The organism is Mycobacterium sp. 1164966.3 (assembly GCF_001665395.1).
Taxonomy (GTDB): domain Bacteria; phylum Actinomycetota; class Actinomycetes; order Mycobacteriales; family Mycobacteriaceae; genus Mycobacterium.
Genome location: NZ_LZSG01000062.1, coordinates 346030 through 387271 on the forward strand (window position 1 = coordinate 346030; position 41242 = coordinate 387271).

General features: G+C 65.1%; 37 protein-coding genes (1 of these 37 cut by a window edge). 24 read left to right on the forward strand and 13 right to left on the reverse strand.

The genetic code is table 11. The annotated features are described in order from the left end of the window. Together A9W99_RS22770 and A9W99_RS22775 are read left to right on the forward strand one after the other, a co-directional pair. On the forward strand, window positions 1-271 hold the 3' portion of the coding sequence (locus A9W99_RS22770; protein WP_067383780.1) for a VOC family protein. The gene continues 77 nt to the left of window position 1, outside the view; only the last 271 of its 348 coding nucleotides appear in the window; its start codon lies off the left edge, out of view; it ends in the stop codon at window positions 269-271. A 65-nt stretch (window positions 272-336) separates the two neighbouring features. Beyond that, a complete protein-coding gene (locus tag A9W99_RS22775; RefSeq protein WP_067383783.1) occupies window positions 337-2046 on the forward strand; it encodes an NAD-binding protein in 1710 nt (569 codons plus the stop codon). Window positions 2047-2127: 81 nt separating this feature from the next. Here A9W99_RS22775 and A9W99_RS22780 read toward each other — a convergent pair whose 3' ends face one another. Together A9W99_RS22780 and A9W99_RS22785 are read right to left on the reverse strand one after the other, a co-directional pair. Then, a complete protein-coding gene (locus A9W99_RS22780; protein ID WP_067383586.1) occupies window positions 2128-2799 on the reverse strand; it encodes a phosphoribosylanthranilate isomerase in 672 nt (223 codons plus the stop codon). Between the two features lie 71 nt (window positions 2800-2870). Then, window positions 2871-3752 (reverse strand): LLM class flavin-dependent oxidoreductase, encoded by an 882-nt coding sequence (locus A9W99_RS22785; protein WP_067383588.1) that lies wholly within the window; start codon window positions 3750-3752, stop codon window positions 2871-2873. Between the two features lie 38 nt (window positions 3753-3790). Between A9W99_RS22785 and A9W99_RS22790 the strand changes: the two genes are divergently transcribed. Both A9W99_RS22790 and A9W99_RS22795 read left to right on the forward strand, forming a co-directional pair. Continuing rightward, window positions 3791-4204: a VOC family protein gene (locus tag A9W99_RS22790; RefSeq protein ID WP_067383786.1), complete on the forward strand. Its 414-nt coding sequence runs from the start codon at window positions 3791-3793 to the stop codon at window positions 4202-4204. A gap of 89 nt (window positions 4205-4293) precedes the next feature. Next, on the forward strand, window positions 4294-4683 hold the full coding sequence (locus A9W99_RS22795; protein ID WP_067383591.1) for a VOC family protein: 390 nt from the start codon (window positions 4294-4296) through the stop codon (window positions 4681-4683). 14 nt (window positions 4684-4697) lie between these two features. Here the strand turns inward: A9W99_RS22795 and A9W99_RS22800 are convergent, their stop codons facing one another. The 4 genes from A9W99_RS22800 to cysD are packed head-to-tail and all read right to left on the reverse strand — an operon-like array spanning window position 4698 to window position 8699. Continuing rightward, a complete protein-coding gene (locus tag A9W99_RS22800; protein WP_067383594.1) occupies window positions 4698-5174 on the reverse strand; it encodes an RrF2 family transcriptional regulator in 477 nt (158 codons plus the stop codon). Window positions 5175-5191: 17 nt separating this feature from the next. Further along, window positions 5192-5920, reverse strand: coding sequence for a 3'(2'),5'-bisphosphate nucleotidase CysQ (locus A9W99_RS22805; RefSeq protein WP_067383597.1), 729 nt, complete (start codon window positions 5918-5920; stop codon window positions 5192-5194). Further along, the gene (gene cysC, locus A9W99_RS22810; RefSeq protein WP_067383600.1) at window positions 5917-7770 is read right to left on the reverse strand and encodes an adenylyl-sulfate kinase; all 1854 of its coding nucleotides are present in this window, start codon (window positions 7768-7770) and stop codon (window positions 5917-5919) included. Before cysC ends, A9W99_RS22805 begins: the two co-directional genes overlap by 4 nt. Further along, complete coding sequence (cysD, locus tag A9W99_RS22815) at window positions 7770-8699, reverse strand: sulfate adenylyltransferase subunit CysD (protein WP_067383605.1); 930 nt, start codon at window positions 8697-8699, stop codon at window positions 7770-7772. Before cysD ends, cysC begins: the two co-directional genes overlap by 1 nt. A gap of 165 nt (window positions 8700-8864) precedes the next feature. Here cysD and A9W99_RS22820 point away from each other — a divergent pair, with 165 nt between their 5' ends. Both A9W99_RS22820 and A9W99_RS22825 read left to right on the forward strand, forming a co-directional pair. Further along, window positions 8865-9098 (forward strand): hypothetical protein, encoded by a 234-nt coding sequence (locus A9W99_RS22820; protein WP_067383608.1) that lies wholly within the window; start codon window positions 8865-8867, stop codon window positions 9096-9098. Further along, window positions 9095-9487: a type II toxin-antitoxin system VapC family toxin gene (locus tag A9W99_RS22825; protein ID WP_067383611.1), complete on the forward strand. Its 393-nt coding sequence runs from the start codon at window positions 9095-9097 to the stop codon at window positions 9485-9487. The genes A9W99_RS22820 and A9W99_RS22825 overlap by 4 nt, the downstream gene beginning before the upstream one ends. Window positions 9488-9505: 18 nt before the next feature. On the opposite strand, the gene A9W99_RS22830 is transcribed toward A9W99_RS22825, so the two are convergent. Next, the gene (locus tag A9W99_RS22830) at window positions 9506-9997 is read right to left on the reverse strand and encodes a carbonic anhydrase (protein ID WP_067383612.1); all 492 of its coding nucleotides are present in this window, start codon (window positions 9995-9997) and stop codon (window positions 9506-9508) included. A gap of 259 nt (window positions 9998-10256) precedes the next feature. On the opposite strand from A9W99_RS22830, the gene A9W99_RS22835 reads away from it, so the two are divergent. Genes A9W99_RS22835 through A9W99_RS22850 form a run of 4 tightly spaced genes read left to right on the forward strand, consistent with a single transcriptional unit; the run spans window position 10257 to window position 15739 of the window. Continuing rightward, a complete protein-coding gene (locus A9W99_RS22835; protein ID WP_067383614.1) occupies window positions 10257-11234 on the forward strand; it encodes an ABC transporter permease in 978 nt (325 codons plus the stop codon). A gap of 49 nt (window positions 11235-11283) precedes the next feature. Then, on the forward strand, window positions 11284-12204 hold the full coding sequence (locus A9W99_RS22840) for an ABC transporter permease (protein WP_067383616.1): 921 nt from the start codon (window positions 11284-11286) through the stop codon (window positions 12202-12204). Continuing rightward, entirely contained in the window at window positions 12201-14045 is a 1845-nt protein-coding gene (locus A9W99_RS22845) for an ABC transporter ATP-binding protein (protein WP_067383619.1), read from the forward strand. Before A9W99_RS22840 ends, A9W99_RS22845 begins: the two co-directional genes overlap by 4 nt. Before the next feature lie 26 nt (window positions 14046-14071). Then, a complete protein-coding gene (locus tag A9W99_RS22850; RefSeq protein WP_371514980.1) occupies window positions 14072-15739 on the forward strand; it encodes an ABC transporter family substrate-binding protein in 1668 nt (555 codons plus the stop codon). Between the two features lie 37 nt (window positions 15740-15776). On the opposite strand, the gene A9W99_RS22855 is transcribed toward A9W99_RS22850, so the two are convergent. The 4 genes from A9W99_RS22855 to A9W99_RS22870 all read right to left on the reverse strand — a co-directional run bounded on the left by A9W99_RS22855 (window position 15777) and on the right by A9W99_RS22870 (window position 22513). Continuing rightward, complete coding sequence (locus A9W99_RS22855) at window positions 15777-17036, reverse strand: alpha/beta fold hydrolase (protein WP_067383625.1); 1260 nt, start codon at window positions 17034-17036, stop codon at window positions 15777-15779. A gap of 67 nt (window positions 17037-17103) precedes the next feature. After that, the gene (locus A9W99_RS22860) at window positions 17104-18693 is read right to left on the reverse strand and encodes a GMC family oxidoreductase (protein WP_067383627.1); all 1590 of its coding nucleotides are present in this window, start codon (window positions 18691-18693) and stop codon (window positions 17104-17106) included. 53 nt (window positions 18694-18746) lie between these two features. After that, window positions 18747-21371: an ATP-binding protein gene (locus A9W99_RS22865; RefSeq protein ID WP_067383630.1), complete on the reverse strand. Its 2625-nt coding sequence runs from the start codon at window positions 21369-21371 to the stop codon at window positions 18747-18749. Beyond that, on the reverse strand, window positions 21368-22513 hold the full coding sequence (locus A9W99_RS22870) for an exonuclease SbcCD subunit D (RefSeq protein WP_067383632.1): 1146 nt from the start codon (window positions 22511-22513) through the stop codon (window positions 21368-21370). Before A9W99_RS22870 ends, A9W99_RS22865 begins: the two co-directional genes overlap by 4 nt. 244 nt (window positions 22514-22757) lie before the next feature. Here A9W99_RS22870 and A9W99_RS22875 point away from each other — a divergent pair, with 244 nt between their 5' ends. Both A9W99_RS22875 and A9W99_RS22880 read left to right on the forward strand, forming a co-directional pair. After that, a complete protein-coding gene (locus tag A9W99_RS22875) occupies window positions 22758-24131 on the forward strand; it encodes an HNH endonuclease signature motif containing protein (protein WP_067383635.1) in 1374 nt (457 codons plus the stop codon). A gap of 34 nt (window positions 24132-24165) precedes the next feature. Beyond that, window positions 24166-24672 (forward strand): histidine phosphatase family protein, encoded by a 507-nt coding sequence (locus A9W99_RS22880; protein WP_067383638.1) that lies wholly within the window; start codon window positions 24166-24168, stop codon window positions 24670-24672. A gap of 8 nt (window positions 24673-24680) precedes the next feature. Here the strand turns inward: A9W99_RS22880 and A9W99_RS22885 are convergent, their stop codons facing one another. Beyond that, on the reverse strand, window positions 24681-25244 hold the full coding sequence (locus A9W99_RS22885) for a DUF3558 domain-containing protein (RefSeq protein WP_067383641.1): 564 nt from the start codon (window positions 25242-25244) through the stop codon (window positions 24681-24683). Between the two features lie 8 nt (window positions 25245-25252). After that, window positions 25253-25810 (reverse strand): DUF3558 domain-containing protein, encoded by a 558-nt coding sequence (locus tag A9W99_RS22890; RefSeq protein ID WP_067383643.1) that lies wholly within the window; start codon window positions 25808-25810, stop codon window positions 25253-25255. A 208-nt stretch (window positions 25811-26018) separates the two neighbouring features. On the opposite strand from A9W99_RS22890, the gene A9W99_RS22895 reads away from it, so the two are divergent. From A9W99_RS22895 to A9W99_RS22945, 12 genes are all read left to right on the forward strand, one after another. Further along, the gene (locus A9W99_RS22895) at window positions 26019-27773 is read left to right on the forward strand and encodes an ABC transporter ATP-binding protein (RefSeq protein WP_067383645.1); all 1755 of its coding nucleotides are present in this window, start codon (window positions 26019-26021) and stop codon (window positions 27771-27773) included. After that, window positions 27770-29689: an ABC transporter ATP-binding protein gene (locus A9W99_RS22900; RefSeq protein WP_067383649.1), complete on the forward strand. Its 1920-nt coding sequence runs from the start codon at window positions 27770-27772 to the stop codon at window positions 29687-29689. The genes A9W99_RS22895 and A9W99_RS22900 overlap by 4 nt, the downstream gene beginning before the upstream one ends. 131 nt (window positions 29690-29820) lie before the next feature. Continuing rightward, a complete protein-coding gene (locus tag A9W99_RS22905; protein WP_067383789.1) occupies window positions 29821-30555 on the forward strand; it encodes an LppX_LprAFG lipoprotein in 735 nt (244 codons plus the stop codon). 78 nt (window positions 30556-30633) lie between these two features. Beyond that, entirely contained in the window at window positions 30634-31011 is a 378-nt protein-coding gene (locus tag A9W99_RS22910) for a DUF4189 domain-containing protein (RefSeq protein WP_067383652.1), read from the forward strand. A 304-nt stretch (window positions 31012-31315) separates the two neighbouring features. Beyond that, entirely contained in the window at window positions 31316-32014 is a 699-nt protein-coding gene (locus A9W99_RS22915; protein ID WP_253870238.1) for a C39 family peptidase, read from the forward strand. A gap of 112 nt (window positions 32015-32126) precedes the next feature. Continuing rightward, entirely contained in the window at window positions 32127-32291 is a 165-nt protein-coding gene (locus A9W99_RS26715; protein ID WP_156623241.1) for a hypothetical protein, read from the forward strand. Window positions 32292-32376: 85 nt separating this feature from the next. Then, entirely contained in the window at window positions 32377-33546 is a 1170-nt protein-coding gene (embR, locus tag A9W99_RS22920) for an ATPase/transcriptional regulator EmbR (protein WP_067383655.1), read from the forward strand. 178 nt (window positions 33547-33724) lie between these two features. Further along, window positions 33725-35476, forward strand: a complete 1752-nt coding sequence (locus tag A9W99_RS22925; protein ID WP_067383658.1) for a serine/threonine-protein kinase — start codon at window positions 33725-33727, stop codon at window positions 35474-35476. A 153-nt stretch (window positions 35477-35629) separates the two neighbouring features. After that, window positions 35630-37387 (forward strand): serine/threonine-protein kinase, encoded by a 1758-nt coding sequence (locus A9W99_RS22930; protein WP_067383660.1) that lies wholly within the window; start codon window positions 35630-35632, stop codon window positions 37385-37387. A 44-nt stretch (window positions 37388-37431) separates the two neighbouring features. Then, the gene (locus A9W99_RS22935; protein WP_082930151.1) at window positions 37432-40092 is read left to right on the forward strand and encodes an FHA domain-containing protein; all 2661 of its coding nucleotides are present in this window, start codon (window positions 37432-37434) and stop codon (window positions 40090-40092) included. 13 nt (window positions 40093-40105) lie between these two features. After that, window positions 40106-40534 (forward strand): DUF6636 domain-containing protein, encoded by a 429-nt coding sequence (locus A9W99_RS22940; RefSeq protein ID WP_067383662.1) that lies wholly within the window; start codon window positions 40106-40108, stop codon window positions 40532-40534. Window positions 40535-40646: 112 nt separating this feature from the next. Next, window positions 40647-41242, forward strand: a 596-nt coding sequence (locus A9W99_RS22945) for a serine/threonine-protein kinase (RefSeq protein ID WP_156623242.1), incomplete at its 3' end; no start/stop codon positions are given.

A 41242-nucleotide genomic window follows, 5' to 3' on the forward strand; every position in this document is an offset into this window, starting at 1 on the left:
GTGGCCGCACCACATCGACGACGAAGGGGACGTGCGGTTAACGGCACCGCCTGGTATGGGCCCGAGCTGGATGTTCCTTCGAGTCGGTGACAAACGAATCGTCAAGAACCGCATCCACTTCGACTTTCGGCCCGACAACCAAGAAGCCGAGGTCAGCCGGTTGCTGGAGCTCGGCGCACGCCATGTCGACATCGGCCAGGGCGAGCAGAGCTGGGTCGTGCTCGCCGATCCGGAAGGTAACGAATTCTGCGTGCTGGCGCACGTTGTCTGATAGTCATAGAGACAGATAGTCGCCGATGTCACCAGAAGTGGGTGCTTATGCGGGAAGTGAAACGCATGAACACGCACGGTCACATCATCGTGAGCGGTGACGACGCGCTGGCGACGACGATCGTCGACGAACTGAACAACGCCGGCACACGCATCGTGAAAATCGCCGACGCCACCGAGCTGGCCGACGCCGGGATCGCAAGCGCACTTGCCATCATCTGCGCCGGGGATGACGATGCGACGAATCTCGAAATCGCGCTGCTGGCAAGGAAAGCCAGCCCCGCCGTGCGGATCGTGGCGCGCCTGGCCAACGACGTGCTGCGAGCGGCGGTGGCCGCCGACAACGGACCGGGAGCGATCCTGGACGTCGCCGATCTGGCCGCGCCCTCCGTCGTCGAGGCCTGTCTGGCGCACAATATGCACCCATTCGAGGCGGCCGGCATCAAATTCGTGGTCTCGGGCACCGAGGCACGCCGTAACGCGACACTGCGCGATATCTTCGGCGATCTGGCACCGGTCGCGGTGATCGAAGGCGAGAAGTCCGCCGACCCTGGCAAGGTTGTCGCCTGCCCCGGCCGCGACTTGCCGGTGCACGCCGGCGACTGGACCGCGATGATCGGCACCGCCGACGAATTGGCAGCCCGCGGCATCAAGTTTCCCCGCCCGACTGAGCGGCGCATGCAGCGCCCGCGATCACGTCGCATGCTCGACGCCGCGCGTACCCTGCGCAGCGACGTCAACCCGATGTTCGGGGGCGCCGTGGCCGCAGCGCTTATCGTGCTGATCGGCTCAACCATCTTGTTGCGCTTCGCCTATCAGCGCCCGGGCATGGCATGGATCGACGCGTTGTACTTCAGCACCGAGACCATCGCGACGGTGGGCTACGGCGACTTCAGCTTCTCCCATCAGCCCACCTGGCTACGCCTGTTCAGCGTCATGTTGATGTTCGCCGGCGTGCTCACCACAGCGGTGCTGGTCGCGTTCATCGCCGACCTGCTGCTGTCGCGCCGCTTCACCCAATCGGCCGGACGACACCGGGCGCGCCACCTGCGCAACCATGTCATCGTCGTCGGTTTGGGCTCTTTCGGCATTCGCGTCGTCCGCGACCTGATCACTGCCGGATACGACGTCGCGGTGATCGAGCTTGATGAGAACAACCGCTACCTGTCGACGGCGGCCGAACTGGACGTGCCGGTAATCTTCGGGGACGCAACGCTGCGTCAGACGCTGGAATCGGCTCGCGTCGACACCGCCCGCGCCGTTGCCGTGCTGACCCAGGACGACATGGTGAACATCGAGACCGGAATCGTACTGCGCGAGATGCTCGGCGCCCGATTCATGCCCGATGTCAACCGGCCCGACGTACCGGTTGTACTGCGCGTATACGACCGCGCGCTGGGGGCCGCACTGGCGCAGCGGTTCGAGTTTGTGAACGTGCGGTCGACGGTCGAACTGGCCGCGCCCTGGTTCATCGGCGCCGCAATGGGCCTGCAGGTGCTGGGGACGTTCTCGGTGGGGCAGCGGTCCTTCATGGTCGGTGGAATGCACGTGGCCGGCGGCAGCGAACTCGACGGCCTGCGAATGTTCGACTTGTCAACGCAGACCCGCGTCATCGCGATCACCCGGCAGGACGCGCCGGTCGCGCTGCACCCGCGCCGCGACGCCCTGCTCTGTGCCGGCGATACCGCATACCTGGTGGGTCCCTACCGCGAGCTATTGGCCACCCTGCGCAAGGGGCAACCTCCGCAACAGTCCTCCCTCGAGAAATCGGGCTGACACAACCCGCCGGATCGAAAACGAGACCCGACGGGCGCTCAACGCCACTTGATGCGACCGCGTGCTCCCCACGCTGGGTCGTCAGCTCCCCACGTCGGAATTCGCTGCACGGACGAACGCCTCACACTTGGCATGATCTTTCCGTCCGTCCGGACCCTTGAGCCGGCTGTTGGCGTCGACACCGTACGGGCGGACTTGTCGAACCGCCGACGATACGTTCGACGCATCGAGCCCTCCCGCAAGGATCACGGGCCGCCCTTCATGGTGGAGTGCTTCGACGATGCGTCGGCTGATGGTCCAGTCGTGGGTAAGTCCCGTGCCGCCGAGCCTTGCGTCCGTCCGGGTATCGAGGAGGACCGCGTCACACACTTCCGAAACTTGTTGCGCGGCTGCAAAGGCTTGCCCGCCCGTTACGTGGACCGTGCCGATGACTCGCAGCGGGCGGCGACGGTGATGCCAGACGGCGCGCATGGTGTCGATCGAGACTTCACCATGCACCTGCACGGCATCCACGCCCACTTGGTCCGCCAGGTCAAGAATTGCTTCCGCGCTGATCACGTGGGTTACCAGCACGGTAGAGACGAAAGGTGCTGCGGCCGAGGCGATCTGCTGGGCGCGCTGGACCGAGAGTTCGTCTTCACTGATATGGGTGGTTCCGACGATCAGGCCGATCGCGTCGGCGCCGGCAGCAACGGCGGCATTGAGGTCGCCCACGGTGCCGATGCCGCAGATCTTCGTCCGTACCCATACCACGCCGCCAGCGTGCCAGCACGCCAAGTCGGTGTCCAGGACGCTGACACGCTCGTCCGTTAAGCCATTGGATGCTAGGCGAATTCGGCGGCTACATCGGCGGCGCGGCGCAGCTGCTCGATGTCTGTGCTGGTCGGGATGAGTTGAACTTCGTCGGCGCCGATCGCGGCGAATTTTCGCAGCACCGCGGCCAGCTCGTCTTCGCTGCCGGCCCATCCGGTCATCGGCGCCATCGCGTCGACGTACTCGGCCGGTATCCAGTTCATGTAGCGACTCAGATGACGATGCACCTGGGCGCGAGCCTGCTCGGGTGACCCGAATGCGAACCAGAACGATGTCGCCAGGTGAGGTTTGGGCCTGTCGGCCGCAGCCCACGCCTCCCGCGCCACGTCGAATAGCTCGTTCTGCTTGGCGACATCGAGGTCCAAGGTGGTGCCGGCCAATCCGTCGGCCCAGCCAGCCGCGCTGCGGATGGTCTTGGGCCCGATGCTGCCGAGAAACAGCGGCGGACCCCCGGCCTGGATCGGGCGCGGCCCGACCGGCACCACCGACTCGGTGATCTTCTCGCCGGCCCACACCCGCTTCATCACCGCTACCCGTTCGGCCATGCCGCGCATGGTCTGCGTTGCGGTATCGGCACCGACGGCGTGGTAGTCCTCGTGCCTGCCGCCGACGCCGACGCCCACCGTCAAGCGGCCGCCGCAGAGCATGTCGCCCGTCGCGAGCGCTTTGGCCAGCATCACCGGGTGGTGCAACTGCGGCACGATGACCGTTGTCAGCAGCCGTACTCGATCGGTCCAGGCGGCCAGCGCACCGAGCAACGTCAGGTTGTCGGGGTTGTCGAACGCGATGCGCTCGCCCCAGCACAGCGACGAGAACGGGCCTTCGTCGATAGCGCGCGCCCAACTCTTCAACAGCGCCGCATCCAGGTCCGGCTCCATCACCGGCATGGTCATTGCTATCCGCACGTATGCGATTCTGGCAGCATGGGTCGATGGGCTTAGGCACCACTTCCATCGCGCACGTCCGCCTGACGGTCACCGATATCGAGCGGTCCAGGCAGTTCTACGAAAGCGTCTTCGGTTGGCCGGTGCTGATCGAGGTCCCGGAGAACGCCGACGAGGCAACGCGGCGCCAGCTGGACTTCTTGTTCGGCGGTGTCATCTACGACCTGGGCGGCACACTGCTCGGCCTGCGGCCGGTGGCGACCGACCGCTTCGACGAGGATCGCGCCGGTCTGGACCACCTCGCGTTCCGTATGGGAAGTAAAGCCGAATTAGATTCGGCCGCTGCGCATCTCGACGAACTCAACATTCGGCATGAGCCGGTGAAAGACATCGGCCCGTCCTACATTCTGGAGTTTCGCGATCCCGACAACATTGCCTTGGAGCTCACCGCACCGAAGTGAAACCGCCGCGAGCGTGCGCAGAATGACCGCCCGAACGGCGTGTCGTCGTACAAACGCGCACACTCGCGGGCAAGAGGAAGGAGGAAGTTATGCCTATCAGCTTCAACCACACCATCGTCAGGTCGCACGACAAGCGCGAATCCGCGGAGTTTCTTGCCGAACTGTTCGGCCTGCCCAATCCGGAGCCATTCGGCCCCTTCATGGTCGTCGCGCTCGAGCACGGCGCCAGCCTGGACTACGCGGACGCTCCCGAGGGTGGACAGATCCCCCGTCAGCACTACGCGTTCCTCGTTTCCGAGGAGGACTTCGACGCCATCTACGGCAAGATCCAATCCCGCGGGCTGGAGCATTGGGCGGACCCGGGCGCCAACCGGCCCGGCGAGATCAACCACCGAGACGGTGGGCGCGGGGTGTACTTCATGGACCCGTCGGGGCACGCGATGGAGATTCTCACCCGCCCGTACGGCTCCGGCGGCTGACGGGGCGGCGATCGCTAGCGCGGAGCTCCGTGCCGCTCGCTTTCCTGATCGCGGTAGTCGTCTGCAAGCTTCGCCACGTGCTTGGGCAGGACGCCGGACGCGACGTCGGCCAGCGTCGTTTCTTCCAGCACCGCCCGCATGCTGGCGCGCAACGCTCGCCACACGTCGGTGAGTGCGGTCGTCGGACCCGAGTACGGCAGGTCGCCCAGCCCGATGTCGCGGACGCTTGCCAATGGCCCGTCGATGCACCGCAGCACGTCGGCAATGCTGATCTCGTTTCCCGGACGAGCGAGTTCGTAACCGCCGTCCCGACCGCGGTGGCTCCTTACCAAGCGGTCGGTGCGCAGGTTGGTCAGAATGTCGACGAGAAACTGCGGCGGTATGCCCTGGGCCTGAGCTAAGTCCTCGGTTTTGACCAGTGTGCCGTCGGTGGTCGCGGCTAGCTGGACCATCGCCCGGACCGCGTATTCCGCCTTGGCCGACATCCGCATTTGGAGAATTCTGCCAGTCAATCGGTGACGCTGAGCACCGCCTCGGCGAACTCCGGGCGGCACACCACCAGATCGGGCAGTAGTGGATCGGGCCGGTTGTACTGCAGGGCAGAACCGTCGAGGCGCGAGGTATGCAAGCCGGCCGCGCGCGCAACTGCGACCGGCGCCGCGGAATCCCATTCGTATTGGCCGCCGGCGTGGACGTACACATCGGCCAGCCCCTGGATGACCGCAGCGACCTTGGCCCCCGCCGACCCCATCTCCACCAAGCTGCCGCCGAGACGCTCGCGTACCTGCAGCGCGATGGCCGGCGGACGGGTGCGCGATACCACGATGCGGGGCGAGCCCGGACATGCGGGCGGCGGGTCGACGTCGGGTGTGGCCAGCGTGATCCCCTGCGCCGGCAAGCCTATTGCGCCGGCGACGAGTTCACCGGATTCCCATAGCGCGACGTGTACGGCCCAATCCTGGCGGCCGAGCTCGGAGAATTCGCGAGTCCCGTCCAGCGGGTCGACGATCCAGACACGATCGGAGCGTAGTCGCACCGGATCGTCGGCGCCCTCTTCGGACAGCACCGCATCACCGGGCCTCGACTGGGCCAGGGCCTGCATCAAGAAGTCATGTGATCGCTTGTCCCCCGCGGCTTTTCGCTCGGGTTGTGTCGCATCGGCCAGCTCGTCGCGCACACCGAGGAGCAGCGCACCGGCCTGGCTCGCCAACTGGTGGGCCAGCTCGTGGTCACTCACGACCGCGATTCAATCAGATCGATGACTTGCTGCGCCAACTCGTCGAGGGTGCGGTCCGGGGTAAGCCTCAGATCAGGCTTCTTCGGCCGCTGATACGGGCTGTCTATCCCGGTAAAGTGCGTGATCTCACCCGCGCGAGCTTTTGCGTACAGCCCCTTGGGATCCCGTCGCTCGCAATCTTCCAGCGGGGTGTCACAGAACACCTCGAGGAATTCGAATCCGGCGTCGGCGTGTACCTTTCGGGCCATTGCGCGGTGCTCGGCGAGTGGGCTGATCGCCGGAACCAGCACGACTTGGCCGGAGTCGGCGAGCAGCGTCGCCACATGCGCCAGCCGCCGTAGGTTCTCCGCTCGGTCGGCCATGCTGAAGCCCAGGTCGGCATTCAGGCCGTGGCGCAGGTTGTCACCGTCGAGAACATAAGCTGGAACGCCCTTTTCGAGCAGCTTCTGTTCGACCAGCATGGCCACCGACGACTTGCCGGAGCCCGACAGGCCGGTGAACCACACTGTCCGGCCGTGACCCGCCCGATCTTCGGCGGTAGCCAGCGACTGGTGCCGCACTGTGTTCGGGCTTGCCGTTTGCGCCGACACGTCGCGCAACACCATGCCCGCCGCCACCGTCCCATTGGTGTCGGGATCGATCAGGATGAATGATCCGGTGCTCGCGTTGCGGGTGTATTCGTCGAGCAGCAGCGGCACTTGTGTGCGCAACGAGATCCGGCCGAGTTCGTTGAGCTGCAACGCCTTTGCGGACTTGTCGCGGTGCAGCGTGTTGACATCGAGCCGATAGTCCAGCTCGGTGACCCGAGCGCGGGTGGTCCGGGTGGTGTGTTTGATGATGTAGTCGCGGCCGGGCTCGAGCACCGCGGAATCGGACATCCAGCACACAGTCGCGTCGAACTGCTGCGCAATCCTCGGTTGATTGTTGGTGCGCGCGATCATGTCACCGCGCGAGATGTCGATGTCGTCTGCGAGGGTCAACGAAACGGCCATCGGCGGAAACGCTTCGCCGACAGGCCCAGTCGGGCCGTCGATAGCGGTGATCCGGGTGGTCTTGCCGATCGGCAGCACGATCACCTCGTCGCCCGGCCGCATCACCCCACTGGCCACGGTGCCCGCGTAGCTGCGGTGGTCTTGATGCTCCAGGGTGTGCGGCCGGATTACGTACTGAACCGGAAACCGCACGTCGACCAGGTTTCGGTCACCGGCGATGTAAACCTCTTCGAGATGTGAAAGCAGCGAGGGGCCCTCGTACCACGGCGTCTGGTCGGACTTGGTCACCACGTTGTCGCCGTGCAGCGCCGAGATCGGGACGGTGGCGACGTCCTGCACATCCAGACGTGCGGCAAAGGCGTGGAACTCGTCGCGGATGGCCTCGAATTTCTCTTTGTCCCAACCGATCAGGTCCATCTTGTTGACCGCAAGCACCACATGCTGGATGCCCAGCAGCGAGGCCAGGAAAGCGTGCCGGCGGGACTGCTCCAGCAGGCCATGCCGGGCGTCGACCAGCACGATCACCAGTTGAGCGGTGGATGCACCGGTCACCATGTTGCGGGTGTACTGGATGTGACCCGGAGTGTCGGCGATGATGAATTTCCGCTTGGGAGTGGCGAAATAGCGGTAGGCGACGTCGATGGTGATGCCTTGTTCACGTTCGGCCCGCAGCCCGTCGGTTACCAGGGCCAGGTCGGTGTATCCGTGACCGCGCTCTTTCGACGTCCGCTCCACCGATGCCCACTGGTCTTCCATCACGGCCTTGGAGTCGTAGAGCAACCGCCCGATCAGCGTGGATTTGCCGTCGTCGACGGAGCCGGCGGTGGCCAGCCTCAGCAGGGTGGCGGGTGCGGCCATCAGAAGTACCCCTGCCGTTTGCGGTCTTCCATCCCGGCTTCTGAGATCCGGTCGTCAGCCCTGGTCGCCCCGCGCTCGGTCAGCCGGGCCACCGCGGTCTCGGCGATGACCTCCGACACCGTGGCGGCCATCGATTCCACGCAGCCCGTACAGGTGACATCGCCGACGGTGCGGAATCGCACGGTGGCCTCGAACACCCGCTCGTCCGCGCGCGGCTGCATGTGCCGGTGGACCGCCAGCAACATGCCGTCGCGTTGAAAGACCTTGCGGCGGTGCGCGAAATAGATCGAGGGCAGTTTGACCTTCTCAGCGCCTATGTATGACCAGATGTCGAACTCGGTCCAGTTGGACAGTGGGAACACCCGGATGTGTTCGCCCTTGTGGTGCCTTCCGTTGTAGAGATTCCATAGCTCCGGCCGTTGCGATTTCGGATCCCACTGGCCGAACTCGTCGCGGAAACTGAACACCCGCTCCTTGGCGCGTGCCTTCTCCTCGTCGCGTCGCGCGCCGCCGAATGCCGCGTCGAACTTGTTTTCCCGGATGGCGCGCAACAGCGTCACCGTCTGGATCGGATTGCGCGACGGGATGGTTTCGACGACCCGGCCGGCGTCGATGTCGTCCTGCACGGACGCGACCACCAAGCGCACCCCATGTTCTGCCACCAGCTCGTCACGGGTGGCGATGACCTCGTCGAAGTTGTGGCCCGTATCGACATGCATCACCGGAAACGGCAGCCGGCCGGGACGAAAAGCCTTGAGCGCCAAGTGCAGCATGACAATGGAGTCCTTGCCGCCGGAGAACAGCAGCACCGGCCGCTCGAATTCGGCCGCGACCTCCCGGATGATGTGGATGGCCTCTGCCTCAAGCGAGCGGAGGTGCGTCAGTTCATATTGTCCGGCCGACGGGCCGGCTTTCGCGTCGACAGTCATCGGGTTGTCCGCATTCTGGGTAATCCTGGCCGAACTGGCCATATTAATGATTATTGCCGTATATGCAAGCAGCCACTGCCTCCGCTGTCAAGGCGAGGCAATACGCGTGATCCCCGGCAATTGTGGTTTTTGCGGATATGCTGCTGTTAGCAGCATAATGCTGCTATGGCGGCGATAACCATCCGCGACGTGCCCGAAGAAACCCGCGATGAGCTTGCCTCGCGGGCCGCGCTCAGTGGTCGCTCACTGCAGGAATACCTACGTGCTCAGCTGATCGAGCTGGCCAGACGGCCGGATGCCGAGGTGCTGCTGGCGAAGGTTCGCGACCGCAAGCACCGCATCGGCAGCCAGCTGTCGGCCGAGTCGATCCTCGGCCACCGCGATGCAGACCGCCGATGACCCTTGTTGTCGACTCGAGCCTCGTGGTAGCTGCCCTTGTCGACACCGGTCCGGTCGGAAGATGGGCCGACCGGCTGCTCGCCTCGGATGACCTCGCCGCACCCCACCTGATGCCGGTAGAAGCGGCCAACATATTGCGGCGAGCGGCGATGGCCGGCGAGATCTCTGCCGACAGCGCGGCGTTAGCTCACGCGGACCTGCTGGCTCTACGGGTCGGGTTGTTCGCTTACGAGCCGTTTGCCGAACGTGTGTGGGAGCTACGGAAGAATCTAGCCGCATACGACGCCTGGTACGTCGCGCTGGCTGAGTTGTTGAGCGCGCCGCTAGCGACGTTAGACCCCCGACTGGCGAACTCTTCCGGTCCACGTTGCGCGTTCGCCATCCCGTAGCCGGCGCATGTTCGGCCGCTACAGCGTGACCTCGTTGAGCTTGCCGGTGGCGACGTCGAAGACAAAGCCACGCAGCGACACGTGCTTGTTGACAAACGGACTGTTCTCGATGCGCCGCAACGACTGCCGGACATCTTCCTCAGCATCAGGAAACGCCTCGGCGGCCCAGGGCGGCTTCACCCCGGTCTCTTCCTGAATGTTGCGCTTGAAGTCGTCGTCGGTGAAGGTGAGCATGCCGCAGTCGGTGTGGTGAATCAGGATGATCTCCTGGGTTCCCAGCAGCCGCTGGCTGATGGCCAGCGAGCGGATGGCGTCGTCGGTGACAACCCCGCCGGCGTTCCGGATCACGTGAGCTTCACCCTCGTTGAGTCCGAGCAGGCGGTACACGTCCAGTCGGGCGTCCATGCACGCGAGGACCGCGACGTGTTTGCTGGGCGGCATCGGTAGCGGACCTTTGAAATTGCTCGCGTATTTGGCGTTGTTGGCCAAATATTCCTCGGTAACCGTCACGCCAGTCTCCTCGGGATCACGGGATGGAATTTGCTACGCAGATCGATGCCGCGGTGGATTTTAACAACCGACTGCCGGGATTTCACGGGTCTGGATCAACCGGAATGGAATGACGTGGCGCCAGTCGTGGCGATCGTGAGCGCGCGCTGGGGGGCGGGTCGCCACCATCAGGATTTGGACTGGACGGCGACGTTGTCCGCGCCAAGCGGCCGGACATCTCTTAACCTGTCCCAATGCGACGCGTGCGGGGCGATCAAGCATGATTCGCTTCCTCCTGCGCCGGCTGCTCAATTACATCGTGCTGCTGATCCTCGCGTCCTTCTTGGCCTTCTGCCTGGCGTCGGTGATGTTTCACCCGCTCGAGACTTATATCCAGCGGCACCCGACGCCTTCGCTGGAGGCGATCCATGCGAAGAAGGTTGAACTGGGTTTGGATAAACCGATACCCATCCGGTACGGGAAATGGGCGTCCGGTGCGGTCCGTGGAGACTTCGGCAAAACGGTGACCAGTCACCCCGTCTCCGACGAGCTGTGGCATCGGATCGGGGTCAGTCTGCGGCTCGTGGTGACCGGTTCGGCGCTTGGCACGATAATCGGCGTCATCGTAGGGGCTTGGGGAGCCATCCGTCAGTACCGGTTCAGCGACCGCGTCATCACCGTGCTGTCGTTGATCATCTTGAGCGTTCCCTCGTTTGTGCTGGCGGGACTGCTCATCCTGGCCGGGCTGCGCGTCAACATGCTCACCGGGCTGCGAATCTTCCAATACACGGGCGAGACTTCACCGATTCCGCCCGCCGGGATGTGGAACCACTTCGTCGACCGCGTGCAACACCTCGTTTTACCGACGCTGACCTTGGCCTTGCTCGCAATCGCAAGCTTCAGCCGCTACCAGCGCAACGCCATGCTGGACGTACTGAGCGAGGATTTCATCCGGACCGCGCGTGCCAAGGGCCTGACCCGCCGGCGTGCGCTGTTGAAACACGGACTGCGCACCGCGCTGATTCCACTGGCCACCTTGTTCGCCTACGGGGTCAGCGGCTTGGTTGTCGGCGCAGTGTTCGTGGAGAAGATCTTCGGCTGGCACGGCATGGGCGAGTGGGTGGTACAAGGCATTTCCACGCAGGACACCAATGTCGTTGCCGCCATTACGTTGTTCTCCGGCGCGGCAGTTCTGCTCGCCGGACTGTTGTCCGACGTCTTCTATGCGTTGTTGGACCCGAGAGTGCGGGTCTCGTGATGCACACCGGCGACGCCGCAGAACGACATGATGCCGAGGAGCAGCGCTCATGACTCGCGGGGCTACCGCGGAAGTCAAGTCTGGTGTACACCCGGCGGGCACCTTCACCTCACGGCGAAACCTGATAGCGCGCAGATTCTTTCGCAACAGGCCCGCGGTCGTCGCGGTTATTCTGCTGCTGGTGGGATTTGCCGGTTGCTACGCGCTGCCGCCCCTACTTCCCTACGACTACAACCATCTCGACCTCGACGCGCTGCTGCAGCCACCGTCACTCAAGCACTGGTTCGGCACGAATGCCCTCGGTCAGGATCTGCTGGCCCGGATTCTGCGCGGCATGCAGAAGTCGATGCTGATCGGTTTCTGCGTGGCTCTGATCTCGACGACCATCGCCGCCACCGTCGGCTCAGTTGCAGGTTATTTCGGCGGCTGGCGCGATGGGGCCTTGATGTGGCTGGTTGACCTGCTGCTGGTGGTGCCAAGCTTTCTGCTGATCGCCATCGTCGCTCAGCGCACGAAAGGGTCGAGCAACATCTTCTGGCTGATAGTGCTCCTCGCGATCTTCGGCTGGATGGTCAGCTCGCGCATGGTGCGCGGTCTGACGATGAGCCTCAGGGAACGCGAATTCGTCCGTGCGGCAAGGTATATGGGCGTCTCCAGCCGACGGGTCATTGTGCATCACATCGTGCCCAACGTGGCGTCCATCCTCATCATCGACGCGACGCTGAATGTCGGACTCGCGATCCTCGCCGAAACCGGTTTGAGCTTCCTGGGATTCGGTGTTCAGCCCCCCGATGTGTCGTTGGGGACGTTGATCGCCGACGGCGAGCCTTCAGTCACCACGTTCCCCTGGGTCTTCCTGTTTCCCGCTGGGGCGCTGGTTCTGATTGTCCTGTGCGCCAACCTCGCCGGCGACGGCCTGCGGGACGCGCTGGACCCGCGCAGTCCTCAGCGCCGCAAGAGGCGGCAATGACGGCGCTGTTGGAGGTGACGGATCTGAACGTCACCTTCGACGCCGGGCACGCTGCGGTGGCCGCGGTGCGGGGCATGACGTACCACATCGATCCCGGCGAAGTCGTCGCCATCGTCGGAGAATCCGGTTCGGGCAAAAGCACTGCGGCGATGGCGGTAATCGGACTGTTACCCGAGTACGCGAAGGTGTCCGGATCGATCCGCTTGCGCGACGAGGAATTGCTCGGACTGTCCGACCAGGCGATGTCACGGATCCGCGGCAACGCGGTCGGCACCATATTCCAGGACCCGATGTCGGCGCTGACCCCGGTCTACACCATTGGCGACCAGATCGCCGAAGCGATCGAAGTTCACCACCGCGACATCAGCCGAGCGAACGCCCGCAAGCGTGCCGTCGAGCTACTCGAGCTGGTTGGCATCTCGCAGCCGACAAGCCGGGCCAGGGCTTTCCCGCACGAGCTATCCGGCGGCGAGCGCCAGCGGGTGGTGATCGCGATCGCGATCGCGAATGATCCCGACCTGTTGATCTGCGACGAACCGACCACCGCGCTGGACGTCACCGTTCAGGCCCAAATCCTCGATGTGCTCAGAACTGCGCGAGACGTGACCGGCGCCGGGGTGCTGATCATCACCCATGACCTGGGTGTGGTGTCCGAGTTCGCCGACCGGGCAATCGTCATGTACGCCGGGCGTGGCGTCGAGATCGCCGCGGTCGAAGATCTCTACCGCGATCGCCGGATGCCGTACACCGTCGGGTTGCTCGGTTCGGTGCCCAGACTTGACGCGCCACAGGGCACCCGGCTGATTCCCATTCCGGGTGCACCGCCGACGATGTCGTCACTGCCCCTCGATGAGTGCCCGTTCGCCCCCCGCTGTCCACTCGTGATCGATCGATGTCGTTCGGCGGAACCCGATCTCGTCGTGGTGGGGAACGGCCATCGAGCGGCGTGCATCCGCACCAACGACGTCGCAGGACGTAGCGCGGCCGAAATCTTCGGCGTTTCAACGCAACCGCCCGACATGGAAAGCACGGCCGAGGAGCCCCGGACGGTGCTGCAGATTACGGATCTCGCCAAGACTTACCCGCTCACCAAGGGAGTGGTGTTGCGCAGGCGGGTGGGTGAGGTACGCGCGGTCGACGGCGTGAGTTTCACCCTGGAAGAAGGCCGCACCCTGGGCATCGTCGGCGAGTCCGGTTCGGGCAAATCGACAACGCTCACTCAGGTTCTGGAACTCAACGCACCGCAGGCGGGTTCCATCGAGATTCTCGGCACCGACGTCTCGTCGCTCGACAAGGCCGCCCGTCGCAAACTCCGGACCGAGTTGCAGGTGGTGTTCCAGGACCCTGTGGCCTCGCTGGACCCACGCCTGCCGGTGTTCGATGTTGTCGCTGAACCGTTGGTGGCCAACGGGTTCGACAGGCCGCGGTGCGAGGAGCGGGTCGCCGAGCTGCTTTCGGTCGTCGGACTCGACCGTGGCGCCGCCAGCCGGTACCCCGCCGAGTTCTCCGGTGGGCAGAAGCAACGGATCGGCATTGCGCGGGCACTGGCTTTGCAGCCGAAGATCCTTGCCCTCGACGAGCCGGTTTCGGCGCTCGACGTGTCGATTCAAGCGGGCATCATCAACTTGCTCCTTGATCTGCAGGCACGCTTCGGATTGTCGTATTTATTTGTGTCGCACGATCTTTCAGTGGTGAAACACTTGGCGCACCGGGTGGCGGTGATGTATCGGGGAACGATCGTGGAGCAGGGCGACGGCGATCAGGTGTTCAGCAACCCGCAACACGAGTACACGCAGCGACTGCTGGCTGCGGTTCCGCGGGCGCGACCCCAGGGAGATTGATGTCGCCGGCGGTTAGCATCGTGCGGGTGAGGCGCGCGCAGACTGTTCGCAAGGTTGCGGTTTTGGCGCTGGGCGCTGTGCTGGTCGCCACCGGCTGCTCGGATGGCTACCGCGACATCACGGAGGCACACGCCGCACGGATCGGCACCACCAGCGACATCAACCCCCGGGACCCGGCGACCCTGCGCGACGGCGGCAATCTGCGGCTTTCGCTGACGATGTTCCCGGATAACTTCAACGTGTCCAACATCGACGGCAACACGGCAGCCACCGGATCGGTTATCGGCCCGACGCTGCCGGGAGTCTTCATCACCAGCGCCGACGGCTCACAGCGGCTCAACACCGACTACTTCACGAACGTCGAGTTGACCGGTACCAACCCGCAGGTCGTCACCTACACAATCAACCCTAAAGCGGTATGGACCGACGGCACCCCGATCGTCTGGGAGGACCTCGCGGCCCTGGCGCACGCCTGCAGCGGCCGCGACGAGCGGTACCTGATCGCCAGCAGCTCCGGTTATGAACAGGTGAAGTCGGTGACCAGAGGCGTTGACGACCGCCAAGCGGTGGTCACCTTCGACAAGCCGTATTCGGAATGGCGTGCATTGTTCGGCGGCCTGCAACCGCACAGCATGACGGCGGACCCGGATGTGTTCAACAAGGGCCAACTCAACGCACCCGGCCCGTCAGCGGGACCATTCGTCGTCTCCACGATCAACCGAACCGCACAGCGGGTTGTGCTGACTCGAAATCCCCGTTGGTGGGGAGCCAAGCCGCGGCTCGACTCCATCACGTTCCTGGTCCTCGATCCCCTCGGCGTCATCCCCGCCCTGCAGAACAATGCGATTGATTCCGCCGACGTGGGTTCCATTGCCGACATGGTCACCGCGCGGCGCACACCGGGGATTGCGATCCGAAGCGCGCCAGCGCTGGAGTGGTACCACATCACCTTCAACGGCGCGCGCGGATCAATCATGGAGGACCCCAGGCTGCGGCTGGCGATCAGCAAAGGCATCGACCGCCAGGCCATCGCCGACGTAGTCCAGCATGGCCTGACGCCGCATCCGACGCCGCTGAACAACCACATCTTCATGGCGGGGCAGTTGGGTTACCAAGACAACAGCGCACCGGCCGCCTACAACCCCGACCGGGCCCGCGAAGAGCTCGACGCCTTGGGCTGGAAGCTCAACGGAGCGGTACGCGAGAAGAACGGCAAGCAACTCGTCATTCGTGATCCGTTCTACGATCAGGAGTTTCGGCGGCAGATCGGGCTTGTCGCCCAGCAGAACCTGGCGCAGATCGGTGTCAAGCTGGTGCTCGACCCCAAACCGGGCACCGGATTCTTCAGTCAGTATGTGAGCACTGGCGACTTCGACGTCGTCGAATTCGGTTGGGTGGGTGGTGGTTATCCACTTTCAGCACTGCGTCAGATATACGCTTCGAAGGGCGAAAGCAATTTCGGCAAAATAGGCAGCCCGGAGATCGACGCCAAGATCGACCAGGCATTGTCCGAGCTGGACCCGGACCGAGCCCGTGCGCTCGCCAACGAGATCGACAGGATGCTCTGGTGGGAAGGATTCAGCCTGCCGCTGTTCCAGTCGCCCGGCGATGTGGCGGTGCGCAGCGATCTGGCGAACTTCGGCGCGTTTGGGCTGGCCGACGTGGATTGGACTGCAGTGGGATTCGTTCGCTAGCAGACGCCGAATCGCCGCCGAGCAGACGCAAAATCGCCTAATCCGCACTGATTTTGGGGGATTTTGCGTCTGCTCGCCATATGAACGGCAACGCGCGCTCGGCGGTGGCGGCCACCCGAATTGCCTTCCAAAGCACACGCATTGCCGGGTGCTCCGGAAGCGCATCCAAGGCCGCCGCCCGCTCGGCAAGTCCGTCGAACTCACCGCCGCATACCGCCTCCGCGACGGCAAGCGCGGCAGCCTCACGAAAGTCCAGCGCGCCGTGGGCCATCGTCGGCAGGCTCAGCAGCACCGCATCCGGCACCAGTGATGCGATGCGCTCAGCCACCGCCGGCGGCGTGACGAGGTCGCGGCCGCCGGAAATGACCACAGTGGGCCAGCCGAATTTCGGCATCTCGGCGACCAGGTCATATGGCTCTGCCTCGAAAGGTGCTGTCTGCGGGATCATTTCACGCATCGCAATGGCAGGGTCCAGAGGTAGGCCGTCGGGTTTCGGAGCGTAGTCGAGTTCGCGGAGCGCGATGCGGTTGACCAGATCGGTCTCGAAGCGGTACGGCGCCTTGCGGGCCAGAATGGTGCCGAACCGAAGCATGCTCTGCCACAACATAGTTCGCCCGGTGAGTAACAGGTCGAGTTGGCGCTCGAGCAGGTCGGTCCCGCCGTAGCCGTAGAACCTCGCGGCGATCTGACCACCCGAGTGGGTCATCACACCTTCGTCGACCAGCCGGCGAACCTTGGGTGCCAGCGCGGCGGTTTCCGGATGGTCGCCACGCAGCAGCAGGCCGCGAATGGCGTCCCGCACATCGGCGATGTCATCGCGGGACAGCAGGGGCGAATCGAGGATCATCGCGCGCACCCGACCGGGATGGCGGACGCCCAGTCCGGCCGCGATGTAGGTGCCGTAAGACGTCCCGTAGACGACAGCCGACTCCACATGTGCGTCGTCCAGCACCGCGGCGACGTCGTCGACCACTTGATCGACGGTGAGCGCTTGGGGCGGCAGGTCGGCGCCGGAGTCGTCGTGTCGCGACATGCCGACCCCACGATGCTCGATCATGATGACGTCCAGACCCGCGGCCGCGAAACGGCGGCGCAATCCCTTGTACAGCCGCATGGACGCCACGCCCGGCCCGCCGGGCAGGATCACCAGCGGGTGTGCGGACTTACGGCCGGTGCGCACGTAGTACAGATCGAACTCGTCACCGCTGTCCGGAGAGACGGGCCGGCGCACGGGCCGCACGCCCGGCATGCCCGCCAGCTTGTCGTGCACTCGGCGCCGTTTGGCGTTCATCGTCATCGGTTGCCGCCAGTCACTGCCCCATTGTGCCGAGGGCGCGTGAAGCGCGCAGTTCGCACGGCATGTTTCAGCCGCGGATCAGATCGGCCGCTTTCTCTCCGATCAGGACCGACGGCGCGTGGGTGTGGCCGCGAACCGTGCTGGGCATCACCGAGGCATCGGCAACCCGCAGGCGATCCACGCCGCGGACCCGCAGTTGAGGATCCACCACACTCGCCTCGTCGCTCCCCATCCGGCAGGTGCCCAGGGGGTGATACAAAGTGTGCGAACAGGTGGTCAGCGCTTTTTCCAGGGTGTCCTCATTCAACTCTGTGCAGTTCCGGGGTCGTGCGATGGCGCCGAGCAAGCTTTTCAGCGGCGGGGCCGCGGCGATCCGGGCGCACATCCGCAGGCCTTCCATCATCGCGGCACGGTCGGCCCCGTTCGCGTCGGACAGGTACCGCGGATCGATGACCGGTTTATCATGCGGATCCGCCGACCGCAGCTTGATCTGGCCGCGGCTTTCGGGTGCGACCAGGATCGGCCCGAAGACCACGCCATGCCCTGGTGACTCGGTGAGCAGGCCCTCGTCGTAGAACGGTGCCGGAGCGAAGATCAGCTCGACGTCCGGAAGCGGTAGCTCGGGCCGGGTGCGGACGAATCCATAGGCCTCACCGACGTTGGAGGTCAGCATGCCACGGCGGCGCGTTAAGTAGTTGATCAGTTGGGTGGGCTTTTCGGCGTCGGCCAGGCTGTCGCCGCCGACCTCGAAGCCCAGCACGGTCACCAGGTGATCGATCAGATTCTGCCCCACCTCGGGTGCGTGGTGAACCGTTTCGATGCCGTGTTCGGCGAGGTGGTCGCGGTCGCCGATGCCCGAGAGCATCAGCAGCTGCGGGCTGTTGACGGCACCGCCGCAGAGCACCACCTCGCGTCGGGCGTTGGCGACGCATGTTCGACCATCCTGCTCGTATTCCACACCGACCGCGCGGTTGCCGTCGAAGACGACTCGTGTCGCGGTGGCGCCGGTGAGCAGGCTGAGGTTCTTTCGCCGTCGGGCCGGCTTCAGGTAGGCGTCGGCAGTGCTGTACCGAGCACCGCGGCGCTGCGTGACCACCGTCTCGCAGAACCCTTCCGGCACAGTCGTATTCGGTTGCACCATGGGAAAGCCGCAGTCCCGCACGGCGGCCAGCCATGCCCCGGTAGCGGGTCGCGGGCTGCGCTGACGCGAAATCTGCAACGGCCCGGTGACTCCGCTGTCCTCACCGCTGACAAAGTGCCATGCGTCCTCGACGTTTTCGATGCGGCGGTAGTAGCCGAGCGCTTCGGTGTAGGACCACTCCGGCCCCGCGCGCAGGGCCCATTCGTCGTAGTCGCCGGCGAACCCGCGCACCCACATCATCGCGTTCATCGACGAGGATCCGCCGAGCACCTTGCCTCGGGGCCAATAGATCTGGCGATCGGCGAGGCTCGGTTGGGGCTCGGTCAGGTAGTCCCAGTCGATCTCGCTGCGGAACAGCTTGGAGAAGGCTGCCGGGATCCCGATGAATCTGTTCTTGTCGGGTGGGCCCGCTTCCAATGCCACCACCGCGGTGCCTGGGTCGGCGCTGAGCCGATTGGTCACGACCGCACCGGCCGAGCCGGTGCCGACGACGACGTAGTCGCACTGAATGTCCATCGCACATCCCCGTTTTCGAGTGAGTGTACGACGTGCTGGCCAGCCGCCGATGACTAAACGTCGAGATCGATACGATGCGCCCCCTTGACCCCCAGGTAGCGGTCGGGGCTACAGGTCAACACGATCACCTGTCCGTGGGTGCCGACGGTGTCGAACACCTTCCCCATCTTGGCCAGCCGGTCTGGATCGCTGAACCCCAGCGCGTCGTCGATCACCACCGGCACGCTGTCCTCCTTGGCGACCAGCGCCGAGCCGGCCAGCCGCGCCAGGATGCCCAACTGCTCTTTGGCGCCACCCGACAGAGATTCGAAGGGCACGGTGCGGCCGTCCAGGGTACGGCTGCGGATGCACAGGTCGCTGTCGATGTCGACTTCGAAGGTGGACCCGAACACCGGACGGCCGAGCCGTTGCAGCTCGTCGCGGTATGGCTCCACGTAGCGCAGTCGGGTGGCGTCGCGGTGGCGGGCCATCACCGACCGCAACAGCTGCGCTGCGCGGGCCCTGCTACCGACCCGGGCATGCTGGCTTATCGCGTGCTCACGCTCGGTCTGTGCGGCGTCGAGTTTGCCTTGGCGGCCCTCACCCCCGAACACCGAGAGTTCGATGCTGACTTCGCGCAACGCGCGCGACGCCGCTTCATAGTCTTTATGCAGCGACTCAGCCGCGGCGGCGGCATCGGCCAATTCGGCGGCGACCGCGTCTGGTTCGGCGGCGGCCAGCTCCTCGGTCAGCTCGGCAACCCGCCGCTCCGCGCCTTGCGCCGCCGCCAGTGCGGCGTCTGCCGCCGACGCCAGTTCCACGTCACTGACCGACGCCCGCTCTTTTGCCAGCAGGTCGGTGGCGGCATCCAGCTCGGCGCGCTGTGTTGCCGCATATTCTTGCAAGACCATTGCCCGCGTGGATGTCTCGGCGAGTCGGCAGCCGGCGGCGGCTGCGGTGCGGCGCTTGGCTTCGCAATCGGCGTCCGCAGCCGCGCGAGCGGTTTCGGCCGCTTTTAGCTCGGCGCGTGCGGTTGCGGCATCGAGCGTGCCGGCTTCGGCGGATTGTTCGGCCCGTAACTGGGCCAGCCGGCAACGGAGTTGGTCTATCTCGTCATCGCCGCACAGGCCGGCCAGGGTGGCGGTCAATCGATCGCGGCTGCTGCGCAGTTCGCGGCGGCGTTCGTCGGCAGCACGTGCGGCGTGCACGTCGGAGACATCAGCGGCAGTCAGCGCGGCCGTCAACTCCTGTTGTGCGGCAGCGTGTTCAGCTTGTATGTCGAGCGCCGTGGCGCCGGGCGTGACACGCGCGGTGAGGACACCGGGCACCTTGATCTCGGTGGGCTCGGCGGCAGCGATCGACCAACTCTGACCCGCCGACAACGACACCCGTTGTTCGCCGGCCATCAGTTCGAGGTCCGCGGCGGCGGTGATTTGCACCTCAGCTGAGATCAACGCCAGCTGGGCGCCGGTCCGATCGACTGCGGCCGCGGCGTTCTCGATTCGTCGCAACAGCTCGTCGGTGATGACGACCTCCGACAGTTCCTGGCCGAGCCGATCAGAATCACGTTGGATTCCGTCGATCTTGTCCAGCCGGGCGCTCAGCCGGTCCGCCTCCTCCAACGCGGCGAGTTGGTCTACGGCACGCCGCGCCGATTGCACGCGAGTCTGAATGTCCGCAAGGGCGGCCGTCGCTACCTCGACGCCGGCGTCCGCGGCTTCGGCCTCGGCTCGCGCCACCTCCAGCGCTTCGACGGCCGCTTGTGCTTCCACCTGAGCTTCCGCGAGCGTTGTTGTGCGACTGTCGATTTCGGTCAGCAGACGAAGCCGGCCGGTATGGGCGGCCTTCGACGCAGCGCAGTTGGCGGCCGCAGCGTCTGCTACGAGTTTGGCCTCGTGCGCCTGACCGCTGAGCTCAGCGATCTTTTCCGCGGCAGCCTCGGCTGCGGCGAGCCGAGGACCGGTAGCCAGCCGCTGCTGGGAAAGCTCAGCGACCTGCTCGGTGAGAAGCGCGTGGCGGCTTACCCGTTCGTCCACCTCGGCGACCGCCGCTGTGCACTCCGCGACCGCGGCGTCGGCTTCGGCCAGCCGCGAGATTGCGGCGGCCCACTCCCCGGTGGCCCGCCCGGTCGGGGTGAAGTAGCGCGCATACTCCGCGTCGATCCGCTCGATGAGCAACGGCTCGCTGCCCGACAGGGCCGCGTCGGTGTCGGATTGCGCCGCGGCGACGTCGAGCGCACGCGAAAGCGCGTCGCAGCCGGACAGATTCACCGCTGCCGTCGACCCGGTTTGAAGGACCCGCTGGGCATGCCACAGTTCGTTGTCCACCGTCTCGGCCAGCATTGCGCGGACTCGATCGTGAGCTTCGTCGCCCGTCAGCTGTTCGCGGCGCGGCGCCAGCATGGTCAGCTCGGTCTCGGATTTTTTGTGAAACCGCTTGCGATAGATGAAACGATAAGGGCCGCTGCTGATTTCGGCGGCGACCTCGGAGCCGACGTCGGCATTGGTCGGTTTGACCTGTTTGACTTCCTTTTTCGTCGAACGATCCTTGGATTCCAGTAGGAGGTCCAAAGCCTCGATCATCGACGACTTGCCGACCTCGTTGGCGCCGCATACCACGACCACACCCTGGTCGGGGAACTCGATCTCTCGGTGAGTGACGCCGCGATAGTTCGTCAGTACCAGCCGGTGCAGTTTCATGCGGCGCCCCGATCGGCGAGCCGAAGCAACAGCGCCAGCGCAGCCTGCGCGTCGACGGCAGACTCCGCGTCGTCCGCGCATGCTGTCGAAACGAGTTCGTCAACTGCCGCGGCGGCAAAACCGCCGATACCGAGATTGGTGAACTCCCCGTCCGCAGGTATCACCGCCAGGTCGGTGTGGCGCTCCCAAAGACCAAGCCAGGCAAACAATCGCGCGTACTTGTCCAGGCAGGCATCCAGCGCGGCACGGTCCGTGACCGTCAGCGAGCCGGTCAATGCCAACCGGACGACGGTGCGGTCCTTGTCGGTCAATTGGTCCAGATTCATGTCCAGATCGGCGATATCACGATTGGTGTCGACCTGTCGGCGCAACGTGATGAAGCGCCACCGGCCGATATGCCGGGCCGTTACCGTCGCGGCGCGCCGCGGGTCGTCCTCGTCGATATCGACGACGAGTACATGGCCTGGATCGGATTCGATGTCGTCGAAATTGGTGACTTCCGGTGAGCCGGCGTACCAGACCCTGTCGGCGACCCTGGTGACCGAATGCTTATCACCCAGGGCCACATAGTGAATCGCGCCCCGGGCCAGCGCGGCTTCGATCGAGGCAAGCCGGATCACGGAGGGCTTGTCGCGATCGGGGTCGAGTGCGTCGACGCCACCGTGCGCCACCAAGACTCGGGTGACGGGCTCCGGCGGCAGCCCGTCGAGGACTTCGGCGACCAGGTCGGTGGTCGGGGCCTTGGATCGCCATGGTGCGGCGACGATCTCTAGTCCGGGCCGCACCTGATGGATGCCGGCTCGATCGAGCACTATCACATTGTCCGGCCGTTCGGCGGTGAAGAGTGCGCCGGTGTAGACGGACGTGGCGTCTAGCGGATCGTGGTTGCCAGGAAGCAGGTATACGGGAATTCCGATGGCGCGCATGGCCTCTAGCGACTGGCCGATGACCTGAGGGGTGAGCTGGTTGTGTTCGAACACGTCACCGGCCACCACGACGAACTCGGCGCCCACATCGTTTGCGACCGCGCCCAAACCGGCCACCGCGTCGCGTCGAGCAGCGGAATATCGTGGCTGGGCATCCCCGGCAAGGAAGTGCCGGGTCATGCCCAGCTGCCAGTCGGCAGTGTGCAGAAATCGCATCCGGTCCCTCCTTGAGACGTGGTTATCGAGGCACCGCGAGTGTAGGTCTGCGCACCGACAAGAAGCGGGAGGCCGCTCGGCAGGTCAGCCGCGAGCGTTCAAAAGCCCTTGTTTCTACGCAATTTCAGTGTGGTGACGGCGGGCCGCGCTTAGCCCGAGCGGCGTTTGTCCACACTTGACGGTTTATCCACAGACGCGCTTCTTGCGCTGGCGGTGAGTTCCCAGGGCCTCATAGGATTCGAACATGTTTTCGATTGAGGTGCCGGTGGAGGTGACCGCCGCGCTCGATGCGTTCGATACGGCGCTGGCCGGGATGGGTGCGTTGAACCTCGATCAACTGGCGCCCCCGGTGCGCCTGCACGTGCTCGAACAGTTAGAGACTGCCCGCCGAAAGCAGATCGCGTTCAGCCACGATGTCATCGCCGGGCTGACCCGCGAGGATCCCGCCGCACTGGGCGGGCCGGCGCATCAGGTGATCGCCGATTGGCTGCGCATCAGCCCCGCCGAAGCCCGCCGCCGCATCCACGACGTCACCCAGCTGTCCCCGCGCCTCACGCTGACCGGCCAACAACTACCGCCGGAGCTGCCGGCCACCGCCGTCGCGTGGCGGGAGGGCCTGCTCGACGCTCAACACTTGAAAGTGATTCAGACCTTCGTGCGCGAGCTGCCCGGCGACACCGCGGTGGCCGTCGTGGAGCATGCCGAGCAGTTGCTTGCCGAGCAAGCCGGCGAGCTGCGCCCCGACCAACTGCACAAAGTCGCCAACCGCGCCGCGGTGCTGATCAACCCCGACGGCACCTTCTCCGACGACGACCGCGCCCGCCAACGCGGCTTCAGTTGGAGCCCCCAACGCCGCGACGGCATGAGCCTGGGCAAGCTGATCGCCACCCCCGAACTGCGCGCCCACCTCGAGGCCTGGTTTGCCCACTTCGCCGCCCCCGGCATGTGCAACCCCGACGACCAGAGCCCCTGCGTGGAGGGCGAGCCCAGCGACGAGGCCGCCCGCAGCGATACCCGCAGCCACGCTCAACGCCAACACGACGCGCTCAACGCCCTGGTCCGCGGCCAACTCGGCGACCCCACACTGGGTCACCACAACGGGCTTCCCGTCGCCGTCGTCGCCTCCACCACCCTCAAAGAACTCCTCGCCGCCGCGGGCCAAGCCGTGACCGGCGGGGGCACCGTATTGCCCATCGCCGACCTGATCCGCATGGCCGCCCACGCCAATCACTACCTCGCCGTGTTCGACGACCACACCAACCGGCCCCTCTACCTGGGGCGCACCCGCCGCATCGCCTCACCCGATCAGCGCGTGGTCCTGTATGCGAAGGATCGCGGTTGCACCTACCCCGGCTGCGACGTTCCCGGCTACTACTGCGAAGTCCACCACACCGACGAGTGGGCCAGCGGCGGCAATACCGATATCGACAAACTCACCTTCGCCTGCAAACGCCACCACAAACTGCTCGACATGGGCTGGCGGACAAGGAAACTATCCGACGGGACCACCGAATGGATCCCACCCCCGCATCTCGACCACGGCCAACCCCGCACCAACAACTACCACCACCCCGAACGAATACTGCCCGACGGGAACGACGATGACGACGCGCCGTAGCGATTTCGCATCCGCAGTCACTAACGTGAGTCCGATGAATGAGCAGCACCGCAATCTTGTGCTGATGCGCCACGCGAAGTCGGCGTACCCCGAAGATGTCGACGACCACGACCGGCCACTGGCCCCCCGGGGTCTCCGGGAAGCCGGGCTGGCGGGTGACTGGTTGCGCGCCAACCTGCCGGCGTTCGACGGCGTGCTGTGTTCGACGGCGATCCGTGCGCGGAAGACATTGGAGGCCACCGGTATTGACGCGCCGGTGCGGTACGTCGCACGGCTCTACGGCGCCGCGCCCGGCACGGTGATCGAGGAGATCAACAAAGTTCCGGCTGACGTCAGCAACCTGCTGGTCGTCGGGCACGAGCCGACGACATCGAACGTGGCGATCATCCTGGCCGGCGAGCGCGGCACCAACTCGGATGCTGTGCAACGCATTTCGGAGAAATTTCCGACCTCGGCGATCGCCGTGCTGCGGCTAGCCGTGGGCTGGGACCACGTCGGTCCGGGCGGCGGCGCTCTCGTCGAGTTCCACGTGCCGCGCTAGGGCTACGCCTACGAGTTGGTTTGCAGCGTCAGTTCCATGAGCTTGAGAGCCTGCCCACACGCATCGATACCGGGCGCCTGGGGGTTGACCCACCAGCCGACCACGCCGCCCGCATCGCTGGCGACCCCACACGCGCCGTTCGGGTCGTCGGGCCGCATCACAATCGAATTCACGCCCTGGATCGTCCGCGTCTCGATCTTGTACTTCAGCCCCTCGGCGGTCTTGCGCTCGTTGCTCAGACTGCCCTGCTCGAACCAGAACCGGGTGATGTCGATCAAACCCGCCGGGTTGGCCGCCTGCCATCGGCAGATCGCTCCGACGAACGTGCTCTGAATATCGAGTGGATCGGCGCCCACGGTCTTGGCCAGTATGTCGTTGGTCAAGACTTCGCACTCTTTGAGCAGGTTGGGGTATTGCTGTTCGGATTTGTTGTTGCGCGGAGTCCCGGCGCCACCCGCCTTGACCGGCGTGCCCGATATCGACCGCGAACACCCCGTCAACACCATCAGAGCGCTCATCAACACCGCGAGACAGACAATCAAGCCTCTTCTGCCGCGCCCCCCGCGACCCATCCAGCCCGTCATTTCGAGTTCGCAATCGATTGACGGGCCAGTTCTTTGGCGATATCGCACGGCGGCGGGAAGGGCTTCTGACTGAAGCTAATCGACCATTCGATGAAGTCGTCCTGGAACTGGATTCCGACTTCGCACAGTGAGTCGCCCAAGTTCGGCTCGTTTCCGACAGCGATGAAACCACCGTGACCGTTGATATTGATGTCTTCGACGCTCGCGCGCGACAGTTCCTCGGTCTTGCGTTCCCGCCCGATCGGGCTACCCCGATACCAGGAGAAAGAGAAGTGCGGGCCACTGATACCGCCGCCCGCCAGCCATTGGCAACCCACCGAATTGCGGGCGGTGTTGACCAGACCCGACACCCTTGTCAGCTCGACCACCGTCTGATCGCTGATGCCACCGCACTGCGGGAAGAAGGGCCCGTGATGGCCTTCGCCGCTTCCCGGGCCCGACGGCGTCGAAGCGCCCGGTTTATTGTCGCCGGAGCCCGAGCACCCAGCCACCGTCGGGATCAAGATCGTCAAGGCCGATGCCACCACCGCCAGTGCCGTCAAGTTACGCCGCACCGCTACCTCTTCTGCTGCTGGGTCTGCTGGTGGGTCTGCTGCCAGGGCTGCTGCTGGTCACACGATGCACTGTAGCGTCAGCCCAGGGGGTCAACCACCGACACGCTACCTGAGCAGGCTTTTCGCACACGCCGGCCGGTGCGGCGCAAACCGCGAACCGTCACGCGGTCCCCGCATCGAAAGCATGCGGATGTGCGACAGTTACCAAATGCTCCTGGCACTGCTGCGCCAGTACATACGGCCGTACCGCGGGCTCGTGGCGGCGCTCATGGCGCTGCAGCTCATCAGCACCCTGGCATCGTTGTACTTGCCGACCGTCAACGCCGCGATCATCGACGACGGCGTTGCCAAGGGTGACACCTCCACCATCGTGCGGCTCGGTCTGCTGATGCTGGCCGTCACCGGCTTGCAAGTGCTCTGTGCAGTTGGGGCGACCTACTTGGGGTCGCGGACGGGCATGGGTTTCGGCCGCGACCTGCGCTCGGCGATGTTCAACCACGTCACCACCTTCTCCGAACACGAGATGGGCAGGTTCGGCGCACCTACGTTGTTGACCCGCACCACCAACGACGTCAGGCAGATCCAATTTCTGGTCCAGATCACCTGTCTCGTGCTGATTACCGCACCGATCATGTCGGTCGGTGGAATCGTGATGGCCATCCACCAGGACGCCGGGTTGTCGTGGCTGCTACTGATCAGCGTGCCGATACTGGCCGGGGCCAACTATTTCATAATTTCGCGGATGCTGCCGATGTTTCGTGCCATGCAGAGCATGATCGACGGCATCAATCGGGTTATGCGCGACCAGCTTTCGGGTGTCCGAGTGGTCCGCGCGTTCGCCCGTGAAAGCTTCGAGCGGGACAGGTTCGCCCGGGCCAACGTGGCGCTGTCGAACACCGCGGTGACCGCGGGCAACTGGCAGGCGCTGACGTTGCCGGTCACCACGCTGACCATCAACGTGTCCAGCGTCGCCCTGGTCTGGTTCGGCGGATTGCGAATCAACAGCGGCCACATGCAGGTCGGTTCGCTGCTCGCCTTCCTCGCCTATTTCACCCAGATCTTGGTGGCGGTCATGATGGCGACGATGACACTGGCGGTGCTGCCGCGAGCGGCCGTGTGTGCCCAGCGCATCACCGAGGTGCTCGCCACCCGCACCGCCGTCAAAAACTCGAAGTTCCCGCGTGTGGGCGCGCCCGGCGCGAAAGGCACCGTGCGGTTGGACGGCGCGACCTTCCGCTATCCGGGAGCCGACCGACCCGTACTGCAGGATGTCTACCTGACCGCACTGCCGGGCACCACCACCGCAATCGTGGGCAGCACCGGCTCGGGCAAGTCGACACTGATATCGCTGATCTGCCGGTTCTACGACGTCACCGACGGCGCTGTCCTGGTGGATGGTGTCGACGTGCGCGACTACGACATCAAGACGCTGTGGTCGGGCATCGGGCTGGTGCCACAGCGCGGCTATCTGTTCTCCGGCACCATCGCCGACAACCTGCGCTACGGCAAAGCCGACACCACCGACGACGAGATGTGGGAAGCGCTGCGGGTGGCCGCCGCCGACGACTTCGTCGGAGCGCACGCAGATGGGCTGCAGATGCGCGTCGCACAAGGTGGTGTCAACTTCTCCGGCGGGCAGCGACAACGCCTGGCGATCGCCCGGGCCGTGATCCGCCGCCCAGCCATTTATCTGTTCGACGACGCGTTCTCCGCACTGGACGTGCACACCGAGGCGAGGGTGCGCGCGTCGTTGCGGGAGATCGCCCGCGATGCCACGACTATCGTTGTCACACAGCGGATCTCGACGGCATCGGCGGCTGACCAAGTGATCGTCGTCGACGACGGCAGGCTGGTCGGCGCGGGCACACATGACTCGCTGCTGATGGACTGCCCCATCTATGCCGAGTTCGCGGACTCACAATCGATGCTTTCCGGTGCTCGAGATCAGCGGAGCCGACCATGAGCGCGCCGGTTGCCGCACCGCCGCGCGCCCCGCCGGCGGCCGGCGCGCGCTCGCGCGACTTCACCGGGTCCTTGACCCGATTGGTCAAGCGCCTCGCGCCGCAGCGCCGGCTGGTCGCAGTGGTGATCACGCTCGCGATCACCGGCACCGCGATTGGCGTAGCGGTGCCAAGGATCCTGGGCCACGCGACCGATCTCCTGTTTAACGGCGTCGTCGGCAAAGGACTGCCCGCCGGTATCACCAAGGCGCAGGCCGTCGCCGCCGCCCGGCAACGAGGAGACACCGCGTTCGCCGACCTCCTGTCCGGGATGAACGTCGTACCAGGCCGCGGTGTGGACTTCGGTGCGGTGGGCCGGACGCTGGCCCTGGCGTTGACCCTGTATGTGCTTGCCGCACTGCTGCTTTGGGTTCAGGCCCGGCTGCTGAACGTGACGCTGCAGCGCACCATGGTCGGGTTGCGGTCCGACATCGAGGAAAAGGTGCACCGGCTGCCGCTGGCCTTCTTCGACGGACGTCAGCGCGGCGAGCTGCTGAGCCGGGTCACCAACGACGTCGACAACCTGCAGACGTCGCTGTCGATCACGATCAGCCAGTTGCTGACGTTGCTGCTCACCGTGGTGGCGGTCCTGGCAATGATGGTGTCGATCTCGCCGCTGCTGGCGTTGATCACGCTGCTGACGGTGCCGCTGTCGCTGCTGGCCACCCGGGCCATCGCGCGACGCTCCAAGCGGCTGTTCGTGGCCCAGTGGACCAGGACCGGACGGCTTAACGCCCATATCGAGGAGACCTACAGCGGTTTCACCGTGGTCAAGACGTTCGGCCACCAGGACGCGGCACGGGAACGATTTCGCGAGTTGAACGACGACGTCTACCAGGCCAGCTTCGGCGCCCAGTTCGTCTCGGGTCTGGTGTCACCCGCGACGACGTTCATCGGCAACCTCGGCTATGCAGCAGTCGCCGTGGTGGGTGGACTGCAGATAGCTGCCGGGCAGATCACGCTGGGCAGCATCCAGGCGTTCGTTCAATACCTCCGGCAGTTCACCACGCCGGTCAACCAGGTGGCCGGTATGTACAACACCCTGCAATCCGGGGTGGCCAGCGCCGAGCGCGTTTTCGATCTACTCGACGAACCCGAAGAAACCGCGGAAACCGCGGCGGCCGCCTCGCCGGTGACATCGCCCAACGGCCAGGCGCCGACCGGACGCGTCGAGTTCGATCACGTGAGCTTCGCCTACCGGGCGGGCATCCCGGTGATCCAAGACGTGTCGCTGGTGGCCGAGCCGGGCAGCACCGTCGCGATCGTCGGCCCGACAGGAGCCGGCAAGACCACACTGGTGAACCTGCTCATGCGTTTCTACGACGTGGATTCCGGCCGCATACTGCTCGACGGGATGGACATCACCACCATGAGCCGGCAGGCGCTGCGATCCCGAATCGGCATGGTGCTGCAAGACACCTGGCTTTTCGACGGGACGATCGCCGAGAACATCGCCTACGGACGGCCCGAAGCCAGTGCGGACGAAGTGGCGCAGGCAGCCGAGGCGGCCTACGTCGACCACTTTGTGCGTCGGCTGCCTGCCGGTTATCAGACTCGGGTCAGCGACGACGGCGGCAACATCAGCGCCGGCGAGAAACAGCTCATCACCATCGCACGAGCATTCCTCTCCCGGCCGCAGGTGCTGATCCTGGACGAGGCGACCAGCTCGGTCGACACCCGCACCGAGGCCCTGATCCAGCGCGCAACCTGCGAACTCCGCCGGGACCGAACGAGTTTCATTATCGCGCACCGGCTTTCGACGATCCGCGATGCCGATCGCATCCTGGTGATGGAGGCCGGCAAGATCGTCGAACAAGGCAGCCATGCCGAACTCATCGCCGTCCGCGGTGAGTACTACCGGATGACCGGGGCCGGGTAAGAACCCAAACTCAGGCTTCCAAAACCGCATTCCGGCCCATTATCTGCGGTATAGGCTCTCTTCGGCTGTTAACTTCGCTGCACAGGAACTCTCTGCGGCAAACACAAGTGAGCCAACCGAAGGAGATGTCGATGAAGTTTCCCCATCGGACCGTAGTCGCCGTCATGGCCGCAATTCTGGCCGTGGTGTTCGCGATCAGTGGCTGCTCCGGCTCAGATAAAAACAAGGGTGGCGGCGGATCCTCGCCGGCGCCGAATGTCGATGCCGCGAACGTCGTCAAGCAGGCCGCCGACGCGATGCGGCAGGTCACCGGAATGCACCTGAACGTCGAGGTGCAGGGCAACGTGCCCAACCTCTCGCTCACCAAGCTCGACGGAGACGTATCCAAGAACCCGCAAGCCGCCACCGGCACAGCGACCCTGACCGTCGGTTCGAAAGCGGAGGACTCGAAGTTCGTGTTCATCGACGGCCACCTGTACGCCGAGCTGGGCGGTACTGATGGAAAGTACGTCGATTACGGTGACGGCGTATCGATCTATGACGTGGGAACGCTGCTGGATCCCGACAAGGGCCTCGCCCACATCCTGGCCAACCTCAAGAACCCGAAGGTGGCCGGAACCGAGCAGGTGAACGGCATCGCGACCACCAAGATCACGGGCACGTCGTCATCCAACGACGTAGCCACGCTGGCCGGACGTCGTCTCGGCCCGGAGACCGAAACACAGGAACCCACCACCGTGTGGATCGCGTCCGACGGATCCCACCACCTCGTCAAGCTCCAGTTCGTCCCCGCGGAGAACAGCACGATCACGCTGACCATGTCCGATTGGGGCAAGCAGGTCACCGCCACCAAACCGCCGGTATAGCCACTACCGGATCCGACCACCATGCATTCCGAATCGTTTTCAACTCCACCGGCCCGTCGGCCCGGGAAAGGAACCATCATGGAAATGCGCGCTTTTCGGCGACACGCTGCGGTCGTGGTCAGCAGCCTGGCAGTGGTGACCGCGATGTCCGCCACCCTGGCCCCGACGGCAAGCGCCGACGACCAGCATGGCGCGATCGCCGTCTCCCCCGCTCATCGGGTGTACGGCAGGGCGTTGCACGCATCGACGAAATCGGCGGCGGATGCCGGGGCGATGAGTGCTTGCGGCTACTCCGACTGCAAGGTCCTGGTGGACTTCACCAACTGCGGCGCCGTCGCCGAGAACGCCACCATGTACATGGGCGGTTACGGCAACACGCTGACGGAAGCAGAGCTGGCCGCCGTCAGAAACCTCGGCGGTGGTTCCGGGACGATCGTCGCCTGGGGTTGCAACTAAAGCTCGGCGGCGAGGCGAACACGGCACGTCCGTAATCGTTGTCGACGATCACCCGGTATATCCGGGTGATCGCGTGACCAAAACGTGCTCGGCAAAGCCCGCCGGCTGGCTTCGCGGCTTGATGCCCGCGGCCCGACGCTGACGTCAGCGAATGCGCTCTGAGCTGGACTTCGGCTGAAATCTCAGGCCTGCGACACCGGCGCGAGATCTCTTCAAGGATTCGTGGAGATAACGACTAGGTCAACGCTCGAACCTTTTCTCAACAAGCCACTCCGCCACAGCGGAACGAGAAAAGGAACGACTAGTGAAGACCATCAGGATCTCCAAAATCGCCAAGGCCGCGACGTTGGCCGCGGTTGCCGCAGCCATCTCGCTGGGTCTGGCCACCGGCACGGCCGAGGCGGCCGGGGGCACCATGTACGGCGACCCCGCCGCCGCCGCCCAGTGGTGGCGCCACCAGAACTACGACGACTGCGCCATCATGGCCAGTGCCGACGTGGTCGGGCAGGTCACCGGTAAGGAACCCTCAGAGCGAGCCATCATCAAGGTGGCCGAGACCACCCCGAGCATCGCCCACAGCGGCTCGATCTACATCAAGCCGGTCAAGGGTGACAAGACCGAGGGCAATGGCACCGTGATGCCGGACCTTCCGGAGCTGCTGAAGCAGTACGGGGTCAAGGCCGTTTACAGCAACAAGAACTACTCCGCCAAGACGGGCGTTCCGGCCGGCATCGAGGGACTCGAGCAACTGCTGGGCAGCGGCCACAAGCTGATCGTCAGCGTGAACGCGGAGATGATCTGGCACAAGCCGATCGAGAGCAAGGACAAGAACGGCAACCCGGTGTCTGACCACGCGGTGGTGGTGACCGGTATCGACACGGCCAACAACGTGGTGCACCTCAACGACAGCGGCACCCCGAAGGGCAAAGACGAGCAGGTCCCCCTGTCGCTCTTCATGCAGGCCTGGGAGACCAGCAACGAGGGAGTTGTGACGACCACTTGATCCCAATGTCAATGCGGTCAATCGCGACGGCAGGCAGCCAACCGGTGCACGTATCGGGCGGCTGCCTGCCTTTGCGTGCTGGACTGTACGCCAAAACAATTGGTGCGGGAAAATGCTGATCGCATTGATAACACCGACATTTGAGCATTCGTTCGACGAGCGTGGGGGCCGCAGCTCAGCGTGGGAACGCCGGGCGATCGCAGGCCGCCTGCGCGCAGAAGAAGCAAATGCCGAGTGCGCCATCATTACCGAATTCGCGGACTTCGTATCAGAATGACGAGTAATGCGGCGGCACGTAATGCGACACTATTGGCAGCCTGGCACGTGAAGTCGCAGAGCACCCGGAAGGGCTGGTAAACGCGATGGTGGACATTAATCTCGAATTCGGTCTGCTCGGACCGTTGGAGATGAGTGTTGACGGGGTCCTGGTGCCGTTGGGTACGCCCAAGCAGCGGGCCGTGCTGGCCATGCTGCTGATGAACCGCAACAGCCCGGTTGGCGTGGACAGGCTGATCACGGCCGTGTGGGAGGGATGGCCCCCGTCCGGTGCGAGGGCCAGCATCCACTCCTACGTATCCAACCTTCGCAAGCTGCTGAGCGGCGTCGGGATCGACCCACGCGGAGTGCTGGCGGCAGCGCCGCCGGGCTACCGGCTGAGCATTTCCGAGAACGCTTGCGATCTAGGGCGGTTCATCACAGCGAAGAACGCGGGAGTACACGCCGCCGCTTCGGGCCGGTTCGAACACGCCAGCCGTCATCTGTCAGAAGCCTTGGCGGAATGGCGTGGACCGGTGCTCGAGGATCTGCGCGACTTCCAGTTCGTCGACACCTTTGCCACTGCCCTCGTCGAGGACAAGGTCGTCGCCCACACCGCAAAGGCTGAGGCCGAAATCGCTTGCGGTCGTGCGTCGTCCGTGATCACCGAACTGGAAGCCCTTACCAACGAGCATCCTTACCGCGAGCCGTTGTGGGCGCAGCTGATCACCGCCTACTATCTCACCGACCGCCAGTCCGACGCGCTGGCCGCCTATCGCCGGGTGAAGACGATGCTGGCCGACGACCTCGGCATCGACCCCGGCCAGACCCTGCGTGATTTGAACGACAAGGTCCTGCGACAGGAACCGCTGGACGCCAAGAAGAGGGCCAAGACCACCGCGGTTGGCACAGTCACGGTGCTCGATCAGCGCACCAGCGTCACGGGCCAGAAAGTTCTCGCCCACCTGTACTCGGCCTCGGGTGAGCGCTATCCGCTGAAATCGGCGGCGACGCGGATCGGGCGCCTGCAAGACAACGACATCGTGCTGGAAAGCGCCAATGTCAGCCGCCACCACGCGGTGATCGTCGACACCGGCACCAACTACATCATCAACGACCTGCGGTCATCCAACGGAGTGCATGTGCAATACCAGCGGATTCGCACCGCCACCACGCTCAACGACGGGGACCACATCCGCATCTGCGACCACGAATTCACCTTCCGGGTAGCCCTGGACAATCAAGAGGAGACGGTCGGTTTTTCGGCCATCGAATAGGTCGCCCAGGTCACCCCACGGGCGCCACCGCGAGGCGCCAGATGTCGCGGATGTGATGCGGCCGGGCACGTAACGCCTTACCGTCATGATTGCTCGGTCATCGGTTTGTGGCCGGCGAATTGGTCGGTCGCCGTTGATAGTGTGAGCGGCATCGCGGGGTCGGTTTGAAGGAGCGGCGATGAGCGACGAGCAGGGCTCGCGGGTTGGGTCGATGTTTGGGCCCTATCGGCTCAAACGGCTGCTGGGCCGCGGCGGGATGGGCGAGGTCTACGAGGCCGAGCACACCGTCAAGGAATGGACGGTCGCGGTCAAGGTGATGACCGCAGAATTCAGCAAGGACGCCGTGTTCCGCGAGCGGATGAAGCGCGAAGCGCGCATCACCGGGCGGCTGAAGGAACCGCACGTCGTGCCCATCCACGACTACGGCGAAATCGACGGCCAGCTCTATTTGGAGATGCGGCTGATCGAGGGCACCGACCTGGACAGCATGCTCAAGCGGTACGGGCCGCTGACCCCGCCGCGCGCAGTGGCCATCATCAGCCAGGTCGCCTCAGCGCTGGATGCCGCGCACGCCGCCGGGGTAATGCACCGCGACGTCAAGCCGCCCAACATCTTGGTCACCCGCGACGACTTCGCCTACCTGGTCGACTTCGGCATCGCCAGCGCCACCACCGACGAGAAACTCACCCAGCTCGGCACGGCGGTGGGCACCTGGAAATACATGGCGCCCGAACGGTTTTCCAACGACGAGGTCACCTACCGGGCCGACATCTACGCACTGGCCTGCGTGCTCTACGAATGCCTGACCGGCGCGCCGCCCTATCGATCAGACAGCGCCAGCATGCTGGTCACCTCTCATCTGATGGACCCGGTGCCGCAGCCCAGCGCCAGCCGCGCGGGCATCCCCAGGGCCTTGGACGCCGTCATCGCGCGCGGCATGGCCAAAAAGCCCGAGGACCGCTATGCCAGCGCGGGCGACCTGGCGGTAGCCGCCCACGAAGCGCTCAGCGACCCCGACCAAGACCACGCCGCCAACATCGTGCGCCGCAGCCAGGAAGCGACCATGCTGGGGCCGGGCAGCGCCGCACCGGGTGCCACCCTGGCCGGCACCGGCGTCGGTGGGCCGCAGGCGTCGGGCCAGAACTTCACCGCGCCGCCACCGACGCCCGTCCAGCAGTCGCCTTACCCCGGCCCTTCCAGCTCTGGACCCGTTCCGACCCCGCAGTACTTCCAGACTTCGTCCAGCAACTGGGGCGGCCAGCCGCCCGGCGCGCCCCCGCCTGGCGGCCAAACCTCATGGAACCAGGGCCAACCGCCGGCCAAACGCAGCCCCTGGCCCATCCTCGCCGGCGTCGCGGCGCTGGTCGTGGTCCTGGTTATCGCCGCCGTGGGCATCTATCTGGTCACCAACAACTCCGACGACCATAAGCAGGCGGATCACACCACTTCGGTCGTCACGACCACCTCGAGCACCTCTCCTTCAGCCCCACCGACCAGCGACCCGCAAAGCAAGCTGATGAGCATGTTGCCCAAGGGCTACGCCGCCGGTACGTGCACGTCGACCACGCCGTCGGCCAACAGCATCTGGCAGGACTCGGTGGCGATGGTGAAGTGCGGGCAGAACACCAGCCCCGGGGGCCCGACCAAGGCGATCTACGGGTTGTTCCCCAACCTCGACTCACTGAAGAAAGCCTTCAACGAGGACATCGCCGCCGTGCAGTTGATGAACTGCCCCGGCGAGGGAACATCGCCGGACGGCTGGCACTACAAGAACAGCCCGACGGTGACGGCCGGCATGGTCGCCTGCGGTACCTACAAGAATCAGCCGAACGTCATATGGAGCAACGAAGGCAAGCTGATGCTCAGTGACGTCTTCGGCGGCACCGCCAACATCGAGGAGCTGCACAACTGGTGGGGCAAGAACGGCTGACCTGCGCAAACCGCGACGCCTGAAGCATCGCAACGCGCTGGGAGCTCCCGTCGCACCAGCATGATCGGGTCGGCGGTTTTCCGGACCCCATGGTCAGTCCGCGCCTGTTGATATTGTCGGCGGGGGTTGCGGGGTTCTTTGGAGGGGTCATCGATGAGCGACGGGCAGAGCTCGCGCGCGGGTTTGATGTTCGGGCCCTACCAGCTGAAACGGCCGCTGGGTCACGGCGGGATGGGCCAAGTCTACGAGGCCGAACACACCGTCAAAGGGTGGACGGTAGCGGTCAAGCTGATGTCGGAAACGCTCAGCAAGGATCCGGTGTTTCGGGAACGGATGAAACGCGAGGCCCGCCACACCGGGCGCCTGCAGGAACCGCACGTCGTACCCATCCACGACTACGGCGAAATCGACGGGCAACTCTACTTGGAGATGCGCCTCATCGAAGGCACCGACTTGGAGACTCTGCTCAAACAATCCGGGCCGTTGACTCCGCCGCGGGCGGTGGCCATCATCACCCAGGTGGCCTCGGCCCTCGACGCCGCGCACGCCGCCGGAATCATGCATCGCGACGTCAAGCCACCCAACGTCCTAGTCACCCGTGACGACTTCGCCTACCTGGTCGACTTCGGCATCGCCAGCGCGACCACCGACGAGAAGCTCACTCAGATCGGCACCGCGGTCGGCACCTGGAAATACATGGCCCCCGAACGGTTCTCATCGGGCGAAGTCACACACCGCGCCGACGTCTATGCCCTGGCCTGCGTGCTCTACGAGTGCCTGACGGGCGCCCCGCCGTACGCGTCCGACAGCGCCGGCGTATTGGTCACCGCGCACATGATGGACCCCATCCCCCAGCCCAGCATCAAGCGCGCGGGCGTCCCGAAGTCGTTGGACGCGGTGATCGCACGCGGCATGGCGAAACGGCCCGACGACCGCTACGCCACGGCCGGCGAACTGGCCAAGGCCGCCCACCATGCACTCACCAATCCCGATCGACACCAGGCGGTGGACATCCTGCGCCGCAGCGACGAAGCCACCATGCCGCACAAGGCAGCCACCCGCCAGACGATTCAGCACAAACCGACTGCGTATGTCGGCTCCGGGCCGACGCCGCCGCCTTCTCCTTCGGTCCGTCCCGCTGTCAACAGCGGCCAGCAGACGGGTGGCAACTGGGGCGCTCCGCCGTCGGGGCCGCTTGCCGGTCCACCGCATTCGCCGCCCGTCAGTGGCCCGCAACAGTTCCTCGGGCCTGCGCCGTGGAATCTGCCACCGCCCAGGCGCCGCCACAGCCCGTGGCCGATCGCCGTCGGGGTCGCCGCTTTGGTGGCCGTCCTGGTGATCGCCGCCGTCGTCATCGGGATCGCGTTGCGACATCCGGACGAGCACAATGACGCGCAGCCGGTCACCACGACGTCCGTGACCACGACGACGACAAACCCTTTTAACCCTTCCACCACCAGGAGAACGACGACCAGCACGTCCGCGGATCTCCAGCGACTGCTCAGGGCACTGCCGTCCGGCTATCCCACTGGCACATGCACACCCGATGCCCGACCCATGCCCGGAGCACTGGTCTCGGTGAAGTGCGGGGGCAATACCGATGCCAACGGCCCGACGGTCGCCGCCTATGGGCTCTTCCCGAGTCTGCAATCGGTGCAGGACGCTTTCAGCAACTTCACCAAGACGTTCACAATCCAAAGTTGCCCGGGTAACAAGGCTTCCCCGGGCACCTGGTGGCATAACCAGGACCCGAACGTCGTCCTGGGCCGGATTGCCTGCGGCATATACAAAGACACCGAGCCCCAGGTGATGTGGAGCAACCAGCAGACCATGGTGTTCGGGCTGGTCGGCGGAAAACTCCAAGGACCCGGCCTGGATCAGCTATACAAGTGGTGGGCTTCGCACTCCTGAGTCGCGGATTCAAGAAGCCAGGTCGATTCACCCGGAGGCCACCCATGGACGAGAAGACCGACATCGTCACCAACACTCCGTCTCACATGCAGCTGCACGCCTGCGGACGCACCTGGAAGGCCACCCCCGGCCGCGCCTGGACCATCGGTCGCGCAAACGAAGCCGATTTCCGGATGGAAAATCCGAGGGTGTCGCGAGACCACGCGGTGCTGTTGCCGACGCCCGACGGTTGGGTCATGGTCAACCACAGCAGGAACGGCACATTCGTGAACGGGCAGCGGGTGGAGAGGTTCACGATACGTCAGCCCGTCACCGTGATGCTTGGTTCGGCGTCCTCCGGCGAGTTGATACAGCTGCATCCGATCAGCCCGCCGGCGCCCCCGCCCACCAGACCGGAAACCGTGGAAGGCCGAAAAGGCCCAGCCGGGCCACGGCCTGGGGGCGACACCACCATCATCACCACGTCGCATACTGCCCCGATCAACAAGCCGTCCGGCCCGGACACCTCGAAAAGCCCACCCCCGCAACGACTTCTAGACACGACGATCATCACCAAACCACCGTCGGCGCCTAAGCAACCCCCAACTCCGCCAAGCCCGGCCACGCCACGGTCTTTGGCCGAGACGAACATCATCACCAAACCGCCGCAGGTCCCGCCCAGCCGGCCCGCCACCCCGGACAGCCCGGACGCAGCACGACCTCGCGGCGATACCACGATCGCCCGGCCGCCGACCGCGGTACACCACATCGACCAGTTGGTCGTGACGATCGGTCGCGCGCCCGACAACAACGTGGTTCTGGACGACCTGCTGGTGTCCCGCCGTCACGCCGTGTTGCGGCGCGCCGGTGACCAGTGGGAGCTCGTCGACAACAACAGCGCCAACGGCACTTACGTCAACGGCAACCGGATCGACCACGCGGTCATCGGGCCCGACGACATCGTCGGCATTGGCCACCAACTGCTGCACCTGGCCGGCGGCGGGCTGGTTGAATACGTCGACACCGGCGACGTGTCCTACGAGGCGTCGAACCTGCGGGTGGTCACCGGCAAGGGCAAGGTGTTGTTGTCCGACGTCAGTTTCGCGCTGCCGGAACGTTGCTTCATGGCGGTCGTCGGACCGAGCGGGGCCGGCAAGTCGACGTTGCTTGGCGCACTGACCGGGTTTCGTCCGGCAGGCAACGGCGAGGTGCGTTACGACGACCGCAACCTCTACCAGAACTACGCCGAGCTGCGGCACCGCATCGGGTTTGTTCCGCAGGACGACATCCTGCACACGTCGCTGACGGTGCGCCGGGCGCTGAATTACGCGGCGCGCCTGCGGTTCCCGCATGACGTATCGGCCGCGGAGCGCGAGCACCGCATCGACGAGGTGCTCTCCGAGCTCGGGCTGACGGCGCACGCGAACCAACGCATCGACAGTCTGTCCGGAGGTCAGCGCAAACGCACCAGCGTCGCGCTGGAACTGCTGACCAAACCGTCGCTGCTGTTTCTCGACGAGCCGACGTCGGGCCTTGACCCGGGGTACGAGAAGTCGGTCATGCAGACGTTGCGGGGCCTGGCCGACGACGGTCGGTCCGTGGTGGTCGTCACCCACAACATCGCCCAGCTGCACATGTGCGACCGATTGCTGATCTTGGCGCCGGGTGGTCGTTTGGCGTACTTCGGACCGCCGCAGCAGGCGCTGCACTACTTCAATTGCAGCGACTTCGCCGACTTGTTCAACCTGCTCGAGCACGACACCGACACCGACTGGACGGGCCGGTTCAACACGTCAGCCCTCAAGCAGGCGTTGTCCGGGCCACACCCGGGTCACAAGGCCCCGCAACCAGGCACTGAACGCCCGTCCAAGCCGGTCGCTCAGCAGAGCGCATTCGCCCAATTCGCCACCCTGTGCCGACGGTATCTGGCGGTCATCGCCGCCGATCGCCAGTATTCGCTGACCTTGCTGCTGCTGCCGATGGTGCTGAGCCTGTTCGCGTATGCACCCCCGGGCAAGTCGGGGCTTTCGATCGCCAAGGCCATGGAGACCAAGTCGATGCAGCCCGGTCAGATCCTGACGGTGCTGATATTCGGCGGCGCGCTGATGGGATGCACGGCCTCGATCCGCGAAATCGTGAAGGAACGACCCATATATCAGCGCGAACACGGCATCGGGTTGTCCAGCATCGCCTACCTGGCGTCCAAATTGGCGGTCCTCACCGTGCTGGTCACAGTCCAAGCGCTGATTCTGGGATTCCTGGGGACGGCGTTTCGGTTGCCGCCGGACCAGGCGGCGGTGATAACCGCTTGGCCCAGGCTGGAATTGGCGCTCGCGGTGGTCGCCGTCGCGGTGGTCTCGATGCTGATCGGTCTGTTGGTCTCGGCGATGATCGGCAATGCCGATCGCGGCATGCCACTGCTGGTGTTGGTGGCCCTGGCCGAACTCGTGCTCTGTGGCGGACTGTTCCCGGTGAACGGCCGAATCCCGCTGGAGCAACTGGCCTGGCTGTCGCCGTCCCGATGGGGCTTCGCGATGGGCGCGTCGACGATCGACCTCAATGACCTGCTACAGATGGTCGGCAAAGAAGTCGATCCGTTGTGGAAGTACTCATCCGATAGTTGGCTGTTCGCCGCGACGGTATGCGCGGTGCAGGCGGTGGTGCTGGTGATCCTTATCGCCGTGCGGCTCAAGCGACTCGACCCGCACCGCCACGCGGTCAAGTGAACGCCGACCGGTGATGGGCAAAGCCGTCGCGACGCTTGCGCTGAGCGCTCTGGCGACGGCGTTCGACCCTGCTGCGGCAGGGGCCGAGACGTACTACCAGTTTCAGTCCCCCTCGGGCGACATCGCCTGCGCGATGGGCTCGTTGGGCAACAAGGCGTTTGCCGACTGTGAGATCACCGACCACGCGTGGGTGGCACCGGCACGACCGGACCGGTGCGAGGGCGAATGGGGCGATCGCCTCGAGTTGCGGCAGGGCACTGCCGCCGGATTCGTCTGCAACTCGGATTCGTTGCGCGGCAGCAATTTACCGACGCTGACCTACGGCAGCGCGTGGACGGTGAACCCACTCACCTGCGACAGCGAGCCCACCGGCATGACCTGCACCGACGGCAGCACCGGACGCTACTTCCGGCTGTCCCGCGAGTCATACGAGCTGCACTGATCGCCGGGGACCCGCCCCTCGGCGAAGCACGACCGGAGCGAATCGCGCTTGGCGATGCGGCGCGGTTGATATTGTCGGCGGGGGCGGCGGGGATGGTTTTGAAGGAGCAGCGATGAGCGACGCGCAGGGCTCGCGGGTGGGGCAGATGTTTGGGCCCTATCGGCTCAAACGGCTGCTGGGCCGCGGCGGCATGGGCGAGGTCTACGAGGCCGAGCACACCGTCAAGGAATGGACGGTCGCGGTCAAGGTGATGACCGCAGAATTCAGCAAAGATCCGGTGTTCCGCGAGCGGATGAAGCGCGAGGCCCGCATCGCCGGCCGATTGCAGGAACCTCACGTCGTGCCCATCCACGACTATGGCGAGATCGACGGCCAGCTCTATTTGGAGATGCGGCTGATCGAGGGCACCGACCTGGACAGTGTGCTGAAGCGGTTCGGGCCGCTGACCCCGCCGCGCGCAGTGGCCATCATCAGCCAGGTCGCTTCGGCGTTGGATGCCGCACATGCCGCCGGGGTAATGCACCGCGACGTCAAGCCGCCCAACATCTTGGTCACCCGCGACGACTTCGCCTATCTCGTGGACTTCGGCATCGCCAGCGCCACCACCGATGAGAAACTCACCCAGTTGGGTACGGCGGTGGGCACCTGGAAATACATGGCGCCCGAACGGTTTTCCAACGACGAGGTCACCTACCGGGCCGACATCTA

What these genes read in the sequence shown, in the direction of transcription:
- A9W99_RS22940 (WP_067383662.1), top strand. Translation starts at nt 40,106, where the DNA reads ATGGGCAAAGCCGTCGCGACGCTTGCGCTGAGCGCTCTGGCGACGGCG.
- A9W99_RS22855 (WP_067383625.1), bottom strand. Translation starts at nt 17,036, where the DNA reads ATGACGATGAACGCCAAACGGCGCCGAGTGCACGACAAGCTGGCGGGC.
- A9W99_RS22860 (WP_067383627.1), bottom strand. Translation starts at nt 18,693, where the DNA reads ATGGACATTCAGTGCGACTACGTCGTCGTCGGCACCGGCTCGGCCGGT.
- embR (WP_067383655.1), top strand. Translation starts at nt 32,377, where the DNA reads ATGGTGGACATTAATCTCGAATTCGGTCTGCTCGGACCGTTGGAGATG.
- A9W99_RS22785 (WP_067383588.1), bottom strand. Translation starts at nt 3,752, where the DNA reads ATGACCATGCCGGTGATGGAGCCGGACCTGGATGCGGCGCTGTTGAAG.
- cysD (WP_067383605.1), bottom strand. Translation starts at nt 8,699, where the DNA reads ATGACTGTCGACGCGAAAGCCGGCCCGTCGGCCGGACAATATGAACTG.
- A9W99_RS22840 (WP_067383616.1), top strand. Translation starts at nt 11,284, where the DNA reads ATGACTCGCGGGGCTACCGCGGAAGTCAAGTCTGGTGTACACCCGGCG.
- A9W99_RS22930 (WP_067383660.1), top strand. Translation starts at nt 35,630, where the DNA reads ATGAGCGACGGGCAGAGCTCGCGCGCGGGTTTGATGTTCGGGCCCTAC.
- A9W99_RS22820 (WP_067383608.1), top strand. Translation starts at nt 8,865, where the DNA reads ATGGCGGCGATAACCATCCGCGACGTGCCCGAAGAAACCCGCGATGAG.
- A9W99_RS22905 (WP_067383789.1), top strand. Translation starts at nt 29,821, where the DNA reads ATGAAGTTTCCCCATCGGACCGTAGTCGCCGTCATGGCCGCAATTCTG.
- A9W99_RS22925 (WP_067383658.1), top strand. Translation starts at nt 33,725, where the DNA reads ATGAGCGACGAGCAGGGCTCGCGGGTTGGGTCGATGTTTGGGCCCTAT.
- A9W99_RS22880 (WP_067383638.1), top strand. Translation starts at nt 24,166, where the DNA reads ATGAATGAGCAGCACCGCAATCTTGTGCTGATGCGCCACGCGAAGTCG.
- A9W99_RS22865 (WP_067383630.1), bottom strand. Translation starts at nt 21,371, where the DNA reads ATGAAACTGCACCGGCTGGTACTGACGAACTATCGCGGCGTCACTCAC.
- A9W99_RS22825 (WP_067383611.1), top strand. Translation starts at nt 9,095, where the DNA reads ATGACCCTTGTTGTCGACTCGAGCCTCGTGGTAGCTGCCCTTGTCGAC.
- A9W99_RS22875 (WP_067383635.1), top strand. Translation starts at nt 22,758, where the DNA reads ATGTTTTCGATTGAGGTGCCGGTGGAGGTGACCGCCGCGCTCGATGCG.
- A9W99_RS22795 (WP_067383591.1), top strand. Translation starts at nt 4,294, where the DNA reads ATGCCTATCAGCTTCAACCACACCATCGTCAGGTCGCACGACAAGCGC.
- cysC (WP_067383600.1), bottom strand. Translation starts at nt 7,770, where the DNA reads ATGGCCGCACCCGCCACCCTGCTGAGGCTGGCCACCGCCGGCTCCGTC.
- A9W99_RS22845 (WP_067383619.1), top strand. Translation starts at nt 12,201, where the DNA reads ATGACGGCGCTGTTGGAGGTGACGGATCTGAACGTCACCTTCGACGCC.
- A9W99_RS22910 (WP_067383652.1), top strand. Translation starts at nt 30,634, where the DNA reads ATGGAAATGCGCGCTTTTCGGCGACACGCTGCGGTCGTGGTCAGCAGC.
- A9W99_RS22900 (WP_067383649.1), top strand. Translation starts at nt 27,770, where the DNA reads ATGAGCGCGCCGGTTGCCGCACCGCCGCGCGCCCCGCCGGCGGCCGGC.
- A9W99_RS22775 (WP_067383783.1), top strand. Translation starts at nt 337, where the DNA reads ATGAACACGCACGGTCACATCATCGTGAGCGGTGACGACGCGCTGGCG.
- A9W99_RS22835 (WP_067383614.1), top strand. Translation starts at nt 10,257, where the DNA reads ATGATTCGCTTCCTCCTGCGCCGGCTGCTCAATTACATCGTGCTGCTG.
- A9W99_RS22790 (WP_067383786.1), top strand. Translation starts at nt 3,791, where the DNA reads ATGGGCTTAGGCACCACTTCCATCGCGCACGTCCGCCTGACGGTCACC.
- A9W99_RS22935 (WP_082930151.1), top strand. Translation starts at nt 37,432, where the DNA reads ATGGACGAGAAGACCGACATCGTCACCAACACTCCGTCTCACATGCAG.
- A9W99_RS22870 (WP_067383632.1), bottom strand. Translation starts at nt 22,513, where the DNA reads ATGCGATTTCTGCACACTGCCGACTGGCAGCTGGGCATGACCCGGCAC.
- A9W99_RS22800 (WP_067383594.1), bottom strand. Translation starts at nt 5,174, where the DNA reads ATGCGGATGTCGGCCAAGGCGGAATACGCGGTCCGGGCGATGGTCCAG.
- A9W99_RS22895 (WP_067383645.1), top strand. Translation starts at nt 26,019, where the DNA reads ATGCTCCTGGCACTGCTGCGCCAGTACATACGGCCGTACCGCGGGCTC.
- A9W99_RS22885 (WP_067383641.1), bottom strand. Translation starts at nt 25,244, where the DNA reads ATGGGTCGCGGGGGGCGCGGCAGAAGAGGCTTGATTGTCTGTCTCGCG.
- A9W99_RS26715 (WP_156623241.1), top strand. Translation starts at nt 32,127, where the DNA reads ATGCTGATCGCATTGATAACACCGACATTTGAGCATTCGTTCGACGAG.